The sequence below is a fragment of the Nocardioides agariphilus genome, assembly GCF_015352445.1.
GTDB lineage: Bacteria > Actinomycetota > Actinomycetes > Propionibacteriales > Nocardioidaceae > Nocardioides > Nocardioides agariphilus.
Genome location: NZ_JADKPO010000001.1, coordinates 223,227 through 279,277 on the forward strand (window position 1 = coordinate 223,227; position 56,051 = coordinate 279,277).

General features: G+C 70.0%; 57 protein-coding genes and 1 pseudogene (2 of these 58 cut by a window edge). 18 read left to right on the forward strand and 40 right to left on the reverse strand.

Going from position 1 to position 56,051, the window contains the following annotated elements; genetic code table 11:
• On the reverse strand, window positions 1-475 hold the 5' portion of the coding sequence (locus tag ISU10_RS01165) for a ferritin-like fold-containing protein (RefSeq protein ID WP_194694506.1). The gene continues 242 nt to the left of window position 1, outside the view; only the first 475 of its 717 coding nucleotides appear in the window; its start codon is at window positions 473-475; its stop codon lies off the left edge, out of view.
• Window positions 476-637: 162 nt separating this feature from the next.
• Between ISU10_RS01165 and ISU10_RS01170 the strand changes: the two genes are divergently transcribed.
• On the forward strand, window positions 638-2,074 hold the full coding sequence (locus tag ISU10_RS01170) for a DEAD/DEAH box helicase (RefSeq protein ID WP_194694507.1): 1,437 nt from the start codon (window positions 638-640) through the stop codon (window positions 2,072-2,074).
• A 6-nt stretch (window positions 2,075-2,080) separates the two neighbouring features.
• Here the strand turns inward: ISU10_RS01170 and ISU10_RS01175 are convergent, their stop codons facing one another.
• Entirely contained in the window at window positions 2,081-2,788 is a 708-nt protein-coding gene (locus ISU10_RS01175) for a L,D-transpeptidase (RefSeq protein WP_194694508.1), read from the reverse strand.
• A 7-nt stretch (window positions 2,789-2,795) separates the two neighbouring features.
• The gene (locus ISU10_RS01180) at window positions 2,796-3,638 is read right to left on the reverse strand and encodes a ParA family protein (RefSeq protein WP_194694509.1); all 843 of its coding nucleotides are present in this window, start codon (window positions 3,636-3,638) and stop codon (window positions 2,796-2,798) included.
• Between the two features lie 61 nt (window positions 3,639-3,699).
• Between ISU10_RS01180 and ISU10_RS01185 the strand changes: the two genes are divergently transcribed.
• Window positions 3,700-4,452, forward strand: a complete 753-nt coding sequence (locus tag ISU10_RS01185; RefSeq protein ID WP_194694510.1) for an SDR family NAD(P)-dependent oxidoreductase — start codon at window positions 3,700-3,702, stop codon at window positions 4,450-4,452.
• Here ISU10_RS01185 and ISU10_RS01190 read toward each other — a convergent pair whose 3' ends face one another.
• The 5 genes from ISU10_RS01190 to ISU10_RS01210 all read right to left on the reverse strand — a co-directional run bounded on the left by ISU10_RS01190 (window position 4,453) and on the right by ISU10_RS01210 (window position 7,960).
• Entirely contained in the window at window positions 4,453-5,070 is a 618-nt protein-coding gene (locus tag ISU10_RS01190) for a MarC family protein (RefSeq protein ID WP_370864503.1), read from the reverse strand.
• Complete coding sequence (locus ISU10_RS01195) at window positions 5,067-5,933, reverse strand: PHP domain-containing protein (protein ID WP_194694511.1); 867 nt, start codon at window positions 5,931-5,933, stop codon at window positions 5,067-5,069. Before ISU10_RS01195 ends, ISU10_RS01190 begins: the two co-directional genes overlap by 4 nt.
• 20 nt (window positions 5,934-5,953) lie before the next feature.
• Window positions 5,954-6,601: a DUF6758 family protein gene (locus ISU10_RS01200; RefSeq protein ID WP_228499034.1), complete on the reverse strand. Its 648-nt coding sequence runs from the start codon at window positions 6,599-6,601 to the stop codon at window positions 5,954-5,956.
• Window positions 6,602-6,686: 85 nt separating this feature from the next.
• Window positions 6,687-7,259, reverse strand: a complete 573-nt coding sequence (locus ISU10_RS01205) for a histidine phosphatase family protein (RefSeq protein WP_194694512.1) — start codon at window positions 7,257-7,259, stop codon at window positions 6,687-6,689.
• Window positions 7,256-7,960, reverse strand: coding sequence for a potassium channel family protein (locus tag ISU10_RS01210; RefSeq protein WP_370864505.1), 705 nt, complete (start codon window positions 7,958-7,960; stop codon window positions 7,256-7,258). Before ISU10_RS01210 ends, ISU10_RS01205 begins: the two co-directional genes overlap by 4 nt.
• Before the next feature lie 19 nt (window positions 7,961-7,979).
• Between ISU10_RS01210 and ISU10_RS01215 the strand changes: the two genes are divergently transcribed.
• Entirely contained in the window at window positions 7,980-9,119 is a 1,140-nt protein-coding gene (locus ISU10_RS01215; RefSeq protein ID WP_194694514.1) for an MFS transporter, read from the forward strand.
• A 6-nt stretch (window positions 9,120-9,125) separates the two neighbouring features.
• Here ISU10_RS01215 and ISU10_RS01220 read toward each other — a convergent pair whose 3' ends face one another.
• Window positions 9,126-9,650 carry a MaoC family dehydratase gene (locus ISU10_RS01220; RefSeq protein WP_194694515.1) on the reverse strand — a complete coding sequence of 175 codons (525 nt, stop codon included), beginning with the start codon at window positions 9,648-9,650 and terminating at the stop codon, window positions 9,126-9,128.
• 238 nt (window positions 9,651-9,888) lie between these two features.
• Between ISU10_RS01220 and ISU10_RS01225 the strand changes: the two genes are divergently transcribed.
• Window positions 9,889-10,224, forward strand: coding sequence for a hypothetical protein (locus ISU10_RS01225; protein WP_194694516.1), 336 nt, complete (start codon window positions 9,889-9,891; stop codon window positions 10,222-10,224).
• 10 nt (window positions 10,225-10,234) lie between these two features.
• Here ISU10_RS01225 and ISU10_RS01230 read toward each other — a convergent pair whose 3' ends face one another.
• The 4 genes from ISU10_RS01230 to ISU10_RS23975 all read right to left on the reverse strand — a co-directional run bounded on the left by ISU10_RS01230 (window position 10,235) and on the right by ISU10_RS23975 (window position 15,572).
• The gene (locus ISU10_RS01230; RefSeq protein ID WP_194694517.1) at window positions 10,235-10,435 is read right to left on the reverse strand and encodes a DUF5302 domain-containing protein; all 201 of its coding nucleotides are present in this window, start codon (window positions 10,433-10,435) and stop codon (window positions 10,235-10,237) included.
• Window positions 10,436-10,554: 119 nt separating this feature from the next.
• Window positions 10,555-11,763 (reverse strand): acyl-CoA dehydrogenase family protein, encoded by a 1,209-nt coding sequence (locus tag ISU10_RS01235; protein WP_194694518.1) that lies wholly within the window; start codon window positions 11,761-11,763, stop codon window positions 10,555-10,557.
• Between the two features lie 101 nt (window positions 11,764-11,864).
• Window positions 11,865-13,214 (reverse strand): endonuclease/exonuclease/phosphatase family protein, encoded by a 1,350-nt coding sequence (locus ISU10_RS01240; protein WP_194694519.1) that lies wholly within the window; start codon window positions 13,212-13,214, stop codon window positions 11,865-11,867.
• A 258-nt stretch (window positions 13,215-13,472) separates the two neighbouring features.
• Window positions 13,473-15,572, reverse strand: coding sequence for an acyltransferase family protein (locus ISU10_RS23975; RefSeq protein ID WP_194694520.1), 2,100 nt, complete (start codon window positions 15,570-15,572; stop codon window positions 13,473-13,475).
• Between the two features lie 72 nt (window positions 15,573-15,644).
• Between ISU10_RS23975 and ISU10_RS01250 the strand changes: the two genes are divergently transcribed.
• The gene (locus tag ISU10_RS01250; RefSeq protein ID WP_194694521.1) at window positions 15,645-16,775 is read left to right on the forward strand and encodes an endonuclease/exonuclease/phosphatase family protein; all 1,131 of its coding nucleotides are present in this window, start codon (window positions 15,645-15,647) and stop codon (window positions 16,773-16,775) included.
• Window positions 16,776-16,829: 54 nt separating this feature from the next.
• On the opposite strand, the gene ISU10_RS01255 is transcribed toward ISU10_RS01250, so the two are convergent.
• The 6 genes from ISU10_RS01255 to ISU10_RS01280 all read right to left on the reverse strand — a co-directional run bounded on the left by ISU10_RS01255 (window position 16,830) and on the right by ISU10_RS01280 (window position 22,722).
• The gene (locus ISU10_RS01255) at window positions 16,830-17,855 is read right to left on the reverse strand and encodes a hypothetical protein (RefSeq protein WP_194694522.1); all 1,026 of its coding nucleotides are present in this window, start codon (window positions 17,853-17,855) and stop codon (window positions 16,830-16,832) included.
• A gap of 12 nt (window positions 17,856-17,867) precedes the next feature.
• Window positions 17,868-18,083 (reverse strand): DUF6752 domain-containing protein, encoded by a 216-nt coding sequence (locus tag ISU10_RS01260; RefSeq protein ID WP_194694523.1) that lies wholly within the window; start codon window positions 18,081-18,083, stop codon window positions 17,868-17,870.
• Window positions 18,074-19,633, reverse strand: coding sequence for a LicD family protein (locus ISU10_RS01265; RefSeq protein WP_194694524.1), 1,560 nt, complete (start codon window positions 19,631-19,633; stop codon window positions 18,074-18,076). The genes ISU10_RS01260 and ISU10_RS01265 overlap by 10 nt, the downstream gene beginning before the upstream one ends.
• Window positions 19,634-19,692: 59 nt before the next feature.
• Window positions 19,693-21,063, reverse strand: a complete 1,371-nt coding sequence (locus ISU10_RS01270; RefSeq protein WP_194694525.1) for a phospholipase D-like domain-containing protein — start codon at window positions 21,061-21,063, stop codon at window positions 19,693-19,695.
• Between the two features lie 149 nt (window positions 21,064-21,212).
• Window positions 21,213-21,548: a hypothetical protein gene (locus tag ISU10_RS01275; protein WP_194694526.1), complete on the reverse strand. Its 336-nt coding sequence runs from the start codon at window positions 21,546-21,548 to the stop codon at window positions 21,213-21,215.
• Window positions 21,526-22,722 (reverse strand): hypothetical protein, encoded by a 1,197-nt coding sequence (locus ISU10_RS01280; RefSeq protein ID WP_194694527.1) that lies wholly within the window; start codon window positions 22,720-22,722, stop codon window positions 21,526-21,528. The genes ISU10_RS01275 and ISU10_RS01280 overlap by 23 nt, the downstream gene beginning before the upstream one ends.
• 40 nt (window positions 22,723-22,762) lie before the next feature.
• Between ISU10_RS01280 and ISU10_RS01285 the strand changes: the two genes are divergently transcribed.
• Together ISU10_RS01285 and ISU10_RS01290 are read left to right on the forward strand one after the other, a co-directional pair.
• On the forward strand, window positions 22,763-24,010 hold the full coding sequence (locus ISU10_RS01285; protein WP_194694528.1) for a magnesium transporter MgtE N-terminal domain-containing protein: 1,248 nt from the start codon (window positions 22,763-22,765) through the stop codon (window positions 24,008-24,010).
• Entirely contained in the window at window positions 24,003-24,545 is a 543-nt protein-coding gene (locus ISU10_RS01290; RefSeq protein WP_194694529.1) for a DUF1003 domain-containing protein, read from the forward strand. Before ISU10_RS01285 ends, ISU10_RS01290 begins: the two co-directional genes overlap by 8 nt.
• Before the next feature lie 7 nt (window positions 24,546-24,552).
• Here the strand turns inward: ISU10_RS01290 and ISU10_RS01295 are convergent, their stop codons facing one another.
• Complete coding sequence (locus tag ISU10_RS01295) at window positions 24,553-25,275, reverse strand: hypothetical protein (protein WP_228499036.1); 723 nt, start codon at window positions 25,273-25,275, stop codon at window positions 24,553-24,555.
• A 5-nt stretch (window positions 25,276-25,280) separates the two neighbouring features.
• Complete coding sequence (locus ISU10_RS01300; protein WP_370864508.1) at window positions 25,281-25,976, reverse strand: SatD family protein; 696 nt, start codon at window positions 25,974-25,976, stop codon at window positions 25,281-25,283.
• A gap of 127 nt (window positions 25,977-26,103) precedes the next feature.
• On the opposite strand from ISU10_RS01300, the gene ISU10_RS01305 reads away from it, so the two are divergent.
• The 4 genes from ISU10_RS01305 to ISU10_RS01320 are packed head-to-tail and all read left to right on the forward strand — an operon-like array spanning window position 26,104 to window position 28,095.
• Window positions 26,104-27,267, forward strand: coding sequence for an Mrp/NBP35 family ATP-binding protein (locus ISU10_RS01305; RefSeq protein WP_194694530.1), 1,164 nt, complete (start codon window positions 26,104-26,106; stop codon window positions 27,265-27,267).
• A gap of 3 nt (window positions 27,268-27,270) precedes the next feature.
• On the forward strand, window positions 27,271-27,594 hold the full coding sequence (locus tag ISU10_RS01310) for a sec-independent translocase (RefSeq protein ID WP_194694531.1): 324 nt from the start codon (window positions 27,271-27,273) through the stop codon (window positions 27,592-27,594).
• Between the two features lie 10 nt (window positions 27,595-27,604).
• Window positions 27,605-27,841, forward strand: a complete 237-nt coding sequence (locus tag ISU10_RS01315; protein ID WP_194694532.1) for a hypothetical protein — start codon at window positions 27,605-27,607, stop codon at window positions 27,839-27,841.
• A 5-nt stretch (window positions 27,842-27,846) separates the two neighbouring features.
• Window positions 27,847-28,095: a hypothetical protein gene (locus ISU10_RS01320; protein WP_194694533.1), complete on the forward strand. Its 249-nt coding sequence runs from the start codon at window positions 27,847-27,849 to the stop codon at window positions 28,093-28,095.
• Between the two features lie 13 nt (window positions 28,096-28,108).
• Here ISU10_RS01320 and ISU10_RS01325 read toward each other — a convergent pair whose 3' ends face one another.
• Window positions 28,109-28,657 (reverse strand): hypothetical protein, encoded by a 549-nt coding sequence (locus ISU10_RS01325; protein WP_194694534.1) that lies wholly within the window; start codon window positions 28,655-28,657, stop codon window positions 28,109-28,111.
• A 134-nt stretch (window positions 28,658-28,791) separates the two neighbouring features.
• On the opposite strand from ISU10_RS01325, the gene ISU10_RS01330 reads away from it, so the two are divergent.
• Genes ISU10_RS01330 through ISU10_RS01340 form a run of 3 tightly spaced genes read left to right on the forward strand, consistent with a single transcriptional unit; the run spans window position 28,792 to window position 30,449 of the window.
• Complete coding sequence (locus ISU10_RS01330; RefSeq protein ID WP_370864511.1) at window positions 28,792-29,445, forward strand: LysM peptidoglycan-binding domain-containing protein; 654 nt, start codon at window positions 28,792-28,794, stop codon at window positions 29,443-29,445.
• Window positions 29,442-29,960: an Rv3235 family protein gene (locus ISU10_RS01335; protein ID WP_194694536.1), complete on the forward strand. Its 519-nt coding sequence runs from the start codon at window positions 29,442-29,444 to the stop codon at window positions 29,958-29,960. The genes ISU10_RS01330 and ISU10_RS01335 overlap by 4 nt, the downstream gene beginning before the upstream one ends.
• A 21-nt stretch (window positions 29,961-29,981) precedes the next feature.
• Window positions 29,982-30,449 carry an XdhC family protein gene (locus ISU10_RS01340; protein WP_194694537.1) on the forward strand — a complete coding sequence of 156 codons (468 nt, stop codon included), beginning with the start codon at window positions 29,982-29,984 and terminating at the stop codon, window positions 30,447-30,449.
• On the opposite strand, the gene secA is transcribed toward ISU10_RS01340, so the two are convergent.
• Window positions 30,442-33,318 carry a preprotein translocase subunit SecA gene (secA, locus tag ISU10_RS01345; protein ID WP_194694538.1) on the reverse strand — a complete coding sequence of 959 codons (2,877 nt, stop codon included), beginning with the start codon at window positions 33,316-33,318 and terminating at the stop codon, window positions 30,442-30,444. The two genes, ISU10_RS01340 and secA, sit on opposite strands and share 8 nt — an antisense overlap.
• A 155-nt stretch (window positions 33,319-33,473) precedes the next feature.
• Here secA and ISU10_RS01350 point away from each other — a divergent pair, with 155 nt between their 5' ends.
• Together ISU10_RS01350 and ISU10_RS01355 are read left to right on the forward strand one after the other, a co-directional pair.
• The gene (locus ISU10_RS01350) at window positions 33,474-34,052 is read left to right on the forward strand and encodes a TetR/AcrR family transcriptional regulator (RefSeq protein ID WP_194694539.1); all 579 of its coding nucleotides are present in this window, start codon (window positions 33,474-33,476) and stop codon (window positions 34,050-34,052) included.
• Window positions 34,049-35,167 (forward strand): glycosyltransferase, encoded by a 1,119-nt coding sequence (locus ISU10_RS01355; RefSeq protein ID WP_194694540.1) that lies wholly within the window; start codon window positions 34,049-34,051, stop codon window positions 35,165-35,167. Before ISU10_RS01350 ends, ISU10_RS01355 begins: the two co-directional genes overlap by 4 nt.
• Here the strand turns inward: ISU10_RS01355 and ISU10_RS01360 are convergent.
• The 13 genes from ISU10_RS01360 to ISU10_RS01420 form a co-directional block, all read right to left on the reverse strand.
• Window positions 35,121-36,338 carry a winged helix-turn-helix domain-containing protein gene (locus tag ISU10_RS01360; RefSeq protein ID WP_370864514.1) on the reverse strand — a complete coding sequence of 406 codons (1,218 nt, stop codon included), beginning with the start codon at window positions 36,336-36,338 and terminating at the stop codon, window positions 35,121-35,123. The two genes, ISU10_RS01355 and ISU10_RS01360, sit on opposite strands and share 47 nt — an antisense overlap.
• A 40-nt stretch (window positions 36,339-36,378) precedes the next feature.
• Window positions 36,379-37,071 (reverse strand): response regulator, encoded by a 693-nt coding sequence (locus tag ISU10_RS01365; RefSeq protein WP_370864516.1) that lies wholly within the window; start codon window positions 37,069-37,071, stop codon window positions 36,379-36,381.
• Between the two features lie 126 nt (window positions 37,072-37,197).
• On the reverse strand, window positions 37,198-37,809 hold the full coding sequence (hpf, locus tag ISU10_RS01370; RefSeq protein WP_194694542.1) for a ribosome hibernation-promoting factor, HPF/YfiA family: 612 nt from the start codon (window positions 37,807-37,809) through the stop codon (window positions 37,198-37,200).
• Between the two features lie 374 nt (window positions 37,810-38,183).
• Window positions 38,184-38,957, reverse strand: a complete 774-nt coding sequence (locus ISU10_RS01375) for a ComF family protein (RefSeq protein ID WP_370864519.1) — start codon at window positions 38,955-38,957, stop codon at window positions 38,184-38,186.
• Between the two features lie 60 nt (window positions 38,958-39,017).
• Window positions 39,018-40,775 (reverse strand): LpqB family beta-propeller domain-containing protein, encoded by a 1,758-nt coding sequence (locus tag ISU10_RS01380; protein WP_194694543.1) that lies wholly within the window; start codon window positions 40,773-40,775, stop codon window positions 39,018-39,020.
• Window positions 40,775-42,361: an MtrAB system histidine kinase MtrB gene (gene mtrB, locus ISU10_RS01385; protein WP_194694544.1), complete on the reverse strand. Its 1,587-nt coding sequence runs from the start codon at window positions 42,359-42,361 to the stop codon at window positions 40,775-40,777. The genes ISU10_RS01380 and mtrB overlap by 1 nt, the downstream gene beginning before the upstream one ends.
• Before the next feature lie 13 nt (window positions 42,362-42,374).
• On the reverse strand, window positions 42,375-43,076 hold the full coding sequence (mtrA, locus tag ISU10_RS01390) for an MtrAB system response regulator MtrA (RefSeq protein WP_194694545.1): 702 nt from the start codon (window positions 43,074-43,076) through the stop codon (window positions 42,375-42,377).
• A 69-nt stretch (window positions 43,077-43,145) separates the two neighbouring features.
• Window positions 43,146-44,591, reverse strand: a complete 1,446-nt coding sequence (ahcY, locus tag ISU10_RS01395) for an adenosylhomocysteinase (protein ID WP_194694546.1) — start codon at window positions 44,589-44,591, stop codon at window positions 43,146-43,148.
• Between the two features lie 142 nt (window positions 44,592-44,733).
• The gene (locus ISU10_RS01400) at window positions 44,734-45,696 is read right to left on the reverse strand and encodes a DUF808 domain-containing protein (RefSeq protein ID WP_194694547.1); all 963 of its coding nucleotides are present in this window, start codon (window positions 45,694-45,696) and stop codon (window positions 44,734-44,736) included.
• A gap of 130 nt (window positions 45,697-45,826) precedes the next feature.
• Entirely contained in the window at window positions 45,827-46,858 is a 1,032-nt protein-coding gene (locus ISU10_RS01405; protein WP_194694548.1) for an SIS domain-containing protein, read from the reverse strand.
• A 9-nt stretch (window positions 46,859-46,867) separates the two neighbouring features.
• The gene (locus ISU10_RS01410) at window positions 46,868-47,032 is read right to left on the reverse strand and encodes a Trm112 family protein (RefSeq protein WP_194694549.1); all 165 of its coding nucleotides are present in this window, start codon (window positions 47,030-47,032) and stop codon (window positions 46,868-46,870) included.
• Window positions 47,029-48,432 (reverse strand): phosphomannomutase/phosphoglucomutase, encoded by a 1,404-nt coding sequence (locus ISU10_RS01415; protein WP_194694550.1) that lies wholly within the window; start codon window positions 48,430-48,432, stop codon window positions 47,029-47,031. The genes ISU10_RS01410 and ISU10_RS01415 overlap by 4 nt, the downstream gene beginning before the upstream one ends.
• Before the next feature lie 326 nt (window positions 48,433-48,758).
• Window positions 48,759-49,118 carry a DUF3499 domain-containing protein gene (locus ISU10_RS01420; protein ID WP_194694551.1) on the reverse strand — a complete coding sequence of 120 codons (360 nt, stop codon included), beginning with the start codon at window positions 49,116-49,118 and terminating at the stop codon, window positions 48,759-48,761.
• Window positions 49,119-49,167: 49 nt separating this feature from the next.
• Between ISU10_RS01420 and ISU10_RS01425 the strand changes: the two genes are divergently transcribed.
• Window positions 49,168-49,602, forward strand: coding sequence for a metallopeptidase family protein (locus tag ISU10_RS01425; protein WP_370864522.1), 435 nt, complete (start codon window positions 49,168-49,170; stop codon window positions 49,600-49,602).
• A gap of 15 nt (window positions 49,603-49,617) precedes the next feature.
• Here ISU10_RS01425 and ISU10_RS01430 read toward each other — a convergent pair.
• The 4 genes and pseudogenes from ISU10_RS01430 to ISU10_RS01445 form a co-directional block, all read right to left on the reverse strand.
• Window positions 49,618-50,934 (reverse strand): annotated as a pseudogene (locus tag ISU10_RS01430) (MFS transporter); the annotation flags it as partial.
• A gap of 78 nt (window positions 50,935-51,012) precedes the next feature.
• Window positions 51,013-52,419 carry a DUF5719 family protein gene (locus ISU10_RS01435; protein ID WP_194694552.1) on the reverse strand — a complete coding sequence of 469 codons (1,407 nt, stop codon included), beginning with the start codon at window positions 52,417-52,419 and terminating at the stop codon, window positions 51,013-51,015.
• A complete protein-coding gene (locus ISU10_RS01440; protein ID WP_194694553.1) occupies window positions 52,416-55,382 on the reverse strand; it encodes a glycosyltransferase in 2,967 nt (988 codons plus the stop codon). The genes ISU10_RS01435 and ISU10_RS01440 overlap by 4 nt, the downstream gene beginning before the upstream one ends.
• An 83-nt stretch (window positions 55,383-55,465) precedes the next feature.
• A complete protein-coding gene (locus tag ISU10_RS01445; protein WP_194694554.1) occupies window positions 55,466-55,720 on the reverse strand; it encodes a WhiB family transcriptional regulator in 255 nt (84 codons plus the stop codon).
• A 199-nt stretch (window positions 55,721-55,919) separates the two neighbouring features.
• Between ISU10_RS01445 and cofD the strand changes: the two genes are divergently transcribed.
• Window positions 55,920-56,051 carry the start of a 2-phospho-L-lactate transferase gene (gene cofD / locus ISU10_RS01450; protein WP_194694555.1) on the forward strand. It continues 918 nt past the right edge of the window, so only the first 132 of its 1,050 coding nucleotides appear in the window; the start codon lies at window positions 55,920-55,922; its stop codon lies off the right edge, out of view.

The following is a 56,051-nucleotide window of genomic DNA, read 5'->3' on the forward strand; positions in this document are numbered from 1 at the left end:
TCCGGTCGACCACGAAGTCGGCCTGGCCGGCGTCCTCGAGCGAGGCGATCACGAGGTCACGGGTGGCAGCGTCGAGGTAGGCCGCGATCTCGCGGTAGAAGTCGGCGGCGAGCCCGTCGCCGACGTAGGCCTTGACCAGTCCCTCGTGCCAGTCCGAGGGGGCGGTGTGCCGGTGGAACTTCTCGATCGGCTCGATGAAGGGCGCCATCGCCTCGAAGGGGTCCGCACCCAGCTCGGCGATGCGCTCGTGCAGCCGGGCGACGTGACCGAGCTCCGCGCTCGCCATGCTCGCCAGGGCGACCTTGTCGCGGATCACCGGCGCCATCTTGGAGTCCTCGGCCAGCCGCTCGAACGCTGAGATCTCGCCGTAGGAGATCGCGGCCAGCAGGTCGACGACGGCCTCGCGATAGGCGGGGTCCTGGAAGTCGGCCGGGTCCGGATGCATCTGGGGGACATTGGCTGGGGATGCCGCCATGGCGCCAACCTACCGATAGACTCACCGAGACCCGTCTTGCTGTGCCCGCGTTCGATGTGTGGGCGCACGGCGGTGAGCATGTGCGCGGCAGACCCCGAGCAAGCGGTTCTCCAGTGAGCTTCCGGTCCGCCGTACGGACCTATCGAAAGCGAACTGAAAACCGTGACCACGTTCCGTGAGCTCGGGGTCGACCCCGAGATCTGCGACGCGCTCGAGCGCGCCGGCATCACCACTCCCTTCGCCATCCAGGAGATGACCCTCTCGGTCGCCCTGCTCGGCACCGACCTGATCGGCCAGGCCCGCACGGGCACCGGCAAGACGCTGGCCTTCGGCATCCCCGTGATGCAGCGCAGTATCGCGCCCAAGGACCCCGCCTACGCCGAGCTGCCCCAGGGCAAGCCGCAGGCGCTGATCGTCGCCCCGACCCGCGAGCTGGCACTGCAGGTCTCCGGCGACCTCCACCTGGCCAGCAAGGACCGCGGCCTGCGGGTCCTGACCGTCTACGGCGGGGTGCCCTACGAGCAGCAGCTCGACGCCCTCACGGCAGGGGTCGACATCGTGGTGGGCACGCCCGGGCGACTCATCGACCTGTGCAACCGGCGGGCCCTCGACATCAGCCACGTGCACGCGCTGGTCCTCGACGAGGCAGACGAGATGCTCGACCTCGGCTTCCTGCCCGACGTCGAGAAGCTGCTGGGGATGACGCCCGAGACCCGCCAGACGATGCTGTTCTCGGCGACCATGCCGGCCGCGATCGTGTCGCTGGCTCGCACCCACATGCGCCACCCGATGAACATCCGCGCCGAGTCGTCCTACGACACGCAGCTGGTGCCGGCCACGGCGCAGTTCATCTACCAGGCCCACGACCTCGACAAGCCCGAGATCATCGGCCGCATCCTGCAAGCCGAGGACGCCGACAAGTTCATCGTCTTCACGCGCACCAAGCGTCAGGCGCAGCGGGTCGCCGACGACCTCGCCGAGCGTGGCTTCAAGACCGCGCCGCTGCACGGCGACATGGCCCAGGTCGCGCGCGAGAAGGCCCTGACCCGTTTCCGCGAGGACAAGCTCCGCGTGCTCGTCGCCACCGATGTCGCGGCGCGTGGGATCGACGTCCAGGGCGTCTCCCACGTCATCAACTACACCTGCCCCGAGGACGAGAAGACCTACATCCACCGGATCGGCCGCACCGGCCGCGCCGGTGCCTCCGGCATCGCGATCACCTTCGTGGACTGGGCCGACCTCGCCCGCTGGAAGATGATCAACAAGGCTCTCGACCTGCCCTTCGAGGACCCGCAGGAGACCTACTCGACCTCCGAGCACCTCTTCCACGATCTCGGCATCGCGCCCGGCACCAAGGGTCGCATCGTCGACCCCGCCCCGGTCGAGCGTCCTGCACGTGAGCGGGCGGAGAGGACCGAGCGTCCCGAGCGACCGGCCCGCAACCGCAGCCGCCGCCGCACTCGCGGCGGGGAGACCTCCGCCGCGCCGGCGGTCGAGGCCGTCACGGGCGACGCCGCACCGGCCGGCTCGGACCGTCCCGCAAGCACGCGCAACCGCCGTCGTCGTCGCCCCAGCAAGCCGGCCGCCGAGTCCGCCTGAGCCGCGTCAGGCGGTGACGATCACCGACGTGCCGAGCGGGGCGAAGTTCCACAAGGCGATCGCGTCGGGCCGTCGCTGACGAATGCAGCCGTGGCTGAGCGGAGTACCGAGCTGCGCCTCCGTCTGGGCAGGCACGCCGTCCTTGATCGGGATGTCGTGGAAGCCGATGGCGGCGCCGCTGTCGCCCTGGGTGAAGCGCACGAAGTACTTCATGCTGCCCGAGTCGTCGACGCCCCAGGCGTCCTCCGAACGCGAGTAGACGTTGAACGCTCCGGGGTCGAGGTTGTCGTAGATGCTGCCGGAGACGAGGTAGGTGCGTGCCACCGAGTTGTCCGCGTTGACGAGCCAGACCCGTTGCCGGCTCTCGCTGAACACCACGCGCTTGCCCTTGCCCGAGCCCTTGGGCAAGGTCTTGTCCTGCTGGGGGCTGGTCTTGGTCTCGGTGGCGTCGGCGGACGAGCCGACGCCTGCGCCCCGGCGGTGCTTGCGGGGCTTGGCCGCAGGCTCGTCGACAGGAGGGGTCGACTCCGTCGAGGCCGGAGCACCGGACTGCTGGCTCGCGAGCGGCTGGTTGGAGGCGTTGGCCTGGCCGGATGAGACCGGCAGCACCCCGAACCCACCCATCACCGCCACCAGCGTCACCCCGAGGGACGCGAAGGCGGCACCCATCCGGCCGTAGCGGGGGCGGACCTCGAGAGCCCGGTGCTTGCTCACGGCCTGCTCATCGCTTCCTGGACTTGCCCCGCATGCGGGGACGCTGGCTGCGCTCGACGAGGTGGACGGCCGCCTCGCGGTAGGCCTTGGCACCCTTGCTGCTGCGTGAGGTGGCCAGGATGGAGCGACCGGCGGCGGGAGCCTCCGCGAACTTGATGGTCTTGGGGATCGGCGGCTCGATGACCTCGAGGTCGTAGGTCGAGCTGATCGTCTCCAGCACCGTGCGAGCGTGGTTGGTGCGACCGTCGTACAGCGTCGGCAGCACGCCCCAGACCTCGAGGTCGGGGTTGGTGAACCGGCGTACGTCGTGGACCGTGTCGAGCAATTGCCCGACGCCGCGATGGGACAAGGTCTCGCACTGCAGCGGGATCAGCACGCCGTCGGCGGCGGTCAGCGCCGCGACGGTCAGCACGCCGAGCGAGGGCGGGCAGTCGAGCAGGACCCAGTCGTAGGTCGAGCCCTCCTCGTCGTCGAGGAGGTCGGCCAGGGCGGCCTTCAGCACCTGCTCGCGGCCGGTGCGGGTGAGCAGGTCGGCCTCGGCGCGCGCCAGCTCGATGGTGGCGGGCAGCAGGTCGACGCCGTCGTCGGTCTCGATGACGACCTCGTCGACGTGGGTGCCCTTGGTGAGCACGTGGTGGACCGACAGCTCGACGTCCTCCGGGTCGATGCCGAGGGAGAACGTGAGGCAGGCCTGCGGGTCGAGGTCGACCAGCAGCACCGAGTGGCCGAGCTCGGCCAGAGCGGCGCCGAGCGAGGCCACACTGGTGGTCTTGGCCACGCCACCCTTCTGGTTGGCGACGGCCAAGGTGGTGACGCGATGCGCGGACAAGGAGCTCGTCGGGGAAGTCATCACGGCCCATCATGCCGGACCCGGACGCCCAATCCCGGCAGCAACCTGCTTCGATCGAGGCATGCCTACCGCCCTCGTGACCGGCGCCACCGCCGGTATCGGCCTCGAGTTCGCCCGCCAGCTCGCCGCCCGCGGCCACGACCTGGTGCTCGTGGCCCGTGACACCGAGCGTCTGGAAGCGGTGGCAGGCGAGCTCCGGGCGACGTACGGCGTCGGGGCCGAGGTGCTGGCCGCCGACCTCGTGGACCGGGCCCAGCTGGCGGTCGTGGAGGCGCGGGTCGCCTCCCTCGACAGGCCCGTCGACCTGCTCGTCAACAATGCCGGTTTCGGGCTCAAGAAGCGGTTCGGCGACAACGACGTCGAGCAGGAGCAGGCGATGCTCGACGTCCTCGTCGTAGCTGTGATGCGGCTGTGCCACGCAGCACTGGGAGCGATGTCGGCTCGCGGACGTGGCGGGATCATCAACGTCTCGAGCGTGGCTGCCTTCTTGCCGCGCGGCTCGTACTCCGCCGCCAAGGCCTACGTGAACAGCTTCGGCACCTGGGCCGCCAACGAGTACCGCGGCAGGGGCGTCACCGTCACCACGCTCTGCCCGGGGTTCACCAAGACCGAGTTCCACCAGCGGATGGACGTGCGCCGCGGCACCGGGTACCTCTGGCTCGAGGCCGACTTCCTGGTGGCCGAGTGCCTCAAGGACTTCGACAAGGGCAAGACCCTGTCGGTCCCGGGTGGTCAGTACAAGGCGATCACCGCCATCACGCGGATGGTGCCCACCCGCATCTCCCAACGGTTCCAGAACGTCGGGAGGAGGTAGCTACCCCTCGCCGGCGATGAAGGCGCGCACGGCGTCGGCGACGAGCTGCACGGCGATGGCGGAGAGCAGCAGGCCGGCGATGCGGGTGACGAGCAGGACGCCCGACTCGCGGATCAGCCGCAAGATGGGCAGCGAGTAGCGCATCGCCGCCCAGATGCACAGATGCACGAGTACGACGGCCAGCGCGACGGCCGTGAAGTCGCCGAAGTCGTGGACCCGCCGAGAGAACAGCATGGTGGCCACGATCGCGCCGGGACCGGCGAGCAGCGGGGTGCCGAGAGGCACGAGGGCGACGTTGGTGCCTACCTGCTGGGTGGGTTCCTTCTCGTTGCCGGTGAGCAGCTCGAGCGCGACGAGCAGCAGGAGCAGTCCGCCTGCGCACTGGAGCGCGGGGAGCGAGATGTGCAGGTAGTCCAGGATCCGCTGCCCGAAGAACGCGAAGGCCGAGATCACCACGAAGGAGACGCCGACGGCCTGCCAGGCGGCGCGCCGTGCGGTCGCCTTCGAGCGTCCGCTGGTCAGCGACAAGAAGATCGGCACGGTGCCGACCGGGTCCATGATCACGAAGAGCGTCACGAACGCACTCGTCATCAACGTGGTGTCGAGGACGTCGCTCACCGGCTCGGCCCCGCTGCCCTTGTCGCTCGCGCCCGCTCGGCGAGCTCGCGGATCCGGGCGAGCTCCTCGGGTGCGGTCGTGTGACAGCCCAGCTCGTGGTCGACCTTGCCGGCGCCGTGGTAGTCACTCGACCCCGTCACGACCAGGTCGAGGTCGCGGGCGATGGCGCGCAGCTGCTCCCGTTCGGCGGGGCTGTGGTCCTGGTGGTCGACCTCAATGCCGGCAAGCCCCAGCTCGCGCAGCTCGCCGAAGGCCTCGACGGTCAGCTCCGCCCGAGCCGTGCGGCCCCAGGGGTGCGCCACCACGGGTACGCCGCCGGCGGCGACCACCAGCGGCACGACGTCCTCGAGGTCGGCGGCGAAGCGCCGCGCGTAGCCCGGACGCCCCGGGTTCAGGTACCGCTCGAAGGCCTCCACTCGCGAACCGACCACCCCACGTGCGACGAGGGCATCGGCCACGTGGGGCCGACCAGGGGCGGGCGTGCCGGCCGACTCCCGTCGTACGTCGTCCTCGGTGAGGTCGACGCCGACCTCGCGGAGCCGTTCGACGATCGCGGGCACCCGGTCGTTGCGGCCCTCGAGGATCCGCTCGAGCGTGGCGACCAGATCCGGGTCGTCGCGATCGGGAAGGTAGGCGAGCAGGTGCACCCCGGCCGAGCCGAAGCGCGTGCTGATCTCGATGCCGAGCACCAGGTCGAGCCCGAGCTCCGTGGCTGCCGCGCTCGCCTCCTCCCAGCCCTGCATCGTGTCGTGGTCGGTCAGTGCGACCACGTCGAGGCCCGCCCGAGCTGCCGCGGCCATCACCTCCGCCGGGCTCTGCGTGCCGTCGGAGGCGCGCGAGTGGGTGTGGAGGTCGATCAGCACGTGCCCACCCTGGCAGATCCTCACCACACCGGCCGGGGCCCTCCGAACGCCATCTCCACGAGCTGTGGGCCGACCGACGAGACGTCGCGCAGGATCCAGTCGTCGCGCAGCAGCAACATGGCCGAGGCGGGCCGCAGTACGAGCCACAGCCAGCGACCGTCTGCTTCACCGGCGAACACCGACCGGTCGAACCGATCGTCCGACGAGGACGTCGAGACCACCCACAGGGGGACGCTCTGACTACCGATCCGGACCCGCGCGGCCGGCTGCCCCTCCCCCACCTCGCGACCAGGGTCGCTGCGGTCGATGCCCGCGCACCGTGACCCCAGTCCCGTGCCGGGCTCCTCCGCGACCACGAGCACGTCAACCGGGCCGTCGAGCTCGCTGGTCCCTGACACGCACGTCAGTGTCGCCCACGGGCGGTCCCCTGCGACGACCGCGAAGTCGGTCACGGCCCAGCCCGGGCTCATCGGCCACGGCACGTACGTCGGGAAGCCGTCGGCCGCGTCGAGGTGCAGGGTGAACCCGTCGTAGGACACCCCCGACTCGTCGTGCGGGCGCCACAGCGGCCGCGACACCTCGCCGTGCAGGGGGCAACGGGGTCGGCCGTCACCCTCGGCGATCTCCACGTCGGTGGCGCAGCGGGGACAGCCCGCGACCAGGCCCATGGGTCCACCGTCGTGACGGGACCGCCGGTCGTCAAGGGCGGGGTTTCGAGACAGGCGCTGCGCGCCCTCCTCAACCGCCGGCAGGTCAGGAGTTCCAGGCGAGGATGACGGGGTTCTCCCGCTCGTACCCCAGACGCGACAAGGTCGCGGTGTCCAGGCGGAACAACCGGCCGTCGGTGACCGGCAGCCCGAGCCACCGGGCAGTCAGGGCTCGCAGGGCGTGGCCGTGTCCGAAGACGAGAGCGCGGTCCGGCACCTCGCGAAGGCGCGCCACGACGCGGTCGAGACGTTCGCTCACCTGCGCGGGGGTCTCGCCACCCGGTGCCTCATGGGTCCAGATCGTCCACCCGGGCACGTCCCCGCGGATCTCGGCGCTCGTGCGGCCCTCGTAGTCGCCGTAGGCCCACTCGACCAGGTCGTCGTCGACCTCTGCGTCCGCAAACCCGGCCAGGCCCGCGGTGACCCGCGCACGCTGCATCGGGCTGGTCAGCACCAGGTCGAACGACCTGCCAGCCAGGCGCTCGTGCAGCAGCTTGGCCACCCGCTCTCCCTCGGAAGTCAGCGGCAGATCGGTCGAGGAGGTGTGCCGTCCGGCCTTGCTCCACTCGGTCTCGCCGTGCCGCACGACCCACACCTCGGCGTCGGGGTAGTCGCTCATCGCCGCTCCTCCAGAAGGCGGTCGAGCTGCTCGCGGACCACTCGCAGCTGTGCCTGCACGTCGTCGAGCTCGTCCTCGGTCGCCTCCTGCTCGTCGCGCACGGCGTTGACCAGCCACGACGCGAACGTGGCCGTGACCGTGCCGAGCAGCGCGATGCCGCCGATCATCAAGCCCACCCCGATGAACCTGCCCGTGGTGGTGACCGGATAGGTGTCGCCGTACCCCACGGTCGTCATCGTCGTGCAGGCCCACCACATCGCGTCTCCGAAGGAGGTGATCAGGGCACCGTCGGCGTCGCGCTCGGCCTCCAGCGCGGCCAGCGCAGCGATGAAGGCGATCAACGAGGACCCTGCCGTCACGTAGATGGCCACGCGACCACTGAGGTTTCCGGCAGCGCTGCGGTTCAACACCCGCAGCAACGTGACCAGGCGCAGGGCTCGCAGCGGCCGGAACATGGGCAGCACCAGGACGAACAGCTCGAGTGGGTGCCGCACCACCCACGAGACGCGGTCATCGGCCAGGGACACCCGAGCGACATAGTCTGCGGCGAACAAGGCCCAGACCACCCAGGTGATCGTGGCGCAGGTCGTGGCGAGCACGTCGGGCAGACCCGGGTCGAGGATGGGCCAGGCGTAGGCGCCGAGGAAGACCACGGCGGCAATGGTCAGCGGCCACTCCGTCCGGCGCTCCCACGTCGTCACGCGCCCACCGTAGGGCAGGATGCGGGCCGTGAGCCTGAGCCGGAGCCGGTTGGCGGTCGCCGCGGCGTTCCTCATCCAGGGCTTCGTGTTCATCAGCCTGACGACGAGGCTGCCGGACTTCTCCGACCTGTGGTCGCTGTCGGAGGTGGAGCTGTCGCTGCTCCTGCTCGGCCTGGTGCTGTTGGCCGGAGTCGGCACGCTGCTCGCGGAGCGCCTGGCCCCGCAGGTCGGGTCGGCGGCTCTGCTGCGCGCCTCGCTGGTCGCGATGGCCGCCGTGGTGCCGATCGCCGTCCTGGCCCCCTCCGTTGCCGTCTTCTACGCAGCGGTGGCGGCGTACGGCGTGGTGCTGGGCATCGTGGACGCCGTGGTCAACATGCAGGCGGTCGCGCTCGAGCACCGCTATGACCGGCCGATCCTGCCGTCCTTCCACGGGTCCTGGACGCTCGGTGGCCTGGTCGCCTCGGCCTTGACCCTGGCAACCGCGCACGTGGCGCTGGACTGGGTGGCCCTGCTGGCGGTGGTTCCCCTGGCGGCCGTCGCTGCGCCCTATCTCGCGCACGAGCGGTCCGGGGCACCCGAGGTCGACAGCGCCGTGCCGTGGCGGCCGATCCTGCTGGTCGGCGCCGCGCTGGTGCTCTTCTACATGGTCGACACCGCAGCGTTCACGTGGGGGCCGACCTACCTCGACCGCGCCGTGGACGCGCCTTCGGACCTGGTGGCCCTGGCGACGTTTCCCTACTTGCTGGCAAGTGGTCTCGTGCGCCTCGCCGGCGACGGACTCGTACGCCGCCACGGCCCGGTGCTCGTGCTGCGCGTCGGCGCGCTCGTGGCGTGTCTCGGCCTGGCGGTCGTGGTGTTCGCCCCCTCGTGGCCCGTTGCGGTGCTGGGGTTCCTGGTGATGGGCGCCGGGGTCGCGGTGGTGGCGCCCTTGAGCTTCTCGGCCGCCGCGCGGATCGCGGGTGGGGAGCTCGACCCTGCGCAGCGACGAGCTCGGGTCGACGCCGTGATCGCGCGCTTCAACCAGTTCAACTACGTCGGCGCACTGCTGGGTGCGGTGATGACCGGTCTCGTGGGCGCCGGCTCGCTGCGCGTCGGGTTCGCCGTACCGATGGTGCTGGTGCTCGGACTGCTGCCGCTGGCCAAGGCGTTCAGGCCGTAGCGCCCGCTACTGTCCGGGCCAGTTCTTGTCGGGCTGCGGGACGGGGCGACCGGGCTGCTCGCCGCCGCGGTCGTCGAGGTAGCTCTGCTTGGGCACCATCACCTTGCGCCGGAAGATGCAGACGACCTTGCCGTCCTGGTTGTAGCCGATCGTCTCGACGTGGACGACGCCACGGTCGTCCTTGGACTTCGACTCCCACTTGTCGAGGACGGTGGTCTCGCCGTAGAGCGTGTCGCCGTGGAAGGTCGGCGCGACGTGACGCAGCGACTCGATCTCCAGGTTGGCGATCGCCTTGCCCGAGATGTCGGGCACGCTCATGCCCAGCAGGATCGAATAGACGTAGTTGCCGACCACGACGTTCTTGCCGAACTGCGTGGTCTCCTCGGCGTAGTGGCTGTCGAGGTGCAGCGGGTGATGGTTCATGGTCAGCAGGCAGAACAGGTGGTCGTCGTACTCGGTCACCGTCTTGCCCGGCCAGTGCTGGTAGACGGCACCGACCTCGAACTCCTCATAGCTACGGCCGAACTGCATGGCGCCCATCGTGCCGGTGTCGACGGTGAGTGTGAACGTGGCGGACCCGTGGGAAAGGTCACGATGGCGTGGCTGAACGGGAGCGCGACAAGTCCTGCCTCGCCTGACACCTTCGCTCCGCTCCGCGACTGTCAACAGCCGCTTGACACCGGCAGAGTGCTCACCAGGCCGCCCCGGTCACGATGGCGGGTGTGGAAAAAGCGGACCTGTGCCGCGTCCACCATGCCAGGTTCGTGGTGTGAAGTCCCGACCCAGCACCAAGCGTGAGCTCTCCCAGGCGATCTCGCCCGGAGTCTGGGTCGGTGTGGACCGGTCCGACGTACGGCGTGATCTCGTGGCCCCTCTCGCCGCGGCCCGCGACCGGGTCGAGGCCGTCCGCGACGCTGCGCGCCGCCAGATCCAGGAGGCCGAGGAGGAGCTGACTCGAGCCGTCACGAAGACGTGGCTGTTCGGCGCGTCGTGGCAGGCCATCGGCACGATCCTGGGTATCTCACGACAAGCGGCGGCACAGCGTTTCGGCGCCGCTGCGCGAGAGGCCCTCAGGCGGCGCGAACTGGATCAGGAGAACGGCTGATGTGTGCCGATCAGGACCCGCCGCCGCCGGCCTTGCGGCGGTGCATCTTCGGAGCGGAGCCGCCGGAGACCTCGGAGCCGTGGGCCTTCTCCTTCAGCGGGTTGTCGCCGTGAAGGCCGCCAGAGCCGCCCTTCTTCTTGCGATCGAGCGCCTCTCGCATCTTGGCCTTGAGGTCCTCGTTGGCACCTGACTGGTCACTCGAGGCGGGCATCGTTCCTCCTACGGAGATGACGGGTGATGGGTGGAGACGCGCATCCACCATGACACGCCCGCCAAGCCCGCGTCGATGTTGTTCGGCTCAGAGCGCCTCGACCTCAGGGCGCCTCGACCTCAGAGCGCGTAGTCCTCCAGCAAGCGGCGGCCGATGATCATCCGCTGGATGTCAGCCGTACCTTCCCCGATCAGCAGCATGGGTGCCTCGCGGTAGAGCCGCTCGATCTCGTACTCCTTGGAGAAGCCGTACCCGCCGTGGATGCGGAACGAGTCCTCGACCACCTGGGCGCAGTACTCCGAGGCGAGGTACTTCGCCATGCCGGCCTCGAGGTCGTTGCGCTGGCCGGAGTCCTTCTTGCGGGCCGCGCGCACCATCATCTGGTGGGCCGCCTCGACCTTGGTCGCCATCTCCGCGAGACGGAAGAGAACGGCCTGGTGCTCGGCGATCTTCTTGCCGAACGTCTCGCGCTGCTGCGCGTAGGCGACGCCCAGCTCGAAGGCGCGGTTGGCGACACCGCAGCCGCGGGCGGCGACGTTGACGCGGCCGACCTCGACGCCGTCCATCATCTGGTAGAAGCCCTTGCCCGGTTCACCGCCCAGGATCTGGTCCGCGGAGATCCGGTGGCCCTCGAAGACCATCTCGGTGGTGTCGACGCCCTTGTAGCCCATCTTGTCGATCTTGCCGGGGATGGTGACCCCCTGGGCCGTCTCGCCGAAGCCCTCCTGCTTCTCGACGAGGAAGGTCGTCATGTTGCGGTAGACCGAGTCCTGGCCCTCGTCGGTCTTGACGAGTACGGCGACCAGGTTGGCCGAGCCACCGTTGGTCAGCCACATCTTCTGGCCGGTGATGGTGTACTCCGGCTGCTCGCCGGCCGAGCTCGTCGAGACCACGGCCTTGGTCGTGATCGCGGCCACGTCGGACCCGCACCCGGGCTCTGACATCGAGAAGGCGCCGCGCACCTCGCCGGTCGCCATCCGCGGGAGGTACTTCTGCTTCTGCTCCTCCGTACCGTGCCGCAGCAGCATGTAGGCGACGATGAAGTGGGTGTTGATGATGCCGCTCACGCTCATCCAGCCGCGCGCGATCTCCTCGACGGCCAGTGCGTAGGTCAGCAGTGACTCGCCGAGACCGCCGTACTCCTCGGGGATCATCAGTCCGAACAGACCCAGCTCCTTGAGTCCCTCGACGATCGCGGTGGGGTACTCGTCCGCGTGCTCGAGCGCGGTCGCGACCGGGAGGATCTCCTTCTCGACGAACTGCCTGACTGCCTTGAGGATCTCGGTCTGGTCGTCGGTCAGTCCGTCGGTCTCACACAGGCGCGCCATGAGGCCGGACGCTATCTGCGCGAGCCGCGACCGGCTATGGCCCAAGCCACACTGAGCCTGTTGGTTGAGGAGGGCGCTCTAGCGCCCGTCTCGAAACCCAGTCACACCGTGCGGTTCACCAGCCGGAAGAAGCGCAGGAACGCTCCGTCGTAGGCGTTCTGGGTGGTCATCACCCGCGCCGTGGTCAAGGTCCTCGCTGTCGAGTAGACCATCGGCTCGTCGATGTCGATGCGCAGCGCCTTGGTCAGGCCCGACTGGCTGATCAGCACCCTGGTCTCCGGCAGCTTGCCGCGACTCTCGATCGTGCGGCAGACCCGCCAGCAGCCGACAGCCCACCTCTTGCGCCAGACCTTCTGGCCCAGCAGCGCCTGCATCTCCAGCTCCTGGCCGGACGGACGCTCCCGGCGGGTGACCAGCTGGACGTGCACGCCGCGTTCGTGGGCCGCCTTGAGAGCCGCCGTCAGCCGCTTGTCCCCGAGCTTGGCCGTGGTCAGGTGGATCGCGGCTCCGGGCGGCGTGTTGTCGACGGCCTTGACGACCAGATCGAGCACCGAGCGCTGCAGCGAGCGCGTGGCCGTTGGCGAGTTGGTGTAGGTGCCGGGGGCGAAGCTCACCGGCACGTCCGTCGGAGCATCGGTGAAGGTCAGGTCCGCGGTGACGGCGTCGTGGTCGGAGTAGAGCTCCTGGTTGTAGTGCGCCACCACGTTGAGGCGAGCGGTGTCCTTGAGGAAGACGTAGTCGATCGTCGCGCCACGGTGGTCACCGGTCGGGAAGCTCGTACCCAGCACGTCGTAGGTCGAGGTGAAGCCGTACGACGCGAGCAGCTCGCGCGGGTACTGCCGCGGCCCATAGTGGAAGTTCATGTCGCCGGCCATCAGCACCGGGCCGTAGGCCGAGAGCGTGTTGGCCAGCGCGCCGATCCGGTGCAGGCCCTTCTCCTGCAGGCCCTCGGTGATCGAGGTGACCGGGGGCAGGTGGGCAGAGATGACCGAGATGACGTGCCCGTCGATGCCCTGCAGGGTCACCCAGTTGGCGTAACGGATCCCCCAGTCGACCTTCTGGCCGGGCAGGCGGCCCTTCTTGTAGCAGACCATGAGCGTGCCCTGGTTGATGGCCGTCCACTTGTCGGTGCGCCAGGCGACAGGAGTCTCACCGGTGTACTGACCCGGGGTCCGGAACAGTGCGTAGCCCGGCGGGGCCAAGAACACGTCCTTGCGCCACGGCACCTCGTTGTAGGTGATGAAGTCCGGCTGGTTGCTGATCACCAGCCTTGCGTCCGCCTGGAAGTTGCCGTCGGGCTGACCCGAGAGCAGGTTGGCCTCGGTGATGCGGATGACGCCTTCGGCAGCAGGTGCCACCGGCGCGGACAGCGGCTGCACGATGCGCAGGCTCGACCGCGCAGTAGCCGGCGAGGTGACGGCGAGGGACGAGGTCACCAGAGCAGTCGTCACGATGAGCAGACCAGTCGCCAGTCGGCGAGCGGGTCCCTGTCGGAGGGGGGAAGGACCACGGTGGGGCACGACGAAATCTTCCTGTTTGGCAACCGATCACGGGCCGCAATCCGAAGATTGGTGCGCTAATCCCACCAGTCACATCAGTCACACGCAACGGGTTCGCGATAACTACAACCCTGTAATTACTGGGGATTGTGGTTACCGGCCTGGGGTGAGGCGCTCCGCACGACAAGGGCCGAGGCGCGACGAGCCGGCTCAGCGGGCAGCGATGCCGAGCTTCACGGCCAACGGCTCGGCGAGCTCCTCGGCGTACTCCGGGGTCATGTGCTCGGAGTCGCGCATCGCGATCGTGTTGCCGATCACCGGAGGGCACAACAGCCGGTAGCAGAACCAGGGCAGGGCGTTCACATACGGCACGCCCTGGCCCTCGGCCGCCTTCTTGAAGTCCATCTGGATCGAGTGCATCAGGGAGCCGCGCTTGAACAGGCAGTCCTCGAGAGTCACCCCGCCGCCCTGCGACATGCACACGCCCGGCTCGCGGGGCAGCTTCGGTGTGTTGCCGAGGACCACGAGCCTGTCCGTGAGCGGCTTCAGCTCGGCCAGCTCCTCGGCGAAGCCGGCGCTGACGAGATCCTTGAACTGGTCGCGGTCCTTGACGAGGCCGACCGGCTCACCATCGGGGCCCACGATCGGTGAGACCGCACTCGTCGCCACCACGACCACGTCAGGGCTCAGGTCGCCGACGGTCTGCACGACCCAGTCCTTGAAGCTCTCGCAGTCGTCCCACGGCCGCAGGTTCTGGGGCTCCGCCTGGATGGCCCGCGTGGCCGAGCAGCCACTGAACACGAGGTAGTAGGTGCGGTAGCCCTGCTGACGCCCGAGCTCGGTGAACGCCGGCGACCAGGCCCGCGCGTGGGAGTCGCCGACCAGCACCATCACCTTGTCGGAGTCGACGTCGCCGTTGGCGCACAGGTCACGAGTGCCCGTGCGGTAGTCGCAGTCTCCGAGCGGCGCGGTGTCCTTGCGCAGTCCCAACAGACCCGGCACCAGGTCGCTCGGGATCGGCTTGCCCTCCTGGGCGGCCAGCGTCGAGGCCTGCACGAGAGCGACGTGGGGGTCCTTGCTGAGCTTCTGGCCATGGAAGTCCGCCGTCGTGATCGCCGGGTTGTCACCGTTGACGCCCAGCTCCTGGTCGACCCAGGCGCGACCCGAGACGGCAACGACCATGACCATCACCAGGCTCATCGGGTAGAGCGCCACCCCGAACCTCGGACGAGCCCACAGCCGACCGCGACGGAAGGGCTCCTCCACGAAGCGGTAGGTCAGCGCGCTGAGCCCGAAGATCAAGACGAGAGCCACGAGCAGCTTCTCGATCGGGAGTCGGGCGACGTGCAGCCGGTCCTCGGCGATCCTGAGGATGGGCCAGTGCCACAGGTACAGCGAGTAGGACCAGTCGCCGACGACCCGCGCCGGCCGCATCGACAGCAACCGTGATGCGAGCGTCGATCGCGGGTCTCCCCCGGCGTACAGCAGCAGGGCCGTGCCGACGACGGGGAGCAACGCCTGGTAGCCCGGGAACCGGGTCTGCGGCGAGTACCACAGGCAGGCCAGCAACACCGCGCCCAGGCCGAGCAGGCCGAGGACCTGCACCAGCCACTGCGGCGGACGGATCACTCCACGCGACATCAGCACGGCCAGGCCGGCACCCACGCCGAGCTCCCAGGCGCGGGTCAGCGTGGAGAAGTAGGCGGTCGTCGGCGACTCGTAGGTCGCATAGATCGACCACGCCATCGAGGCAGCACTCAGGCCGCCGACCAGGAGCAGAGGAGTACGTCGGCCGAGCCGACCGCCCCGTGACGCCGCGAGCGTCGCGGCAGCGACGAGGAGCAGGGGCCACACCAGATAGAACTGCTCCTCGACCGACAACGACCAGTAGTGCTGCAGCGGGGAGGCCGGCTCGCCCTTGGCGAAGTAGTCGGTGCCCACGGAGGCGAACCGGATGTTGGCAGCGAAGGCGGCGGCCCACACGGAGTCCTTGATCACCTCGACGGCCCGCACCAGCGGCAGGAACAGGATCGAGGCCACGACGGTGGCGACCGCGACGACCGCGGCGGCCGGCAGGATGCGCCTGGCGCGCCGGGAGTAGAAGCCGAGCAGGGAGATGCGCCCTGTCCGAGCAGCCTCACGGACCAGCAGGGAGGTGATCAGGAAGCCGGAGATGACGAAGAAGACATCGACCCCCACGAACCCTCCGGAGACGGTCGTGAAGCCCGAGTGGGCGACGATGACCAGCAGCACCGCCAGCGCACGCAGTCCCTGGATGTCGGGCCTGAAGTGGCGGACATCGGTGGGCACGTCTCAGGGTAAAGGGCGCCCAATCTGGGCGTTGAATCGTCGCCACGGCGCGGCGCGGATAGACTCCCCGCCATGTCCGGGCGGCACACGGATCACCGACGTCGCCGTGGTGGCAGGTCCCTCGGGTCCGTCGTCCCTCTGGTGACGGTCCTGGCAGTGTCCCTCACCACGGCTGCCGTGGTGACCGTCGGGCTCAAGCAGCGCGAGGCGCAGGCCACCTCCGAGGCCTCCCTCAGCCTCACCGCCCAGCAGCCGCTGTCCGGCCTGGTGACCAAGAAGCAGCGCTCCACCCGCGGCCAGTCCGCGACCCGCGAGGTGCTCGTCTCACGCGGCGCCACCCGCGGCACAGGCGAGTCCTCCAAGCCGCCGAAGGTCGTGTCGGGCCACCTCATCGTGCACAAGACCAAGGCCCAGATCGACGCCGACTTGCGTCGTGCTGCCGAGCGCGAGGCCGCCAGGCAGACGATGACGTTCCAGATCGCCACCTTCAATGTGCTCGGGAGCCAGCACTCGACCCGGACCGGCGACCACCCGAAGTACCCCCCGGCGAGCGTCCGCACCCCGCGAGCCGTGGCCAGGTTCCGCTCCTTCGGCGTCGACATCGTCGGCATGCAGGAGCTGCAGCCCGACCAGCTCAACGCCTTCCAGGCCCAGACCGGCTTCGCCGCCTACCCCGGCTACGCGTTCGGCTCGAGGGAGACCGACAACTCGATCCTCTACGACGACTCGCGGTTCGAGTTCGTGTCGGGCAGCTACTTCACCATCCACTTCATGCACGCCGACCGCCCGCAGACCATCCTGCGGCTGCGTGACAAGGAGTCCGGCCGCGAGTTCTACGTGCTCAACATGCACGCCTCGGCAGGTGGGGGCAGCTACGCCGCCACCCGACGCGCCGGTCACTACACCGCCGCTGCGACCGTCAACCGACTCAAGTCCGAGGGCATCCCGATCTTCTTGACCGGCGACATGAACGACCGCGCCGAGTTCTTCTGCCGCGTCGCGCCCATCACCGGCATGGTCGCCGCGATCGGCGGCAGCACCGCTGGCGGCTGCCGGCCGGCCGGTGCGCTGGCAGTCGACTGGGTCCTGGGCTGGGGCAACGTCAGCTTCAGCAACTACATCGAGGACCGCAGCACCATGGGCGACGTCAGCGACCACTACATGGTCGTCGGCACCGCCACCGCCGGTCCCTTCTCTGGTTGACCCTGGTTGACCAGTGCCAGCACCTGGTTTCGAGACCGTCGCTGCGCAACCTCCTCAACCAGCGGAGCCACCCCGCAGGTCCCGTACGTCCCCGAGCATCCGGGCGACCAGCTGCACGGCGACCTCGGCGACCTCCGCATCGGTGACGGAGGCGACCGAACGACGAGGCTCGAGGACCTCGGGCACCAGCAGGTCGTCGAGGTCGCCACGGACGTCGAAGCCACGCTCGCGCACGAACTCGACCGCGTCACGGCCTCTCGCGCGGCACTCCTCGACCTGGTCGGGCTCGGGCCAGTAGCGGTCGCCGCCGCGGGGCACCAGGCGCTCGTCGGCGAGGTACGTGCGGATGTAGACCCCGCGGTCGAAGGCCCGCTCGAAGGAGCCCAGGTGCTCGTTGACGCGCCGCAGCGTCTCTGCCTCCACGACGCCCATCGACTCGTTGGGGAAGGACTGCCCGGTGTCGTACGCCGAGGGGTCGACGCCGATCAGTGCGGCATAGGTCTCCCAGATGGCCTCACGGCGACCCCCGCGATGAACAGGGAGCACATGCACGTGCTCCGGCGGAAGGTCGCCGGCCCAGCGGCGCAGGACGAGTCTCAGATCGAGGGTCCGCCAGTTCCAGATGGCGTTGGGGCTCTTGGACACCGTGCGGGCGTACTCGGGCAGCGGCACCGTGCTGCGGTTCTTCAGGCTCTCCTGCCAGCTGGCCGTGAACAGACCCAGCGGCTCGCGGGCGGTCGCCACGAGGTGCACCTCGGCCGGAGCCAGGTCGGCGACCATGGCGGCTGCCTGACGCGGTGATGCTGCGGCGAAGAACTCGTGGCTGACCAGTCCGTCGCCGTCCCAGTCCGCCAGCTCCGCGCGCAGGCGCGCCCACGACGTGCGATGGAGCTCGGGGTGCTTGTCGAGGTTGGGGTCCTCGCGGATCACGCGCGAGGCCCACAGGTGGTCGCGCCGCTCGTCACCGGGCAGCAACACCCCGTCAGCCCGCAGCTGGTCGCGCGAGCTCCACAAGATCGTCTGGAGGTAGGTGGTCGCCGTCTTCGGCAGCCCCAGGTGGATGAAGACCCGTCTCGCCACAGGGACGGACTCTCACAGACTCTTCGAGAACTTCTCGATCGCCTCGTCGATGCGAGCCTGGTCGCGCGAGGCCAACGGCACCAGGAGCTCCTGCACCACGTCGGCGATCTCGGCGAGGCGGACATGATGGCGCCGCAGCTCCAACACGTCTGCCTCGAGCGCCGCAACCCGACCGGCGAGGTCCCCGTCTCGCCTGGCGAGCCGTCCGGCGATCTCTCTCAGTCCCATTGCGCCACCAATCGTCCACGGCGTGAGCGGTGCGAGCCAGGGCGGGCCGGTCGCTCGTCGGTCACCAGGATTCTGGCACCCTGCCTGGTCAGCGAGCGAGCGACCCGGTCCAGGCCCACGGCATGAAGCCGGTCGGGCACGGCGCCGCCACCCGTCCAGACGTCGAGGAACAGGCGACCGCCGCCGCGCAGCGACATCGAGGCGAAGCGGGCCAACGACTCGCGACCGAAGGCATCGGTGGCGTCCGCGACGTGGCGGGCCAACACCACCTTCGGTCCTTCGATACGCGACATCCGAGCCCCTTCGACCAGGACCGAGCGCCACTCGTCGAGGTTGAGCATCCGCACGGTGAGGTCGTGGCCCTCGGCGACGGCCGCGTCGCGGGCGGGATAGGTCGCCGAAGGGACGTAGTCGTAGGCGTGCACGCTCAGACCCTGCCGGGCCAGCCAGAGACTGTCGGCACCGCGGCCGGCGCCGAGGTCGATGACCGTGCCGCCATCGGCGAGCACCTCGCGCACCCGACGCGCCCGCAGCGACGGCTCGCCCGTGGGCACCTTGCCCCGCGAGCCGCTGAAGGCCCGCTCCCACGCGGACCGGTTGGTCGACGTGCCGCGGAACCAGCCCGTCAGCTGGCGCACGGTGCGTTCGGGGGTGGTGAACTTGAAGGCCGGGTCGGGGACCGCCCAGGAGGGACCGTAGGCGGCCTCGAGCCAGCGCTCGGGCACCGCCGGCGCCGGGAAGGTGTGGCCCCCCAGCGTGCAGGTGGTCAACGGGTAGATCCACTCGGGCCGGTAGTCGGCGCCGATCTCACCCATCAGGTAGAGCCGTCCGCCGTACGCCGAGCCCTCTGCCGGGTCGTCGATGAAGCCGGCGAACACATCGAGACCGCGAACAGCCCCGTCGCCCTCGACGACGTCGACGCGGAACGCGGCACCGCTGTAGCGATAGGTCCGAAAGCCACGCTCGCTGATCACGCGCTGGAGCGCGAACGACTCACGTACGACGTCGCACGGGTGACCCGAACGGCTCACGTAGGCCAAGTCGGCGTCGGAGTCGTGGCCGAGCAGCCGCTGCTCGCGAACGGCCCCCAACAACGTGCCGTAGGCCACGAACGCCTCGATGCCGGCCGACCCGATCGCGTCGATCACGGTGCGGATCGACCGGAGCAACGGCTCGACGTCAGCGGCAGAGCGGGTGTCGAAGGTGGGACTGATCCGGCCCGACTTGTCGAGGCTGATCGGCGCCCCGGACCGCCCGACGATCTCGATGCGCCGCTCAGCGGTGCCGAACTGGAGCTCCCGCTCGAACAGGACCCGCCCGCCGACGTGCTCGGTGATGGTGAGCCGGGTGTGTCCGTCCAGGAACTTCTTCAGCGGGCCCGGCCACCCGATGGAGCACACCCCTGGCACGGTCCAGTCGGTGTCACGCTGCAGCCAGAACGACCACACCCGACGTCCGTCGAACAAGACGTCGATGGCACGGTCGCCCAAGCCCCACAACGCGATGCCGTCGTCGTCGACGCGGCGGACACCGGCCCGGCTGGCGATCACAGAGTCATCACCGGCACATCATTGGCACATCACTGGCACATCACTGGCACATCTTGACGTCAGTCCATGTCGACGTGCGCGTAGGGGTTGATCGCGCCGGTGGCCACCCGCCTCGAGGTCCCGGGGTCCAGCGGCACGCTCTTGGGGAAGTGGGTGTACCAGTAGTCGATGAAGGACTGGTAGCGCAGTGTGGGGATGCGGCGCTTGATGATGCCGAAGTTCTCGTCGGAGACCGCGGCGTAGCCCGACCAGTTGGAGGAGCCGTTGATGGTGACGTACTTCTTCCGGTTGTTGCCGACGACCCCGTTGACCGTGAGCGCCTTGAGGTGGAAGTAGTTGTCGAACTCGCCGTCGCCGTCGAAGTCCTGAACGAGGTGCTTCTTGGGCACGATGCCGCGCGCCGTCGGCTGGTTGAGCAGCTTGAAGATGTCGACCCCCATCACCGTGTAGGCGATGCGCACGTCGCAGCCCTGGGCCCACAGGTCCCGGAGTCGCTGGGCGATCAGCATGCCGCGGTCGTTGCGGATGACGTCAGGAGCCGCCCGGATGATCGTGCGACCGCTGCGGGTGTTCTTGGCGCCCTTGCACTTGACCCGGCCGAGGAGCTCTTGGATCGGGTCCATGGTGCGGACGCCGCCCGGGCCGACCAGCGGGGTGAAGCCGAGGGTGTCGCGGTCGTCGGTGAACATCACGAACTGCTGGTCGACCGGCTGGTCGTCCCACATCTCGCGGTAGACCCGCACCGCGAACTGGTACAGGTCGGGGTTGTTGATCCAGGTGTACATGTCGTTCCACTGGTTGACCGCGCCGGCCACCGTGAGGTTGGCCGAGCCCGACATCACGACGTTCTGGGCGGCGCCGCTGCGGGAGAAGAGGTAGATCTTCGAGTGGGCCGCCCCCGCGTTGCCACGACACGACTGCATGCAGGTCTTGGCGTAGCTGCGGCGGTTCATCGGGAGCTTCTGGTTGTACTTGTGGAACGTGGCCCGCAGGCGACGGAAGCCCGGGTTGGGGATGTCGACGAGGTTGGTGTTGTCCATCAGCACCCGGATCTTGACCCCGCGCGCCTGCGCACGCACCAGCGCGTCAACCGCTGTGCGGGACATGATGTTCCACGACATGATCCGGATGCGAGAGCGCTTCGGTGCGTGGTTGATGGCGTTGATGATCTTGCCGAAGATCGCGTTGCGGCTGTTCTTGGTGCCGAGCGCGGTGTTGAACACCACCCCGGGCAACGGCGCGTAGCGCTGAGGTGCCGCGGCGCGGCGGGTCACCGGGCTGTCGTCCCTGGTCGACTTCGCAGGTCCGGTCTGCGAGGGCAGGGTCGTGGCTGGCGGGGCCTCGTCGTCCGCCGTCGCCGTCGTGGTCGCGCCCAGCGCCAGCGTGCTGGCAACGAGGGCAAGGGTGATCAGGAAGCGCGCAGGACGCACGTGCCACTCCTTTGAAGAAACTTGGTCGTCAACGGGCCCCCGTTGAGGCCCGGTCACGGGCGAGCTCCAACCCCCGGGGAGGGCGGCGTGATGCCGAACCGGCACTATAACTGGCCGAACGTCAAGCAGGGCAAACCGTCACCGCGTGTTCACCCGCGGCAGGTGGTGACCATCTCGATGTAGCCCTTGTCCTTCTCCAGCGGACCCATGGTCTGGTAGATCTTGCCGCCGGCCACCGCGTAGAACCGGTCGGTGTAGCGCACGATCCGCTGGCCCGACTCGCACGAGAGGTTGTCGGCCTTGACCGCCCCGGTGCCGTCGAGACAGCCCTTGTAGGCGGCCTTCAATCTGGTGTCGGCAACCCACACGTCACCGCAGGCCGGCCAGTCGGGTGTCTCGGGCTCGGCCGCAGTCGTGGACTCGCTCGGCCCTGCGGAAGTGGTGGACTGCGTGGCGGTCGAGTCAGCTGTCGACGGATCGGCCACGGAGGAGCCGGAGTCGTCTCCGCAGGCGCTCAACAGCGCGAGGGGAATCAGCAAGGCCACCAGGGTTCCCCGCGCCGTCATGGCGTGAGTCTACGCGGTCCTGCCCGACCCGGCGGAGTACTTCCTCCACGAGAGCGGCCACCTCCGCAGGGTCCGGGACTCCGGGAGGAACGGCGTCGGGCGCAGGCTCACCGGGTCCCGCCAACAGCGGTGAGAGGTCGTCGAGGTCTCCGTGGACCGGATGGCTGCTCGCCTCGATCTCGCGTCGCCATCGGTTCGCTGCCGGGACCAGTACGTCGGTGAGCGAGGCCGGCGCACGTGGTCTCGTGCCGGAGTAGGAGGTCAACAGCCCCTCCCCCAGTTCGCGCTTGACGAGTTGCGTGTGCTCCCGCGGGGTCAGGAGCCCGGCCACGGCGGCGTTGACTGCTCGGAGCACGGCTATCGCCTCCCGCGTCAGCGAGATGTTGGCCGGCGCCTCGGCGAGCGGGTCGACCACGGCTGCCGCTTCGACCTCGATGCCGCAGGCCTGGGCGAACCGGTACCACAGCACCTCAGGGGCCGCTCCGGGCGGCGGGCAGGTCACCAGGTGGACCCGCTGGGCGGGCACGAACGTCGACCAGCGGCGCAGCGCCCCGGCGTAGTCCTGTGCATGCCAGAAGTGCGGCCGCGGCGGTGGTTCGGGATGGTCGGCGAGGTACTGGTCGCGCTCGAAGTCGGCGAACGAGGCCGCCGAGCCCAGCTTGACCTCCTCCTGCCAATGGGCCGTGGTCTGACGGCCGAGGTCGCGCGCGGTGACGACCACGTCGACCTGAAGTCCGGAGTAGGGCTGCAGTGCTGCCGCGATCTCGTGCGGCTCGGCCCCGCCAAGGATCTCGTGGCTGATCACCGCGATGCCGTCATGGGCGCGCACGCGGTCGGCGAGCGCCTGCCACGTGCCGGCCACGTCGGCTGCGCCCAGCCCGAACTTCTCGTGGCTGCCGCGCACCTCCACCGCGCCGAGGAACATCGCCTGAGGTCTGAGGTACGGGTAGAGCACCCCGGCCTCGCGCAAGGCGTCGCGGTGGCGGACCAACAACGCCTGGAGGTACGTCGTTCCCGTCTTCGGCAGCCCGACGTGCAGCACCAGTCTCGTGCTGCCCGACTGACCGCCCGACAGACCGTCTGGCCGCGTCATGCGCCCATCGTGGCACCGCTCCCGAGTAGCGTTCGCGGATGTGAGCACCAGCCCGTCCCGCGTGTACGCCGCGCGGCTCGTCGGACTGCCGATCTTCGACCCCCAAGGAGACCAGGTCGGCAAGGTCCGCGACCTCGTGGTGGCCCTTCGCTCCGAGGTCAGCCAGCCGCGGGTGCTCGGCATGGTGGCCGAGGTGTTCGGACGCCGGCGCATCTTCGTGCCGATGACGCGGGTGACCCACATCGACGCGGGCTCGGTCTACACGACCGGTCTGCTCAACATGCGCCGCTTCGAGCAACGTCCCACCGAGACGCTCGTGGTCGGTCAGCTGTTCGACAAGACCGTCACCGTGAAGGCGACCGGGGTGACCGCCACCATCTACGACGTCGCGATGGAACAGGCCCGCACCCGCGACTGGGTCGTCAGCCGGGTCGCGATCCAGGAGCCTGCCAAGGCACTGCGCCGCCGCGGACAGACCCACGTGGTCGAGTGGGGAGAGGTCGAGGGCCTGACCCGGCGCGAGCCCGCCCAGGCCGCCACCCAGCTGATCCACGCCCTCAACGAGCTGCGTCCGGCTGACGCCGCGAGTGTGATCCACGACCTGCCCCCGGAGCGTCGTACGGCGGTGGTCGCCGCGCTGACCGACGAGCGGCTCGCCGACGTCCTCGAGGAGCTTCCCGAGGAGGACCAGGTCGAGATCCTCGGCTACCTCGAGGGCGAGCGGGCCGCCGACGTACTGGAGGAGATGGACCCCGACGACGCCGCCGACCTGATCGCCGAGCTCCCGCCCGAGAGGGCCGAGCAGCTGCTGATGCTCATGGAGCCCGAGGAGGCCGAGGACGTCAAGCGACTGATGTCCTACGTCGAGAACACCGCCGGCGCCATGATGACCTCCGAGCCGGTGATCCTCGGACCCGATGCGACCATCGCCGATGCGCTCGCCCACGTGCGCAACCCCGACCTGACCCCGGCCCTGGCCGCCCTGGTCTACGTCTGCCGTCAGCCGCTGGAGACCCCGACCGGCCGGTTCCTCGGGGTCGCCCACATCCAGAGGTTGCTACGCGAGCCTCCGTCGACGCTGGTGGCCGGAGCGCTCGACGACTCCATGGAGAACCTGCGCGTGGAGGCCACCATCGACGAGGTCGCGGCACATCTCGCGACGTACAACCTGGTGGCGGCCCCGGTCGTCGACGAGGACGGCCACCTGCTGGGCGCCGTGACGGTCGACGACCTGCTCGACCACATGCTCCCCGAGAACTGGCGCGACCGGGCGGTGCGCAGTGTCTGAGCTCTCGGGGTCTTCGCGACGCGCGCGGCTCGACACCCCTCGCGAGACCCGCCGTCAGCTGGTGCGGCGGCCGGCCTACGACGCGGACCGGTTCGGGGTCTTCGCCGAGCAGTTCGCGCGGTTCATGGGCACCGCACGGTTCCTGATCTACATGTCGGGCTTCGTCGCGGCGTGGCTGCTCTGGAACACGCTGGCACCTGAGCGCCTGCAGTGGGACGCAGCGCCGTCCTTCATCATGCTCACCTTGATGCTCAGCCTCCAGGCGTCCTACGCCGCCCCGCTCATCCTGCTGGCCCAGAACCGCCAGGAGGCTCGGGACCGGGTCACCTACGAGCAGGACCGTCAGGCCGACGCGCGAGCACACGCCGACATGGAGTTCTTGGCGCGGGAGGTCGCCTCCCTGCGGATGGCGGTCGGGGAGGTCACCACTCGCGACTTCCTGCGCTCCGAGCTGCGGTCCCTGCTCAGCGAGCTCGAGGAGCGCGCCAAGCTCGACGACGACGAGGACGAGAGCGGCGACCGCGAGGGCGCGTAGGCACGAGTCAGGACAGCAGCACCAGCCCGGTCAGCGGGATCAGCCAGCTCACGAACGAGCCCACCAGGAAGTACTCGGTCAGGCGGTGCACCTTGTCCTGCTCCTGCGGCGAGGACAGCTCGGGCCACCGCAGCAGCCCCTTGGCCGCGACCACGATCGCGGCGGCGGTGAGGTTGCCGGACAGACCGAACCCGAGGATGAACAGCCGCTCGAGAGGCCCGAGCAGACGTCCGCCCTTGAGCGTGCGGGCCGGACCCTGCAGTCCGCCCAGCGTGCTCGGTCGCATCGTCCCGGTCGCTGAGAGGACCAGGCGCACGACTACGTTGCCGGTCGAGAGCTGGGCAAGCAGCACCCCTGCCAGTAGCAGGGCACGATCGGGGTCGAGGCCGCTCAGCACGGGCAGGCGCACGCCAGCAAGCCAGTCGGCGTAGGGCCCACCTGCCCCGGACGCCGCCCCGGACAGCAGCACCACCGTCGCGGCTCCGACTCCGAGCATGGCCAGCGGGAGTCCGGCACGGGCAGTGCGGAACCCGAGGGCCACCACTCGCTCCCAGGCGAGCGCAAACCCGCCCAGGGCAAGAACGGCAACCAGGTCGGGCCAGCCCGTCAGCCCGGCGAGGAGGCCGATCACGACGGTGAGGGCCGCGCCGACAACGCCGGGGAGGAAGCGAGTGGGGCGCACCGAGTGCACCAGGTCGGTCACGCCCATCGCGACCAGCAGCAGTGCCAACCAGCTCAGTGGATGCCTCCCAGTAGCTCCTCGGCCGCCACCAGCACGGCCAGTCCGTCATGTCGGACCCGTTGCGACACCGCCGAGGCGGAGATGGCCTCATCCTCGGCGATCTCGCGCTGGGTCCTGCCCGACAGCAGACCACGAAGCACCCCCAACGACCGCTCCGACAAACGCCCGAGCAGCTCGTCGCGCAGCATCAGCGCCGCGTTCACCGTGCTCTCGTCGGCGCCGGTGCAGCCCTCGGCCAGCCGGTAGGCCGTCCGGCGACGACGGTGCCCCGCTCGCTCGGCAGCCTCCTCGACGGCGATGATGGCCGCCCTGGCCGCCCACCACCCCGGGCCGTCCTCGACCCGCGGGTCCTCGTCGAGCACCTCCACAGGACCCCAGCCGACGCCCTGACGCACGTCCACCTCGGGCCACAGCGACAGCCTCAGCCACCTGGCCGCCCCCAAGGCGCCCCCGACCCGGGCGAAGGTGCCCTGGTACTCGTCGCCGGCGGTGATGCGTAGCGGCGACATGACCACCTGCTCGCCCGTGGCTCGCTCCTCGCTGCGCAGCAGGTCGTTGAGCTCCTCGAGGCGACCGCTCAGGCGGGCGTGGAGGGCGCGACGGTCGGTAGTGGTGCGCGATCCGACCACGTCGCCGAGCAAGGTGGCGACCGCAGCCGCGGATGAAGGTCCTACCTTCTTTTGCGACACAATGAAGACTATACCTTACTTTCTTACAAGTGAAGATAATATCTTCATCGGACTCCGGTCGCGAGGGATCCCGCGTCCCGGGGCGCGCGCAGGCCCGCGAGGTGCCACCGCCTAGACTCGCCGCACCATGAGCACGTCCCTGACCACGCCGTCGCACGAAGCCGTCGACGCCGCACTCGCCCAGGTCAACGACCCCGAGATCAAGCAACCCATCACCGAGCTCGGGATGGTCGACAGCGTCGAGATCGACGGCGGCATCGTCCGCCTCACGGTGCTCCTCACGGTCGCCGGCTGCCCGCTGAAGGACACCATCAACCGCGACGTCAACGCCGCGCTCCGTGCCGTGCCGGGTGTGACCGACGTCGAGCTGACGCTGGGGGTGATGTCGGCCGAACAACGCGCCGGCTTGCAACAGCAGCTACGCGGGGGGCAGGCGCAGCGAGAGATCCCCTTCGCCCAGCCCGGCTCGCTGACCAAGGTCTTCGCGATCGCCAGCGGCAAGGGCGGCGTGGGCAAGTCCTCGGTCACGGTCAACCTGGCGCTGGCCATGGCCGCACAGGGGCGCTCGGTCGGCATCGTCGACGCCGACGTCTACGGCCACTCGGTGCCGGCCATGCTGGGCATCGCCGACGCTCGCCCGACCCAGGTCGAGGAGCTGATCATGCCGGTCCCGACGGCGTCGGGAGTCAGCGTGATCTCGATCGGGATGCTCAAGCCGCGGCGCGACCAGGTGGTCGCATGGCGCGGCCCGATGCTCGACCGGGCGCTGGTGCAGATGCTGTCCGACGTCTACTGGGGCGACCTCGACGTGCTGCTGCTCGACCTCCCGCCCGGCACGGGCGATGTGGCCATCTCCTTGGGGCAGCACCTGCCCGGAGCCGAGGTCGTGGTGGTCACCACGCCTCAGGAGGCTGCAGCCGAGGTCGCCGAGCGCGCCGGCACCATGGCCTCGATGATGCACCAGCGCGTCGTCGGCGTCATCGAGAACATGAGCTCGCTGTCGTGTCCCCACTGCGGCCCGTCCCACCAGATCGACGTCTTCGGATCGGGCGGTGGCGACCGGGTGGCTGCCACCTTGTCGGAGCGGTTCGGCTACGACGTACCCGTCTTGGCCCGCATCCCCCTCGAGCCGTCCTTGCGCGAAGGTGGCGATGCGGGCAAGCCGATCGTGGAGTCCGACCCCACCAACCCCGCGGCGGTGGGGCTGCGCGAGGTCGCGACCCGTCTAGTCGGCCGAGGACGAGGTCTGGCCGGACTCCAGCTGGGCCTCACCCCGACCAGTAGGTTCTGACTCGTGTTCGGGGTCGGTCTCCAGGAGATGTTCGTGATCGCGCTGGTCGCGATCTTCGTCTTCGGTCCCGACCGGCTCCCCGACGTCGCCCGACAAGCCGGACGGATGGCGCGACAGCTGCGCAGCTTCGCCCATGCCGCCCGTGACGAGCTGCGCAGCGAGCTCGGCCCCGAGTACGCCGACCTGCAGCTGCGCGACCTGGATCCGCGCACCATCGTCCGCAAGCAGATCATGGACGCCATGAACGAGGTCGACGACGAGCCGGTGCGACGTCCGCGCGCCCTGCGCGCCGACGAGACCCCTCCCTACGACCTCGATGCAACCTGAGGCGGCGCCCATGATGTCGATCGCACGATGGTGGCAGCTGGCGATCGGTGCTGCCTTCGGCGCCATGATGGCGGTCCAGTTCCCGGCGGCAGGCATCGCGGTCGCGATCGTGTTGGGCTGCATCCTGGCCTGGGCCAGCCTGACCTCCGATGGCGACGACACCTTGACCGCGATGGCGGCCGGGTGCCTGACGGGAGTCCTGGGCTGGGAGCTGGCGAGCCTGACCATCGGGTTGACCTGGGCCTGACCTCGATGACCAGCGATGTCGAGGGCGCATCGGGGATCGGGGTCGCGCTCCGCGTCGCCGGAGGATTCGCGCTGGGGGCCGTGCTGGCGGTGTTCCTCCCGCCCTTGGCCGTGGCGATGGCCTTGGTCCTCGGCGGCGTGCTCGCCTGGTCTCGCCTGCGCGAGGAGCCGCAACCGTTCACGCCCCTGGCGTCGGGATTCGTGGTCGCCGTGGGTCTCTACGTCGCGCTCGCCGTAGCGATCAACATCGGCTGAGGCAGCCCACCGCTCAGCCGACCTCGGTCTGGCTCTGCACGGCACCGATCGCCGCCAGTGACAGCACCCGGCGACGTGGCGGCTCGCCGACCACATCGACCTCCACGAAGTCGGCGCCGACCCGTCGGAGCACCACCTCGTGGCGCCCACCGCCGCGCGTGAACACCCGGCAAGGTGTGGAGTCGTCGGCGAGGCGGCGCAGCACGGACCCGAGACCGAGTCTCGAGACGGCCGGCCACGCGGCCTCGGGAACCGCTCGTTCGGAGAGACCGTCAGCAGCGGTGACGGCGGCCAGCGGGACGAGCCACTCGCCGAGCCGTGAGGCCACCAGGCACCAGCCGGTGCCGACCCGACGGAGTCGTCCGCTCAGCGGACCTACGCCGTCGACCTGGAGTCCGACCTCCAGGTCGAGCGAGGCCATCAGCCGACCTCCCAGCGTCACCGATGCGTACTCGGCCCGGCTGCGGTCGATGGCCTCCGCTTCCCGCTCGGCGGCGTAGAGAGCTGCCGCCTGCCCCTCGAGGTCGTCGAGGAAGTCGAAGAGGCGACGGTCCGAGGTCACGGCGCGAGCCTTTCAGACACCAATTTCACGACCGTCCTTGGTGATCGCTGGGTATCGCCTCTTAACTGAAGCAAACAGAAGCAAACGAAAGGTTCGCGATGAATCTCGGGTCGAGAGCCTCACGCACACGTTGCGTGCTGGCGTGGGGAGTCGTCACCGCAGCCGGTGTCGCTCTCGTGGGTGGACTGTTGGCACCGGTGTCGGAGGGGTGGGCCGCCTGGCAACGCGGCGGGGCAGCTGGCGTCGGCTTCGACACCGCACTCGTCTGGGCCTGTGCTGTGGTCGGGCTGGCGGTCACCTGCTGGTTGTGGATCACGGCCACCGTGGTGGTCGTCGACACGTGGCGTGGGAGTGGGCGACTGCGCCGCGGCGTCCCCGCGTTCGTGCGCCGGGCCACGCTGGCCATGTGCGGGGTCGCGCTGACCGGAGGCGTGACCGGCATCCTGAGCGGGCCTGCGCTCGCCGTCGGCTCCGATGCCGGACCCGACCTCGCTCCCCACCTGTCCGGCCTGCGACTGCCCGAACGCGTCGCTGTCGCGCCACTGGCACCCGGCGACGAGCAGCGCACCTCGACCGCGCACTCCACCGTGCTCGTCGAGCCTGGAGACACGCTGTGGCACATCGCCGCCGATCACCTCGGCGATGACGCGACGGACGCCGAGACGGCGCGGGCCTGGCCCGCCATCTACGCCCTCAACCGCGACCTGATCGGGCCAGACCCGGGGCACATCGAGCCCGGACAACGGCTCCAGATGCCCGCTGTCGACGCTGCCGGGATCGACCGGTGAACGCCTCGGTCGCCACCGTCGCGCACCTGCCCCTCGCGCGAGGGCACGCGGTCGCCGTGGCCAGTGTCCAGGGCACCTTGGCCCTGGACCTCACCCCTCGACACGACCCGCCCGAGACCGTGCCCTCTGCAGGGACCGGCGCCCAGGTCATCGACATCGACCGTGCCGCTCGCCACGAGGTCGAGCGCTTCGCCGGACGACTGCTGCAGGCGATCGTCGAGATCGTCGGCGGCGATCGACCGGTCTCCCAGGTGCTCCGGTGGACCACCCCGACCGTCTACCAGGACCTGGGGCGTCGCGCCCTGCTCGTGGCGCGGGCGGTGGGCCGAACCCCGGGGCAGGGCGGGATCCAGGGCACCCGGCCCCAGGTCGTCGGGTTGCGCTCGTGCTTCCTCAGCGATCGCGTCGTGGAGGTCTGCGCCCACGTCCGCTACGGAAGCCGCTCCCGCGCGGTCGCCGCCAGGTTCGAGCGGCGGCGCGACCGCTGGGTCTGCACCGCCTTGGAGTTCGCCTGAGGCTGTGGTCAGAATGCCGAGGTGACCCACAGCCATCGCGAGCAGCCCTGGCGCGACGACGAGCGCACGCGCGGTCGGGTGATCCTGTTGTCGGCCAACCCGATCTCCGCTGCCATCGAGGCCATCGCCCATGTCGTCGGTCACGAGGTGGTGGTGATCGCCGACGACGACGGCGGTCCCGGGCTCGGGCTCGCGCAGCCGTCGGTCGGCGACGCGGTCGTGCTGTGCGACCACGACGCACCCGATGCGCCGGCGGTCCTGCGCGAGGCGCTGGCCTCCGAGGCGTCGTACGTCGCGATGATGGCCAGCCGCCGACGTGCGGAGGGCCTGCTCGAGGCGCTCAGGGAGGAGGGCACGCCGGGGCTCGACAAGCTGCGCGTGCCGGCCGGTCACAACCTCGGCGGCAAGTCTGCCGGCGAGATCGCGCTCTCGGTGGTCGCCGAGATCGTCGCCGAGGCCTACCAGCGCCCCGGCGGACCGCTCAGCTGACGCGCGCAGTCAGACCAGTGGGGCCGCCAGGTGCTCCGTGGCAGCGCTTGTACTTCTTGCCGGAGCCGCACGGGCACAGCTGGTTGCGACCCACCTCGGAGAACTCATCGCCCGCACTGGTGGCTCCGCTGGCACCCGCGACCTCGACCTCGCCCTGCTCCGACGGCGCGGAGTAGGAGAGGTTCTGGGGCTGCTTCGGCTTGTCGAGACCCTTGGCCCGGACCCGCGGCTTCTCGCGACCGGTGTCTGCGGGCTTCTCGAACACCGACGGCTGCGGCTGGGCCGAGAGGTCGATCACGCCGGGGTCGCTCGTCAGTGACGGGAGCTCGGCACGCATCGGCTCGAACTCCTCGGAGCCGGCGTCCTCCTCGTCGTCCTCGATCTGGACCTCCAGGTTGAACAAGAAGCCGACCGACTCCTCCTTGATGCCGTCCATGACCGCGGCGAACATGTCGAAGCCCTCGCGCTGGTACTCGACGAGCGGGTCGCGCTGGGAGTAGGCGCGCAGGTAGATGCCCTCGCGCAGGTAGTCCATCTCGTAGAGGTGCTCGCGCCACTTGCGGTCGAGCACCGAGAGGACGACGCGGCGCTCGAGCTCGCGCATCACCTCCGAGCCGACCTCGGCCTCGCGGCGGTCGTAGGCCTCGTGAGCGTCTTGCTTGAGGACCTCGATGAGGTGCTCGCGCTCGATGTTGGCGACATCTCCGGCCTCCTTCGCCAACACCTTCAAGTCGACGCCGACCGGCCAGATCTGGCCCAGCTGGACCCACAGCTCGTCGAGCTGCCACTCCTCGGCGAAGCCCTCGGTCGCGCCGCGCACGAAGCCCTCGACCACGTCGTCGATGAACGAGCTGATCTGGTCCTCGAGGTCGGCGCCCTCCAGGACGCGGCGACGCTCGGCGTAGATGACGTGGCGCTGGCGATCCATCACGTCGTCGTACTTCAAGACGTTCTTGCGGGACTCGAAGTTCTGGGACTCGATCTGCCCCTGGGCGTTGGCGATCGCGCCGGTCACGCGCTTGTTCTCGATCGGGACGTCGTCGGGGATCTTGAGCACCTGGAGCACGCGGTCGACCCAGTCGGACTTGAACAGCCGCATCAGCTCGTCTTGCAGCGAGAGGTAGAAGCGGGACTCACCCGGGTCGCCCTGACGGCCGGATCGGCCGCGGAGCTGGTTGTCGATGCGGCGCGACTCGTGGCGCTCGGTGCCGACGACGTAGAGGCCGCCCAGCGCGCGAACCTCGTCGTGCTCGTTCTTGACCTGGGCCTTGATCTTCTCGACCATCGCCGGCCAGGCCGTCTCGTAGGCGTCGCCGTCCTCGAACGGGTCGAGCCCCTGCTTGCGCAGCTCGGCGTCGGCGAGGAAGTCGACCGAGCCGCCGAGCATGATGTCGGTGCCTCGACCGGCCATGTTGGTGGCCACGGTGACGGCACCCTTGTGACCGGCCAGCGCCACGACCTTCGCCTCGTCGGCGTGCATCTTGGCGTTGAGGACCGTGTGGGGGACGCCGCGTTTCTTGAGCAGACCCGACAACAGCTCGGACTTCTCGACCGAGACCGTGCCGACCAGGACCGGCTGGCCCTTGGCGTTGCGCTCGGCGATGTCGTCGACGACCGCGTCGTACTTGGCCTCCTCGGTGCGGTAGACCAGGTCGGGCTGGTCCTGGCGGACCATGGGCAGGTTGGTCGGGATCGGCACCACGCCGAGCTTGTAGATCTTGTCGAACTCCGAGGCCTCGGTCATCGCCGTGCCGGTCATGCCGGAGAGCTTCTCGTAGAGGCGGAAGTAGTTCTGGAGGGTGACGGTCGCGAGCGTCTGGTACTCCTCGCGGACGGTCACGCCTTCCTTGGCCTCGATCGCCTGGTGGAGGCCGTCGTTGTAGCGGCGACCGGCGAGCATGCGCCCGGTGTGCTCGTCGACGATGAGCACCTCGCCCTCGATGACGACGTACTCCTTGTCGTTGCGGAACAGCTCCTTGGCCTTGATGGAGTTGTTGAGGAAGGAGATGAGCGGGGTGTTGGCCGACTCGTAGAGGTTCTCGATGCCCAGGTGGTCCTCGACCTTGGTGATGCCGGGCTCGAGCACCGAGATGGTGCGCTTCTTCTCGTCGACCTCGTAGTCGACGTCGCGGTGCAACGTCTTGACGATCTTGGCGAACTCGGCGTACCAGCGGACCTCGTCTTGGGTCGGGCCGCTGATGATCAAGGGGGTGCGGGCCTCGTCGATGAGGATCGAGTCGACCTCGTCGACGACGGCGAAGACGTGGCCGCGCTGCACGCAGTCCTCGATGGTGCTGGCCATGTTGTCGCGCAGGTAGTCGAAGCCGAGCTCGTTGTTGGTGCCGTAGGTGATGTCGCAGTTGTAGGCCACACGGCGCTCGTCGGGACGCATCTGCGGCAGGATCACGCCGGTCGTCAGGCCCAGGAAGTGGTGGATGCGACCCATCCACTCGGCGTGGTACTTGGCGAGGTAGTCGTTGACGGTGACGACGTGGACGCCCTTGCCGTTGAGGGCGTTGAGGTAGGACGGCAAGGTCGCGACCAGCGTCTTGCCCTCGCCGGTCTTCATCTCGGCGATGTTGCCCATGTGGAGCGCGGCCCCGCCCATGATCTGCACGTCGTAGTGACGCTGGCCGATGACCCGCTTGGCGGCCTCGCGAACCGTCGCGAACGCCTCGGGCATCAGGTCGTCGAGCGTCTCGCCCTGGGCAAGGCGGGCCTTGAACTCATCAGTCATGCCCTGGAGCTCGGCGTCGGTCATCTTGACGAAGTCGTCCTCGATGGCGTTGACCGCCTTGGCCACCGTCTCGAGCTGACGCAGGATCTTGCCTTCGCCGATGCGGAGCAGTCGGTCGAGAATCGCAGGCACGGGCGGGCACTCCCTCGGTTGACACACGTCTGGCAGTAGTGCGAAGAACAGCGGCGCCACTCTACCCAGCGGGTGGGGAGGGGCTGGAACCGACGATGTCTTTGATGTTAACAAGCATTGACGCGAATCAGATATTGGTGTGAACTGACACCAACATGAAAACCACGCGCAAGTACACCATGGGCGCCCGGGCCCAGGCCGTGCAGGACACCCGGCACCGGATCCTCGAGGCCCTCATCGGGCTGGCAGGTGTCCGGCCGTTCGCCGAGATCACCCTCGACGCCGTCGCGGAGCGGGCCGGTGTCAGTGTGCAGACGGTGCTGCGCCAGTTCGGCTCGCGCGACGGGCTGTTCGCCGAGGCGATGGACGCGGCCATGCTCGAGACCGAGGAGGAGCGTCGTACGACGCCGGGCGATGTGGACGCGGCGGTGCGAACCGTGGTCGACCACTACGAGAGCCGCGGCCACGCGTCGCTGCTCATGCTGGCCCAGGAGAGCCACGACGACGTGGCGCGCAAGGCGACCGACCGCGGCAAGGCCATGCACCGGGCCTGGGTGCACGACGCGTTCGAGCCGCACGACGAGTCGACGCTCGACCTGCTCGTCGTCGCCACCGACGTCTACACCTGGAAGCTGCTGCGGCTGGACCGCGGCCACTCGCGTGCCGTCACCGAGCGACGGATGCGCGCTCTCGTCGACGCCGTCTTGGCGTCTGTCACCAAGGAGCAGTCATGAGCGAGATCCTCGTCGTCACCTGGGATGGTGGCGGCAACGTGCAGCCGGCCGTGGGCATCGCCGCGGAGCTCAAGCGCCGCGGCCACAGCGTGCGCTTCGCCGGCCACCCTCGGCAGGCGGAGTCGCTGACCGAGGCCGGCTTCGAGGTCGCGCCGGCCCGCGAGGCCCGACGCTTCTCGGCGACCGACGCCAACTCCCCGATCGCCCTGGTGAAGACTTTCGGCGACCGCGGGCTGGGCCGCGACGTCATGGCCGCCCTGGCCGAGCGTCCCGCCGACCTGGTCGTCGTGGACTGCTTGCTGTTCGGCGTGATGGAGGCGCTTCGCGAGTCGGGTACGCCGTACGCCGTCTTGGAGCACTTGTACGACACGTACTTCCGCAAGGGCTGGCTGCGCGGACCGATGGGGCTCGGGATGCGGCTCATGCGGTTGCGGCCCGACGCTTCGTTGGCGGCCGCGAGCGCGACGTACGTCGCGAGCCTGCCGAGGCTGGACCCGGCAGGTGCCTCGCCGCGTCCGGAGGTCGAGTACGTCGGACCGGTCGTGCCGTTCTCGCCGCGCATCGAGACGGACCCTGCGGTGCTGGTCAGCCTGAGCACGTTCCGCTTCCCGAAGCTGCAGGAGTGCTTGCAGACGGTGTTGGACGCGACCGCCGGTATCGATGCTCGCATCGTCGTGACGACGGGTCCGGTCGTCGACCCGACGAGCCTGCGCACCGCCGCCAACCACGAGGTGCACCGGTTCGTCGCGCACGCTGAGCTGATGCCGCAGATGTCGCTCGTCGTGGGGCACGGCGGTCACTCCACGACCATGCAGGCCCTCGCCCACGACCTCCCGCTGGTCGTGATGCCGATGCACCCGCTGCTCGACCAGCCGATGGTAGGCAGGACCGTCGCGGCCGCCGGCGCCGGACGTGTGGTGCGCAAGAAGGCCGACGCCGCCAGCCTGCGGCCGGTGATCGAGGAGTTGCTGGCCGACGGCCCTCACCGTGCGGCCGCGGCCCGTCTGGGCGCAGCGGTCCGAGCCATGCCCGGAGCCGCCAACGCGGCTGACCGGATCGAGGCGCTCGTCAGAAACGGAGCAGGGGCGCCAGATCGCCACGGGGCTCGACCGTGAGCGAGTCCATCCCCAGCCAGCCGGCCAGGCGGACGAGCTCGGCCGAGAGCTCCTCAGCAGTCTCGACGGGGGCCCAGGATCGTCGGGCGGGCTCGGCGTAGGCCGCCTTCACGACCAGCCGCCCCGACTGCCGGTCGGCCTTGAGGTCGACACGACCCACGATCTCCTCGCCCAGCAGGAACGGCAGGACGTAGTAGCCGTACTGGCGCTGCGCGGCGGGGGTGTAGATCTCGATGCGGTAGTGGAAGTCGAAGAGCTTCTCGGTGCGCTCGCGCAGCCAGCAGACCGGGTCGAAGGGGCTCAGCAGCGAGTGGGCCTCGACCCGGCGCGGGCGGTGGGCGTCGCGGTGCAGGTAGGCCGGACGGTTCCAGCCCTCGATCCGCACGGGCTCGAGCTCGCCCTCCTCGACGAGCCGGTCCACGGCCCGCTTGGCCGGCTCCTGGAGGGTGCGGTAGTAGTCGGCCAGGCACCGGACCGTCGCCACGCCGTGAGAGCGGGCAGCACGGCGGACCAGCTCGAGGTCGGCCTCCTCGACCGTCGGCGTGGGTGCGTTGAGCACGTCGGCGGGCAGCACCCGCTCGGGGAGGTCGTAGCGGACCTCGAACTGGCTGTTGCGCCCGGCGATGGCCACGTCGCCGACCATGTAGAGGTAGTCGAGCGCGCGCTTGGTGGCCGACCAGTTCCAGCCCCAGTGCAACTTGTCACGCGGCAGCCCGTCGTCGAGGTCGCGGGCCGTGCACGCCCCGCGGTCGGCGATCTCGGCCATCAGGTTGGCGACCAGGTCCTCGCTGACCTCGCTCCCCCACCACTTGTGCTTCTGGGTGCGGTAGGACGCCATCCGGTGTCGCATCACCGGCCACAGCTCGACCGGCATCAACGCCTGGACGTGCGCCCAGTACTCGACCAGCCGGCGCGGCCTGCGCGAGCCAGTCATTGTTTGGGCCCGGGCGAGCAGGTCGACGTCGTAGGCGCCCATCCGGGAGTAGAGCGGCATGAAGTGAGCGCGCTGCAGCACGTTGACGGAGTCGACCTGGAGCACCCCGGTGCGCTCGAGGGTGCGGTTGAGCGTGCGCAGGGTGGGCGGCAGGTGCGGCTTGTCGAGAAACCCCTGGGCCGCGAGCGCGATGCGCCGGGCCTGGCTGGTGCTGAGCGTGGTCACACCCTTGGTCACCCGGGCGAGGCTAGTAGCCCCCACCGACACCACGAGTCGGTCAGGGGAGGTCGAGCAGCTTCTCGCGGACGGCGTACATCACGGCCTCCATGCGGGAGTGCAGCTGCAGCTTCTCGAGGAGGTTGCGGACGTGGTTCTTGACGGTGTTCTCGCTGATGAACAGCTGGCGGGCGATCTCGCGGTTGTTGTGGCCCTTGGCCACCAGGCGCAGCACCTCGAGCTCGCGCTCGGTCAGGCGCAGCCCGGGTACGGCCGAACGGTCCGGGCGCGACATCTGCTTGAACTCGTCGATCAGCTTGACCGCCATCGACGGGCTGATCAGCGACTGGCCGTCGGCCACGACGCGGACCGCTTGGGAGACCTCGTCGATCGAGGAGTCCTTGAGCAGGTAGCCGGAGGCACCGCTCTTGACGGCCTCGTAGAGGTCGGCCTCCTCGTCGGAGGAGGTGAGCATGATGATCTTGGCGGCCGGCACGGCCTCCTTGATCTCCTGGCAGGCCTCGATGCCGGAGCGCTTGGGCATCCGGATGTCCAGCAGGACGACGTCCGGAGCGGTGCTGGCGGCGAGCGCGACGCCCTCGACGCCGTCGCCGGCCTCACCGACGACCTCGATGCCGTCCTCGGCGGCCAGCAGCATGGTCAGGCCCCGACGGAACAGCTCCTGGTCGTCGACGACCAGGACCCGAGTCGGCTCGGGGGCAGCCGATTCCGGAAGGGGGGAGTTCACAGACACCCCGGCATCATGACACGGCTGGGCCATGTCGGGGCCAGGTTCGCCAACCTGGATCACTAGGGGTCAATGGCCCGAACGGGCGGTGTCGCCTCGGGCACCCTCTAGGTGAGTCGGGCTACACCCTGACTAGTCCTTCACCTCGAGCGAGATCACGCCGTAGTCGTAGCCCTTGCGGCGGTAGACCACGCACGGTCGGTCGGTGTCCTTGTCGACGTAGAGGTAGAAGTCGTGACCGACCAGCTCCATCTCGTAGAGCGCCTGCTCCAGGGTCATCGGCGCCGCCGCGTGGGTCTTCTCGCGGACCACGAGCGGTCCCTGGCCCGTGACTGCGATGGGGCCGACCTGGTGCTCGATCTCGGTGACGTCGTCGACGGCCGAGCCGTCGGACGGCGTCGGCTCCTCGAGCAGGTCGGTGAGCCGCTCGTGCTTGTTCTTGTGCTCGCGCCGCCGGTCGGCCGCCCGGCGCATCTGGGCCGCCATCTTGTCGAGCGCCAGGTCCAGGGCGCCCATCTTGTCCTCCGCGGCCGCCTCGGCGCGGATCACCGGTCCCTTGGAGAAGGCGGTCAGCTCCACGCGAACCGCGCGGTCGGCCTGGCGTGGGTTGCGCTCCTTCTCGACCTCGACCTGGACGCGGATGATGCGATGGTCGTGCTTCTCGAGCCGGGAGAGCTTCTCGGTGACGTGGGTGCGGAAACGATCGGAGAGCTCACAGTGCCGGCCGGTGACGACCACGTCCATAGGTACCTCCAGGTGTCGTTCGGGTCTGCTTCTGGTCAGGTGCCGCGATGGGGTGGAGTCCGCCCGGCCGACCTGGTCTTCGTCCCCACAACCGCCTGCTGAGGGGTTCGCAGCTTGTCTGCCACTACTGCCCTTCTCCCTTCGCGCGTCATGTCGGATGACGCGGACGAGGCAGGACTTACCTCTAAGCCGCACCGTGATCCCGCTACGAGGCCGACAACGAGGCCGGACCTCCCGCGGTTACGTGGACCGTTTCGCCTGCGACTGGCATCGGCTAGCCGCCCAGCAGCGCCGAGTGGTGACCACTCGGGTGCCCGGGCGGTGCAACCACGGACCCGGACGGACTCCATACATCGACCGTAGGCCATGCCTGGTTACGGCGAAACCCCGGCACCGGTTCGCTTCCGGGTGGCGGACGCGGTTGCCACCGCGACTACCCGAAGGCCGCTCGAACGCAGCGCCCGCTGGGCCTCGCCCGCCGTCGATCCCGTGGTCAGCACGTCGTCGCAGACGACCACGACGACGTCGGTACGGCGGTCCCCCAGCGAGCGAGCCAGGCGCCGCACACCGCGACTCGGGCACCACATCGACCCGGCCAGGTTGGCTGCTCTGCCTGCCGCGTCGAGACCCGCCTGGTCGGCCACGCGTGCCCGCAGGCGCAGCAGCCTCCTGGCGCGCACGTCGTACCCGGCACGACGAAGCCGCGCGACTGCCCCGCGGGTGATGGTCCAGGTCGGGTCGTGGCCGCGGGCCCGCACGGTGCTCGGCCGCGACGGCACGGGCACGAGGACGACGACGCAGCCGGAGGCACCCACGGCATCGACGGCGCCGCTCACCGCCTCCGCGAGCAGGGCGGACAACGGCCCGCGAAGCCCGTGCATGGCGTGCTCCTTGTGGCCGACGACGAGCGCCCGCGCGGTGCCGGCGTACTCGGCGCCGGTCCACGGCGCCACCAGTCCCGGCGGCACCGGTGTCGGCCACGCCGGTCGCGGTGGCGAGTCGAGGCTGGCCAGACAGCCACGGCACACCAGGCGACCCGGTCGGTCGCAGCCGACACACCGCGAGCCGAGCAAGAGGTCGACGGCCGCGTCGGTCAGGAGATCGAGCAGCCGGAGCGTGCGGTCGAGGGTCACGGTCGATGCGACCACGAGCCCACCCATCGGCTCAACCGACCCCACGCCCATCTGTGGACAAGACGAAGTCCTGGCTCAGCCGACGTACTGGACCGCCGAGACGTCGGCGGGCAGCGGCACGGTGACCCCGCCCTCGGCACCGGTGGTGTCCTGGAGGCCGTCCTCGGTGCGGATGTAGAGCGTCTCCTCGGGCGTCGGCGAGCAGACGAGGGCGGTGGCGCGGCCGGTCTGGGTCAGCCGGTCCTCGAGCCCGGTCGACCCGTCGACGGGCACCGCCACGAACTGCGCGACGTTGGGCGTGAACTGGTGGAGCACGCCGACGGTCGTCGTGGAGTTCCAGCCGATGTCGATGATGCGCTGACGGTCGACCGCTCCCCACGCCAGGTCGCGAGACGGCGTCACGGTGCGCAACGTGCCCAGCGCGTCGTAGCGGATCCGGCTCAGCCGCAGGACGTCGGCGTCGCCACCGCGGACCACGGCGACCAGCCGAGTGCCGTCGCGCGAGACCATGAACGCCTGGACGTCCTCACCGGAGATCCCCCGGACGTACTTGGTGACGACCAACGTGTCGTCGCGCGTGGTGTCGATGACGCTGACCCGTGCGCCACCGCGACGGTTGTCGACCAGCCACACCCGGCCGGCGAAGTCCCAGCTCGGCTTGAGCAGGTTGCCGGCGCCGCTGATGACCTGCTGGTAGGGGTGCGAGTCGTCGGCGACCGACGTGAGGGCGAGCGCGGTGTGGTTCGCCGCGACCGTGGCGGCCAGGTCGCCTTTGAGGCTGACCGCGAAGCTCTCGATGCCGTAGGCGGTCTGGCCCAGCGGTCCGTCCACCGGGGTGCTGTTCGAGGGGTCGCCCGACTCCAGCAGACCGTCGCGCAACTCGAACAGCGCCGAGCTCGCCGACACGTCCGCAGGGCTGTACTCCGAACCGAGGTCGACACTGAACTGGGTGCCGCCGAAGCCGGGCAGCGTGACCGGTTGCTTGTTGAGCGTGATGCTGAACGACTTGATCCGCGGGTCCTGGTGCAGCGTCCAGGCGAACTGGTAGATCAGCGGCTGAGCCGCTGCTGGGGTCAAGGCCCCCACGTCTCCCTCGAGCGTGATCGCCGCCCTGCCGTCGTCGGACACCGGTACCGACAGGCCCAAGGTGAGCCCTTCGGGCACGAACGAGCGCACGACGTGGTCGAGCTCCGGGCCCGGCCCGTCGAGCAAGGCCTGCACCAGGGAGCCGGTGACCTGGTCGATACGGACGAAGACCTGCTCGGGCACCAAGATGCTGGCGGTCGGGTCGAGGAAGTAGACCGACGCCTGCCGGTAGCGGTCGTGGAACCAGGTGTCGGGCACGACCAGGGCGTCGACGACGCCGTCGATGCGCCACTCGTCGCCTTCCTTGACCATGGGGAAGCTGAGCTGGACGTCGCCGGTTCCGCGCTGGCCCCGCCAGGTGCCGCGCGAGTCGACCCAGTGCGCACCCTGGAGGGCCACCCGCACCGTGCTGGTGCCGCGCAGGCTGCCGCGCCCCTCGTAGGTGATGATCTTGCTGGCCGGGTTCCAGGCCTCGGCCGCCGCGCTGGAGAGGTACTGGCGGGCGACCTCGGTGCGCACCGGGTACGCCGTCATCGCGCGCAGGAAGCCGTTGACGATGTTCTGGGGCGACTGGCCCTCCTGCGGGGGCGCGGCGCCGCGCTCGATGCCGACGTCGGGCTGCGTCTGCACCTCGTCTTGGACCGGCACGACCGGACCCGTGTCGGGCACGGAGATGCAGGCTGTCGTGGTCAGCACTGCCAGGAGCGCGGCGGCGAGCCACGTCGTACGGCGGGTGCGTGCGGACATCAGCCCACCACCTCGCGCGCATCGGCCGGCACCAGCGGCAGCGGGCTCTGCCGCAGCGGCATGCCGGCCCTGCGGGGCAAGGTGAGCCGGAACTGCGCGCCCTCACCCAACCGGCCCCAGGCCTGGAGCCAGCCGCCGTGCAGGTGGGTGTCCTCGAGCGAGATCGACAGCCCCAGGCCGGTGCCGCCGCTGGTGCGGGCCCGCGCCGGGTCGGAGCGCCAGAAGCGGTTGAACACCATCGCCGACTCCCCCGGCTTGAGCCCGACGCCGTAGTCGCGCACGGCGATCGCGGCGGCCTGGTCGTCACCACCGACGTGCACCACGATGTCGCGGGTCTCGGCATGGTCGATGGCGTTGGTCACCAGGTTGCGCACGATGCGCTCGACCCGGCGTACGTCTGCCTCGGCGAGGCAGGGATGGCCCGGCGCGTCGACGACCACGCGGGTGGCTCGCTGGTCGGCCAGCGCCCGGGTCTGGTCGACGACGCGGTGGGCCACGTCGACCAGGTTGACCTCGTCGAGCTCGAGCACCGCGGCCCCTGCGTCGAACCTGCTGATCTCGAGGAGGTCGACCAGCAACGTCTCGAACCTGTCCAGCTCCTTCTGCAGCAGCTCTGCCGCCCGGGACGTCGCGGGGTCGAAGGACCGTCGTGCGTCGTGCAGCACGTCTCCGGCCATCCGGACCGTCGTCAGCGGCGTGCGCAGCTCGTGGGACACATCCGACACGAACTGCTGCTGGACGCGGCTGAGCTCCTCGAGCTGGCGGATCTGGCGCTGGAGGTTGCTGGCCATCTGGTTGAACGAGGTCGCCAGGCGGGCGAGGTCGTCTTCTCCGCTGACCTTGACGCGCTCTTGGAGGTGCCCCGCGGCCAGCCGCTCGGCCACCCGGCGCGCCATCCGGACGGGCGTGACGACCTGCCGCGTGACCAGCCAGGCCAGGCCGGCGATCAGCACGAGGAGCAGCGCGGCGGCGGTCACCAGGGCCCGGGTCACCAGGGCCAGCGTTTCCTGCTCCTCGTCGAGGGGGAACAGGAAGTACGCCGTGTAGATGCCGCCGTCGGCGGGCAGCTGGAGCTGGGAGCCGACCACGAGGCCCGGGCCGTCGGCGCGGCCGCGCTGGTGGATGGTCGTGTAGGTCCATGCGGTGTCGGCCACCTCGTTGAAGTGCCGTTGCAGGGAGGCGGGGATGCTGTCGGACCTGAGCCCGGCTGTGTAGAAGGCGCCCTCGCCGAAGCCGGCCGTCGTCCCCACCGGGCCGAAGATCAGCAGGCTGTACCCGCGCGAGCTACCGCGCTGCTGGAGCTGGTCGGACAGCTGGGCGTACTGGTCATCGGCGTCGTTGTCGGTCGTGCTGGCGTTGTCGAGCTGCTCGTTGGCGTCGGCCATCGCGGTGCCGACCTCGGTGAGCACGGCGTCGGCCCGGTGCTGGAGCAGGCCGTCGCGGGTCTGCTGGAGCAGGAACCACCCGACGGCGCTGACCACGATGGCCGAGAGCACCATCGTGCTCGCCACGACCCGTGCCTGGATCGACCGGCGCCAGAACGTCAGCGCCCGACGTACGGCGGATCGGAAGGTGGTGCTCGCCATCAGGGTTCGGCTGTCAGCCGGTCCCGGCCTTGTAACCGACGCCTCGCACGGTCACGACGATCTCCGGGTTCTCGGGGTCGTGTTCGACCTTGGAGCGCAAGCGTTGCACGTGCACGTTGACCAGTCGGGTGTCTGCGGCGTGGCGGTAGCCCCAGACCTGCTCGAGGAGCACCTCGCGGGTGAACACCTGCCAGGGCTTGCGGGCCAGGCAGACGAGCAGGTCGAACTCCAGTGGCGTCAGGTTGATCTGCTGACCGTCGCGGGTGACCGAGTGGCCGGCCACGTCGATCGACAGGTCGCCGATGGTCAGCGCCTCGTGGTCGCTGGTGTCGAAGCGACGCACCCGCGCCCTGATGCGCGCGACGAGCTCCTTGGGCTTGAACGGCTTGACGACGTAGTCGTCGGCCCCGGTCTCGAGCCCGACCACCACGTCGACCGTGTCGCCCTTGGCCGTCAGCATCACGATCGGCACACCCGACTCCGAGCGGATCTCCTTGCAGACGTCGATGCCGTCCTTGCCCGGCAGCATCACGTCGAGCAGCACCAGGTCGGGCCTGAAGTCGTGGAACGCATCCATCGCCAGGTCGCCTCGCGGACAGATGCGCCCCTCGAAGCCCTCCTGACGCAGCACGATCATCAACATCTCGGCGAGCGAGGCGTCGTCGTCCACGACGAGCACCCGCCCCTTGGAGCCGATGTCAGTGCCGGTAGTCATGGCGCCAATAGTGCCAGCGCCCCCCTCGGATTCCGCCGAGTTGTGCCATGTCCGGGTACGTAACCCCGCTCAGTACCTGTACTGGTCGCCCTTGTACGGGCCTTCGACCGGCACACCCAGGTACGACGCCTGGGCGTCGGTGAGCTCGGTGAGCTTGGCGCCGAGGGAGTCGAGGTGGAGGCGGGCGACCTCCTCGTCGAGGTGCTTGGGCAGCACGTAGACGCCGATCGGGTAGTCGTCGGGCTTGGTGAACAGCTCGATCTGGGCCAGCACCTGGTTGGTGAAGGAGTTGGACATCACGAAGCTCGGGTGGCCGGTGGCGTTGCCGAGGTTCATCAGGCGGCCCTCGGACAGCACGATGATGGCGTTGCCCGCCGGGAAGGTCCACAGGTCGACCTGGGGCTTCACGTTGTGGCGGGAGACACCGTCGTACTTCTCCAGGCCGGCCATGTCGATCTCGTTGTCGAAGTGGCCGATGTTGCCCAGGATCGCGTTGTGCTTCATCCGCGACATCTGCTCGACGGTGACGACGTCCTTGTTGCCGGTCGCGGTGATGATGATGTCCGCGATGTCGAGGACGTCGTCGAGGCGGGCGACCTGGTAGCCGTCCATCGCAGCCTGCAGGGCACAGATCGGGTCGATCTCGGTGACGATGACGCGGGCGCCCTGGCCGCGCAGCGACTCGGCGCAGCCCTTGCCCACATCGCCGTAGCCGCAGATGACGGCAACCTTGCCGCCGATCAGCACGTCGGTGGCGCGGTTGAGGCCGTCGATGAGCGAGTGGCGGCAGCCGTACTTGTTGTCGAACTTCGACTTGGTGACCGAGTCGTTGACGTTGATAGCGGGGAACAGCAGCGAGCCCTCGCGCATCATGTCGTAGAGGCGGTGGACGCCGGTGGTGGTCTCCTCGGTGACGCCCTGGATCTGCTCGGCGATCCTGGTCCAGCGGTCGCTGCTCTCGGCGAGCGAGTCGGTGAGGACCTGGAAGATGACCTGCTGCTCGTGGCTGGTCGCGGAGGCCGGGTCGGGGGCGACGCCGTTCTTCTCGGCGTCGAGGCCGAGGTGGACCAGCAGGGTCGCGTCTCCGCCGTCGTCGAGGATCATGTTGGCGAAGCGCTTGGACCCGTCGGCGGCGTCCGGCCACATCAGGATCTGCTGGGTGCACCACCAGTACTCCTCGAGCGACTCGCCCTTCCAGGCGAACACCGGCACGCCGGCCGGGGAGTCGACAGTGCCGTCGGGGCCGACCGCGACAGCGGCAGCCGCGTGGTCCTGGGTGGAGAAGATGTTGCACGAGGCCCAGCGCACCTCGGCGCCGAGGTGGACGAGGGTCTCGATGAGGACCGCGGTCTGGATCGTCATGTGCAGCGAGCCGGCGACGCGCGCACCGGCCAGGGGCTTGGTGCTGCCGTAGCGCTCGCGCATCGCCATCAGGCCCGGCATCTCGTGCTCGGCGAGCTGGATCTCGGTGCGGCCGAAGTCGGCCAGGGAGAGGTCGGCGACCTTGAAGTCCATCGGGTTGTCTCCTTGTGACAAGTGGAGCCAGGTCTGCGCCGCGCATCTGCGCGTTGATGGGATCTCCCACGCGGACACCCCGAAGCGTAGGCCCGCGATCGCACGAAGAAGGAATCCTCGAGCGACCTCCTCATCGCCGCGGTCAGTGAGCGGCGGCCACCTTCTTGGGCCACGGCAGTACGTGCATCACGGCCACCACGATCGCGCCCCACACGACGCCGATCAGCAGCGAGACGGCGGTGTTGACGCACCAGGCCAGGGCGCTGCCCACACCGGCCACGGCATGCTCGACGCGCTCCTCCCAGTGGTGCACGACGTCGTAGGGCCAGTGCCACCCGAGGTCGTCGACGCCGACCAGGAGGATGTGGCCGCCGACCCAGAGCATCGCGGCGGTGCCGACCACCGAGATGACCGCGAGCAGTCGCGGCATCGCGTTGACCAGCGCGTGGCCGACCCGCCGGGCGGCCGCGGAGGCCCGCTGAGTGAGGTGGAGGCCGACGTCGTCCATCTTCACGATCAGCGCGACGACGCCGTAGACGAGGATGGTGATGGCGATCGCGACGACCAGCAGGATCACCGCCCGCGACACGAACGGCTCGTCGGCCACCTCGTTGAGCGCGATCACCATGATCTCGGCCGAGAGGATGAAGTCGGTGCGGATGGCACCGGCCACCATCGGGCCCTCGTGCTCGGGTCCGAACTGCTCCTGGACCGTCTCTGCGTCCTGGTCGTGGTGCCCTGCTGGTGCGTGGAACAGGCGCTCCCAGACCTTCTCGGCGCCCTCGTAGCAGAGGTAGGTGCCGCCGAGCATCAGCAACGGTGTGAGGGCCCAGGGCAGGAACTGGCTCAGGATCAGGGCCGCGGGCAGGATGAAGAGGATCTTGTTGCGTAGCGACCCGACCGCGATCTTCTTGATGATGGGCAGCTCGCGCCGGGCGGCGACCCCGGCGACGTACTGCGGGGTGACCGCCGTGTCGTCGACCACGACACCAGCCGCCTTGGCGCTGGCACGTCCGGCCGCGGCGCCGACGTCGTCGACCGAGGCGGCGGCGAGCCGGGCGAGGGCCGCGACGTCGTCGAGCAGCGCGAACAGTCCGCCGCTCATCGGCTGGCTCCGGGCTCCGGGATCACAGAAGGCAGCCTAGTGAACCAGTCGCAGACCCCGCGGTGGTCGAGCTCGTCGAGACCACCGGCCGGGCGTGGTCTCGACGAGCTCGACCACCTCCTCCTTGCGGCTATTGGCTGACCAGCCCGATCGCGAGGTACTCCGAGGCGTAGCGGCCACTGAGCAGCAGCGAGGCATAGCGAGCCACCTCGGAGGTGGCGTCGGTGGAGACGGTCTCGGTGCGGACGCCGTGCTCCGCGGCTGCCGCCAGCAGCCGACCGCGCTGCTCACGCACCGCAGGGTCCTCGGCGCCGTCATCGAGGACGACCAGGACCGGTCGCAGGTCACTGGGCTCGTCGTCGAAGGGGTCGTCGAAGACGTTGCGCGGAGTGGCTGCCTCGATGACCGGCAGCAGGTGCTCGGCGTCGCCGGCGATCGCCGTGCGGCCGTTGGCGCGCCGGATGGACTCGGCGACGCGACGAGCGGCGCGGGCGGCCAGCATCGAGCCGCCCCAGACGACCGGGATGGCGTCAGCGAGGGCGATCGCGAGCATCTTGGCCGGGTTGACCGCGATGTCGCGGTGCGGCGAGCAGGCCATCGCCACGCCGTCGAGCGCGTCGGCCACCTGCTCGTGGTCGGCCGAAGGGCCGAGGTCGACCCGGTCGAGGTACTCCAGGACGAGCACCGCAGTGGCGAGCTGGTCACGCGAGGCGGTCGGCAAGATGGTGCTCCAGCGACCCGCCGCGTGGTCGGCCACCAGCGAACGCTCCGGGCAGGCCACCACCACCTGGCTGCCGCGACGGACCGCCTCGGCCACCGCGGACGCCGTGCCCACGTCTCCGCCGTCGGGAGCGAGGACCACGACCAGGTCGAGGCTGCCAGCCCACCCGGGCAGACCGGGGTTGGGCCAGGCGACGAACGGCACAGGACACCAGGGTTCGAGCGCCGCCCGCAGCAGCCGGGAGTCGGGACCGGCGGCAACGACTGCCCTCGGGCGTCCCTGCGCCTGGGCGATCGCGACCGCTTGGCTCAACGCGAACTGGGCCTCCCCCGCATCGCGGCGTACGCGCGCACCTGACTCCGCCAAGTTGCGCAAGGCTGCGTCGGCGTGGGACAGCGCCGTCTCGTCATCGAGCCGCGACTCCTCGAACCAGGCGACCATGGCGACAGGTCAGCCCGGCCGACGAGCTTCGTCGACGAGCAGCACGGGGATGTCGTCACGCACGGGATAGGCCAGGCCGCAGCCGGTGCACACCAGCTCCTCGCCGGACTCCTCGAGTGCGGACCGGCAGCTGGGGCACACGATCAGCTCGCGCAGTGCGGGGTCGATGTTCATGCTTGTCTCCTGATCCGGGCGAGTACCTCGTCGCGCACGCGCTCCATCGTGGCGGCGTCCTTGCCCTCGACGTTGAGGCGCAGCAACGGCTCGGTGTTGGAGGGGCGCACGTTGAACCACCAGTCGTCGGTGGCCACTGTCAGGCCGTCGAGGTGGTCGACCTGTGCTGGTTCCGGGGCGCCGTCGCCGGCGTACCGCTCCTCGATCTCGGCCACCACGGCCTGCTGGTCGGCGACCGTCGAGTTGATCTCGCCGCTGAGGACGTAGCGCTCGTAGTGGCCGGCGAGCTCGGAGAGGGGCTGGTCGGTCTCGGCCAGCGCCGCCAGCGTGTGCAGGGCGGCGAGCATGCCGGAGTCGGCGCGCCAGAAGTCGCGGAAGTAGAAGTGGCCGCTGTGCTCGCCACCGAACACCGCGTCGGTCTCGGCCATGGTGGCCTTGATGAAGGAGTGGCCCACCCGCGTGCGCACCGGGGTGCCGCCGAGCTCGGTCACGATCTCGGGCACCGCGCGGCTGGTGATCAGGTTGTGGATCACGTTGGCGCCCGGGTCCCGGCGCAACTCGCGCGCGGCGATCAGCGCGGTCAGCGTCGAGGGAGAGACCGCTCCCCCGCGCTCGTCGACGACGAAGCAGCGGTCGGCGTCACCATCGAAGGCCAGCCCGATGTCGGCACCCTCGGCCACGACGCGCGCCTGCAGGTCGCGCAGGTTCTCCGGCTCGATGGGGTTGGCCTCGTGGTGGGGGAAGGTGCCGTCGAGCTCGAAGTACATCGGCACCAGCTCGACCTGCTCACTGCCCAGGGCCGCGAAGACGGCGGGAGCGGTGAGTCCTGCCATGCCGTTGCCGGCGTCGACGACGATCTTGAGGCGGCGACCGATCACGGGTGCCAGACCCAGCAGGTGCGCGACGTAGTCGTCGAGCACGTCACGGCGGCGGACGCTGGCCTGCGCGCACCCGTCGGGGAGCGGACCCGAGATGACGAGGTCGCGGATCTCGGCGAGGCCGGTGTCCATGCCGACCGGCTGCGCGCCGCTGCGGCAGAGCTTGATCCCGTTGTACTGCGCGGGGTTGTGGCTCGCGGTGAACATCGCGCCCGCGTGACCGAGGTGGCCGGAGGCGAAGTACAGCTGATCGGTCGAGGCCAGCCCGATGTGCAGCACGTCGGCGCCCGCCTGAGTCACCCCGAGGCCGAAGGCCTCCGCCAGCGCCGGGGAGCTGGGCCGCATGTCGTGGCCGATGACGACGGTGCCCTCGCCGGCCACGACCCGCACGAATGCCGCACCCGTGCGCCGGGCCAGCTCCTCGTCGACCTGATCCGGCACCAGTCCGCGGACGTCGTAGGCCTTGAAGATGGCGCGGACGGTGTCCGCGTCGAGGCTGCTCACTGCAAGGACTCTAGTCATCGCACCACCCGCTGGTTGAGGAGGTTGAGCGAACAGCCCACCCACCGGCTGGTTGAGGAGGTTGCGCTAGCAACCGTCTCGAAACCCCGTCGGCCAACGGCTGACCGTTCACCAGGTTTCGAGACAGGCGCCAGCGCGCCTTCCTCAACCAGCGAAGCACCCGCCGCCTTGCCGGTCGCGTGGTTTCGAGACAGGCGCCAGCGCGCCTTCCTCAACCAGCGAAGCACCCAGGTTTCGAGACAGGCGCCAGCGCGCCTTCCTCAACCAGCGAAGCACCCAGGTTTCGAGACAGGCGCCAGCGCGCCTTCCTCAACCAAGCGAGGCGATCACTCAGACGTCAGCATCCGCAGGTGGCCCTTGCGGGCGACCTCGCGGCCGGTCTCGGCGGACGGGGCCGAGACGGTGACGGGCACGGGGCGCGCGGCCTCGCGAACGGCGTCGGCGAGCGCGAGCAGGTCGTCGGTCGTCGGGCCGATGGCGTTGGGGTCGGGAGCCAGGCGCAGCACGTCCCAGCCCCGTGGGGCGCTGAGACGTTCGGAGTGGACCTCGCACAGGTCGTAGGCGTGCGGCTCGGCGAAGGTGGCCAACGGACCGAGGACGGCGGTCTGGTCGGCGTAGACGTAGGTGAGGGTGCTGACTGCCGGGCGGCCGCAGGCGGTGCGGGAGCAGCGACGGTTCAGGCTCACGACGCGACCGTACCTGCCGTCGTGCCGGGCGAGGCTTAGGCTCGCTGCCGTGAGGCATGCAGGTCATCAGTCGGTGCGTGACCGGCGCGGCCGCGGGATGCGCGGGCCGGCAGTGGTGCCCGATCGCCCCGGCGAGCCGATGCTCCCCACCGCCCGCGAGCGCTTCGACGAGCTGGTCCTCGACCTCGTCTCCGACCTCGAGAAGCGGTGGGCCGACAGGCTGGGACTCGTCGAGTACGCCGTCGAGGACACCCCGCACATCCCGGATGACTGGACCTCGGGGATCGTGCCCCTCTCGTCACTGATCCGCGGCAGCGGTGGCAAGGCGACCAAGCTCGTGCTGTTCCGTCGGCCGATCGAGCACCGCAGTGAGACGCGTGCCGACCTCGAGGCGCTGGTGCTGACCGTCCTGGTCGAGCAGGTGGCCGAGCTGCTGGGCATCGACCCGGTTGACGTCGACCCGCGCTACGACCCGGGAGACTGAGGCAGGAGCGGGCGCGACGGCCGGGGCCACGAACGCCAGCGCCAGCAGCGTGGCACCGGCGGTCGCGACGATGTACCACGGGAACAGGCCTTCGTGGCCGGACTCCTTGAGGGACAGCGCCAGCATCTCGGTGGTGCCGCCGAAGATCGCGTTGGCCAGCGAGTGCGACATCCCCATGCCCAGGGCCCGCACCTTGGTCGGGAACTGGTCGGCGTACAGCGTCGCGGCCGCGCCGCCGTAGCAGGCCAGGAAGCTCAGCCCGACCACGAGACCCAAGAAGGCGACCAGCAGGCTCGAGGTGTGGGCCATCACCACGAAGACCAGCGGGGTGGTGGTCATGGTGCCGAGGGCGAAGATCCCCATCACCCGTCGGGCGCCGATGCGGTCGGCCAGCCACCCGGCAGCCGGCTGCAGGACGAGGAACACGGCGAGGGCACCGAAGGACATCAGCGAGACGTCGTCCTTGTCGAAGCCGCGAGCCGAGACGAGGTAGCGCTCCAGGAAGCCGGTGTAGGTGTAGAACACCACGCCACCGCCGATGGCCACGCCGAAGGCGATGGCGAAGCCACGGGGGTACTCGCGGATGATCGCGGTCATGCCCACGCGGGTGCGGGCGCGGCGACCAGCCTTGACCTCCAACATCTCCTGGGCCATCTCGCGCTGGTGCTCCAAGAACGCGTCCGACTCCTGCATCCGGCGCCGGAGGTAGAACACGGTCAGGCCGATCACGGCGCCGAGCACGAAGGGCACCCGCCAGCCCCACTCGCCCATGGCCGACTCCGAGAGCAACCGCTGAAGCACGATCATCGTCAGGAGTGCGAGGAGCTGGCCGAGCACGATCGAGACGAACTGGAAGCTGGCGAAGAAGCTGCGGCGGCGCGGGTCCGCGACCTCGGTGAGGTAGGAGGCGCTGGTGCCGAACTCGCCACCGAGGGAGAGGCCCTGGGCGATGCGGGCGACCACCAGCAGCACCGGAGCCGCGATGCCGATGGCCTCGTAGCCGGGGTTGAAGGCGATGGCCAAGGAACCGGCCGACATCAGCGACACCGAGAGGGTGAGCGCGGCGCGGCGACCGCGACGGTCGGCGTACAGGCCGAGCACCCAGCCACCCAGCGGCCGCATCAGGAAGCCGATCGCGAACACTACTGCCGTCGAGAGCAGCTGCGCGGTCGCGTCGTGCGCCGGGAAGAAGGTCGCGGCGAAGTAGATCGCGAACCAGGCGTAGATGAACCAGTCGAACCACTCGACCAGGTTGCCGAGGCAGGCCCGGACGACGTTGGGCCACACGGAGCCCTGGGCCGGGCGAGCAATGGCGGGGTTCGCAGCAAGCATGCGAGAAAGGTTCGGTCAGAAACTGGTGCCCGGTCTGTCAGCGTGCAGACGCAACGCAGAAGTCGGGGCTGTCGTTGGTCACGGCAGGGCAGACCGCAGACCCGGCACCAGCCGGGTGCGCACCAGCTCACGCAGCCCGAGGACGGACGTGCCCCCATCGGTCGTCACCACGGCGCCACGAACCGGCGCCGAGGAAGGCGTCACGGTGACCAAGACGGCGTCCTTCGGGAGCTTCACCGAGACCGTACGTCCGGGCGAGAGGTCGACCGCGCTGGTCTTCTGGTCTCCGTCACCGTTGTAGGAGACGACCTCCGCCGCAGCTACGAAGGCCGAGCTGAGGAGCACCGTCGACTGCCCGTCGGGCAGGATCGCTTGGGTCGCCTCGCTGAACGGCGTGAGTGGTACGGCGTCGGAGATGTCGCCTGCCACGAACGACCGCAACGTCGCGGTCACCGGCCTGGTGGCCTCGAGCTGGACGCCGACCGCGCCGTCCTTGACCGCCTGCCCGAGGATGCCGGTCAGCGGCACGCGGACGACCGAGTGTGGAGGCACCCGGATGTCGTCGAGTCCCTCCGGGCGGAACGCCGAGTCGGAGGTGACGACGCGCACGACGACCCGCGCCTCGTCGTCGCCATCGTTGGCCACCACCAGCGCCCGCGAACCTGCGCCGGAGGGCAGGCCGAGGATCGTCAGAACCTCGCTGGGCTGTTGGGCGGCCAGCCAGTCCACGCCCGCATTGCCGCGGCCCAGCTCGTCGTAGGTGTCGACGACGAAGACGCCGACACGGCCGCGCGAGACCACCACCTCGGCCGAGATCTCACCTCGCAAGGGGATCTCGCGGGCGAGCTCGACGCGCAGGCTGCTGCCGCCAGGGACCGTGATGCCACGCAGCGAGGGGGCCTCGACGGGTCCCCGGGAGGCGATCAAGGAGATGTCGGCGACGGCGGGGCCGGGGTCGGGGTTGACCAGCTCGAGCACCGAGGAGTGCTTCGCGGCGGCGCCCAGCCCGGTGAACCACTGCTCGGGCTGGGGCGCAACGCAGGACGTGGCAGCCGGACCGGCGTCGGCGCGGGCCGCCGACAGAGCCGGTGCCATCGCACCCGAAGCGCGCACCGTCACGGGGTCTCGGCCGGGCCGAGCCTCAGCGGTCGTGTCCGCGGGCACGTTGAGAGAGGTCGTCGATCCCGCGCCACCCACGGGGCCGACGTCGACGGAGCCCGCCTCGCTGGTGGCACTCGAGACCCTGAGCACGCCGTCCTCGGTGATGCCGCTCGGGCAGGCGAGGACCGCCAGGTCCAGCGCCGTCTCGCTCGGCGCCTGACGCGGGTCGGCGACGTCTGCCTGACGAACGAGCGAGAGGGCGCCCACGGTCAGCAACGGCAGGACGAGGGCGAGTACGGCGGTCACGTTGAGGCGGGCGCGCAGGCCGCGGGCGACGCGTTCGGGAGGAGGCAGCGCCATCCGGCGTCCGCGGTTCTGGGTCATGACGTACCTCGGGCGGGGAGGGTCTCGTCGCTCGCCTCGGCCTCGGCCCGCCGGCGGCTGTGTGCCGAGGTCGGGGCACACAGCACCAGCGCGACCAGCAGGCCGATGCCCTGGAGCACCAGCAGCGCGATACGCCACCAGGAGGTCGGGCCGTCCAGCGCGGCCTCATCGACGTCGCGGCTGACCTGCCAGGCGCGCGTGGACCGGTCCTCGGCGCTGGCCTGGTCGAGCCCGGCGGTGGCGTCGAGCCCGGCGGCGACGTCACCGTCGGCGGGCGCCGGCAGCACGACGTACTGGATGCCGGCGTCGGCCAGCTGGGCCACGACCGAGGCGCGGGGCTGCGAGGTCAGCTCCTCCACCACGGCGCCGAAACGCCCGTCGGCGGGAGTCGCGGCCAGGATCTCGTCCTCGCCGAGCGTGACGCCGTCGCCGCGTCGTACGGCGTAGGTGAGACCGTCCTCGACACTCCCGCGGATCACCAAGATGCCGTGTGCGGGTCCGCGCAAGGCGTCTTGGACCATGTAGGCCGGGATGCCGGTGTCGCGGTCGTCGGTCAGCTCGCCGGGTCCCTCGAGCACGAACCACGCCAGCCCGAGCAGCGGCACGATCGCCGCCAGGCCGGTCAGTACGGCAGGGGCGAGGCGACGCAACGACGTACCGGTGCGGCGCGCGCGAGTGGCCAGCCCGTGAATGGCGATGAACGCCGCGACCACGAACGCCCCTCGCAGCACCACCAGGAAGAAGCCGAGTCCCGGACGCGACTCCCCCATCGGGAGGTCGAGGTGGACCGCGCCCAGAGCGGCCGATGTCACCGCTGCCACCAGGGCGACGATCCACACCACGAGGACAGGGATGCGGGTACGCGAGGGGATCAGCCCGGAGACCGCCATCACCAGCAGCGCGAAGCCGAGCCACCAGGGTGCTGCCAGGTCGCCGGGCAGGCGACCGCCGAGCAGCTCCTCGAAGCCGAAGTTGGGCTCCGGCAGCCGGCCGGAGTCGAGGAACAGGCTGCGAGCCGCGCCGTGGACGACGGCCGGCAGCCACCACGGCGACAGCAGCACCGGGACGCTGGCGACCATCGCCGCCGGCGGCCCCCACACCGAACGGTCACGCATCAGGGCCGGGGCGATGCCGAAGCCGACGCCGACCAGCGCCGCGCCGAGCGCCGCTGCGAAGAACCAGGCCACCGGCGTGAAGGCCGCGACCAGGGCGAGGAGCAGTCCCGACCGCCAGGCGGCACGCCACCGCCGGTCGGGCTCAGGATCGGCGAACCCGAGGGCCGCGTGACCCAGCCAGGGCAGCACGGCCGTGACCACGACGATGCCGAGTCGGCCGTCACCCCACGCGCCGCTGACCACCGGCACCAGCGCGTAGGTGCAGGCCGCGACGGCTAGCAGCCAGCGGGGCGCGCCGGCAGCGTCGCTGAGGTGGCCGACCACCCGCAGGAACCGCCAGGCACCCCAGAGGGCGACGGGTACGGCGAACAGCAGGATCGCCGAGACCGCCGCCGACACGCTCCCGCCGAGGAGCGTGGCCACGGCGGCGAGCACCACGACGTACGGCGGGGCGGGCACGGCCGTCCCTTGCCCCAGGGCGTGCCACGACTCCAGGTGCAGGCGCCACAGATCGCGCGCGTCGGACGGTGCGGCGGAGAGTCCGCCACCGCTGACCGGACCGATGGCCTCGCGCGCACCGAACAGCACGAGCACCACGAACAGCGCCAGCCCGAGCGCCACGGGGTTGGTCAAGAACCTGGCCACCAGGCCCGAGTCGGCCGCCGGTCCCTCGTCGTCGTCGGCAGCACTGTGGGCCCGGGTCGGGCGCCGCGGGGTGACGGCGTGCTCGAGCTCGGCAGCTGCTGCTGCGGCTCGCCGTCGCTCGGCGACGTCCTGGGCCTGGAGGGTGAGCGCCGTGACGAGGTCGCTGACGGTGTCGAGTCCGTGCCGGTAGGGCAGCCACCACGGCGCCAGCAGGCTGCGAACATCGGCCGGTGGGGTCGCAGCGGCCTCGCGTCGCCGCTTGCGGTCGCGTCGGGCGGCCAGCACCTGACCGGGACTGCCGTAGAGCGATACCAGAGCAGCGAGCTCGTCGAGGGCCTGGCCCACCGCCCGCACGAGCAGGAAGCCGACGACGCGCAGCAGCGTGCCCAGGCCGAGACGCAGCACCTGCCAGGGCAGCGAGCGGCTCGGGGCGTTGGCCAGCAGGGTGTAGAGAGCAGCACGGCGCTCTTGGTAGTGGGTGTGGCGGCCGGTCAGCCCTGTGCGTCGGGCGCCTCGATGGGCGGCCTCGACGTGGAAGACCACCGCCGACGGCACCACGACCGTCTTGTGCCCGGCCGCAGCCGCCCGCCAACCGAAGTCGATGTCGTTTCCGAACACCGCGAGCTGCTCGTCGAAGCCGCCGAGCTCCTCGAGGACCGACCGGCGCACGAGCATGCCCGCCGTGTTGACCGCGAGTACGCGACGTACGTCGTCGTGCTGGCCCTGGTCGTACTCGCCACGCTCCAGGCCGGTCTCGCGACGCCCGGTCGCGGAGATGGTGACGCCGATCTCGAGCAGGCGTCGCAGCGAGGGCCACTCGCGCAGCTTGGGCCCCAGCACGTCAGCTTCTGGGTCCGCCTCGGCGGCAGCCAGCAGCTCGGCCAGGGCGTCGGGCGCTGGGTTCGCGTCGTCGTGGAGGATCCAGACCCAGTCGCCCCGGCCAGGTTCGCTGTCGGCGTGCTCGAGTCCGAGTCGTACGGCGAGGGGAAAGCTGGTCGACGAGGGAGCACGCACCACGGCCTCGGCGCCGAACGCCGCCTCCAGCTGGTCGGCCGAGGCGTCCTTGCTGCCGGTGTCGATCGCGACCACCCGACCCGGCCGCACCCGTTGTCTCTGGAGCCCCCCGATCACCGAGGGCAGCCACCGGGCGCCGTCATGACTGACGACGAGCGCGACGACGCGCTCACCCGGCCCTGAATTCACGGGAGTTCACGTTAACGACGTAACCGAAACCCCCCGAATCCTCGGTCGACCGCGCCCACCGGTGGCGGGCGGAGCCCGCCAAGTCACACAGCCTTCTTCTTCAGCTTCCTGCGCTCGCGCTCCGAGAGACCGCCCCAGATGCCGAAGCGCTCGTCGTGCATCAGCGCGGACTCCAGGCACTCGTTGCGGACATCACAGGTGAGGCAGACCTTCTTGGCCTCGCGCGTGGAGCCGCCCTTCTCGGGGAAGAACGCCTCCGGATCCGTCTGGGCGCACAGGGCGCGTTCTTGCCAGCCACCGTCCTCGGCGTCCGGCTCGAGGAGAAACAGCTCTCTCACGGATTCCGCCCTTTCGACCCGGTCTTCCGATCCCGGACCCCCGTGGTGGAGCCGGCCGGTCATCGTGAAGAACACTGTGGGAATTACATGCCTGTCGTACACCGGAAGTCAAGCCCGCGTCTGGTATACGCGAAAACCAGTTCCCCCCAGGATGGGGGTGGTCCAGACCGCCTGGAGGGGCTGCGGCAGGCTGTGCGCCATGGCTGGCGACGGGTCTGGCATCAACCACATCACCGTGCTGTCCGGCGGCGTGGGCGGCGCCCGCTTCCTCCAAGGACTCTGGCACGGCATCACGACGGGCCAGGTTCCGGGGGTCGCCGAGGACGCCCGG

What these genes read in the sequence shown, in the direction of transcription:
- ISU10_RS01230 (WP_194694517.1), bottom strand. Translation starts at nt 10,435, where the DNA reads ATGCCCGCCTCGAGTGACCAGTCAGGTGCCAACGAGGACCTCAAGGCC.
- ISU10_RS01220 (WP_194694515.1), bottom strand. Translation starts at nt 9,650, where the DNA reads ATGCAGTTCGGCCGTAGCTATGAGGAGTTCGAGGTCGGTGCCGTCTAC.
- ISU10_RS01215 (WP_194694514.1), top strand. Translation starts at nt 7,980, where the DNA reads ATGCGGGCCGTGAGCCTGAGCCGGAGCCGGTTGGCGGTCGCCGCGGCG.
- ISU10_RS01235 (WP_194694518.1), bottom strand. Translation starts at nt 11,763, where the DNA reads ATGGCGCGCCTGTGTGAGACCGACGGACTGACCGACGACCAGACCGAG.
- ISU10_RS01400 (WP_194694547.1), bottom strand. Translation starts at nt 45,696, where the DNA reads ATGAGCGGCGGACTGTTCGCGCTGCTCGACGACGTCGCGGCCCTCGCC.
- ISU10_RS01205 (WP_194694512.1), bottom strand. Translation starts at nt 7,259, where the DNA reads ATGAGCGACTACCCCGACGCCGAGGTGTGGGTCGTGCGGCACGGCGAG.
- ISU10_RS01415 (WP_194694550.1), bottom strand. Translation starts at nt 48,432, where the DNA reads ATGACTAGAGTCCTTGCAGTGAGCAGCCTCGACGCGGACACCGTCCGC.
- ISU10_RS01200 (WP_228499034.1), bottom strand. Translation starts at nt 6,601, where the DNA reads ATGGGCCTGGTCGCGGGCTGTCCCCGCTGCGCCACCGACGTGGAGATC.
- ISU10_RS01305 (WP_194694530.1), top strand. Translation starts at nt 26,104, where the DNA reads ATGAGCACGTCCCTGACCACGCCGTCGCACGAAGCCGTCGACGCCGCA.
- ISU10_RS01260 (WP_194694523.1), bottom strand. Translation starts at nt 18,083, where the DNA reads ATGGGACTGAGAGAGATCGCCGGACGGCTCGCCAGGCGAGACGGGGAC.
- ISU10_RS01180 (WP_194694509.1), bottom strand. Translation starts at nt 3,638, where the DNA reads ATGACTTCCCCGACGAGCTCCTTGTCCGCGCATCGCGTCACCACCTTG.
- ISU10_RS01320 (WP_194694533.1), top strand. Translation starts at nt 27,847, where the DNA reads ATGACCAGCGATGTCGAGGGCGCATCGGGGATCGGGGTCGCGCTCCGC.
- mtrA (WP_194694545.1), bottom strand. Translation starts at nt 43,076, where the DNA reads ATGACTACCGGCACTGACATCGGCTCCAAGGGGCGGGTGCTCGTCGTG.
- ISU10_RS01350 (WP_194694539.1), top strand. Translation starts at nt 33,474, where the DNA reads ATGAAAACCACGCGCAAGTACACCATGGGCGCCCGGGCCCAGGCCGTG.
- ISU10_RS01405 (WP_194694548.1), bottom strand. Translation starts at nt 46,858, where the DNA reads ATGGTCGCCTGGTTCGAGGAGTCGCGGCTCGATGACGAGACGGCGCTG.
- ISU10_RS01315 (WP_194694532.1), top strand. Translation starts at nt 27,605, where the DNA reads ATGATGTCGATCGCACGATGGTGGCAGCTGGCGATCGGTGCTGCCTTC.
- ahcY (WP_194694546.1), bottom strand. Translation starts at nt 44,591, where the DNA reads ATGGACTTCAAGGTCGCCGACCTCTCCCTGGCCGACTTCGGCCGCACC.
- ISU10_RS01185 (WP_194694510.1), top strand. Translation starts at nt 3,700, where the DNA reads ATGCCTACCGCCCTCGTGACCGGCGCCACCGCCGGTATCGGCCTCGAG.
- ISU10_RS01280 (WP_194694527.1), bottom strand. Translation starts at nt 22,722, where the DNA reads ATGACGCGGCCAGACGGTCTGTCGGGCGGTCAGTCGGGCAGCACGAGA.
- ISU10_RS01380 (WP_194694543.1), bottom strand. Translation starts at nt 40,775, where the DNA reads ATGTCCGCACGCACCCGCCGTACGACGTGGCTCGCCGCCGCGCTCCTG.
- ISU10_RS01435 (WP_194694552.1), bottom strand. Translation starts at nt 52,419, where the DNA reads ATGACCCAGAACCGCGGACGCCGGATGGCGCTGCCTCCTCCCGAACGC.
- mtrB (WP_194694544.1), bottom strand. Translation starts at nt 42,361, where the DNA reads ATGGCGAGCACCACCTTCCGATCCGCCGTACGTCGGGCGCTGACGTTC.
- ISU10_RS01355 (WP_194694540.1), top strand. Translation starts at nt 34,049, where the DNA reads ATGAGCGAGATCCTCGTCGTCACCTGGGATGGTGGCGGCAACGTGCAG.
- ISU10_RS01410 (WP_194694549.1), bottom strand. Translation starts at nt 47,032, where the DNA reads ATGAACATCGACCCCGCACTGCGCGAGCTGATCGTGTGCCCCAGCTGC.
- hpf (WP_194694542.1), bottom strand. Translation starts at nt 37,809, where the DNA reads ATGGACGTGGTCGTCACCGGCCGGCACTGTGAGCTCTCCGATCGTTTC.
- ISU10_RS01250 (WP_194694521.1), top strand. Translation starts at nt 15,645, where the DNA reads ATGTCCGGGCGGCACACGGATCACCGACGTCGCCGTGGTGGCAGGTCC.